This is a genomic window from Lysobacter sp. CFH 32150 (genome assembly GCF_022758295.1).
In the GTDB taxonomy this organism is placed as follows: domain Bacteria; phylum Pseudomonadota; class Gammaproteobacteria; order Xanthomonadales; family Xanthomonadaceae; genus CFH-32150.
Map to the genome: position 1 here is coordinate 1 of NZ_JALDWJ010000003.1, position 56,673 is coordinate 56,673.

Here is a 56,673-nt window from a genome sequence, read left to right on the forward strand (position 1 = left end):
CGTATTTCGCCGATGCGGCGAAGGGCGGCGCGCCATCGCGTCCGTTCGTGATCGTCGACGCCAACAGCGGTGCGGTGCTGAAGCAGTGGGACAACCTGCAGCACGCGCTGATCGGCACCGGCCCCGGTGGCAACGCGAAGACCGGCCAGTACGAGTACGGCACCGACTTCGGCTTCAACGACGTGGCGCAGAGTGGCTCCACGTGCACGATGAACAACGCCAACGTCAAGACGGTCAACCTCAACCACGGTACCAGCGGCAGCACGGCGTTCTCGTACACCTGCCCGCGCAACACCGTGAAGACCATCAACGGCGCGTACTCGCCGCTCAATGACGCGCATTACTTCGGCAACGTCATCTACAACATGTACCAGGCGTACATGGCCGCGCCGCCGCTGACCTTCCAGCTCTCGATGCGCGTGCACTACAGCAACAGCTACGAGAACGCATTCTGGGACGGTTCGGCCATGACCTTCGGTGATGGCGCGACCACGTTCTACCCGCTGGTCAGCCTCGACGTGGCCTCGCATGAGGTCTCGCATGGCTACACCGAGCAGCAGTCTGCTCTGACCTATTCCGGCCAGTCCGGCGGCATCAACGAAGCCTATTCGGATATCGCCGGTGAAGCCGCCGAGTACTTCATGCACGGCAGCAACGATTTCCTGGTCGGCGCCCAGATCTTCAAGGGCACGGGCGCGCTGCGCTACATGAACAACCCACCGCAGGATGGCCGTTCGATCGACAACGCCGCCAATTTCACTAGCGGCATGGACGTGCACCACTCCTCGGGCGTGTACAACAAGGCGTTCTACCTGCTGGCCACCAAGACCGGCTGGAACACGCAGAAGGCGTTCCAGGTCTTCGCCCGGGCCAACCGCGACTACTGGACCTCGAGCACCAACTTCAACCAGGGTGCCTGTGGTGTGGAAACGGCGGCGACCGACCTGGGCTTCACCAAGGCTGACGTCACCGCGGCGTTCACTTCGGTGGGCGTCAGCTGCGCCGGCACGCCGCCGCCGACCGGCGGTGCGCTGACCAACGGCGTACCGGTGACCGGCCTCTCCGGGGCGTCGGGGACCAGCCAGATCTGGACGCTGGCCGTGCCGGCCGGGGCCACGGGCCTGAAGTTCGTCACCGCCAGCGGGACTGGCGATGCCGACCTGTACGTCAAGTTCGGATCCGCTCCGACCACGACCAGCTATGACTGCAAGTCCGAAGGCAGCACCAATGCCGAAACCTGCAATATCGCCACGGCCCAGGCGGGCACCTACTACGTGCTGCTCAAGGCGTACTCGGCGTTCTCGGGCCTGAGCCTCACCGGCAGCTACACCACCGGCGGTGGTGGCGGTACGCAGACCTACAGCAACACCACCGACTACACGATCAGCGACAACGCCACGGTGGACAGCCCGATCACGGTGTCCGGCCGCAGCGGCAACGCTCCGAGCACCGCCTCGGTGACGGTCGCGATCGTGCATACCTACATCGGTGACCTGAAAGTTGACCTCGTGGCCCCGGACGGTTCGCTCTACAACATCCACAACCGCACCGGCAGCAGCACCGACAACATCAACAAGACGGTGACGCTGAACCTGTCGACGGAAGCGTTGAACGGTACCTGGAAGCTGCGTGTCAACGACAACGCTGCACAGGACACCGGCAAGATCGACAGCTGGAGCGTCACGTTCTGATCCGCTGCGATCGGTAACGGTTATTGCACTTGCAACAAGGCAACCCCGGTTCCGGCCGGGGTTGCCGCATGCAGATCCGCAACTGCGCAGCGCAAGGTGGCCAAGGAATGCTCCTTAGTCACGACCACCGCGACGAACGTATCCGCATTATCCTGCGCCTGCCGACTACTCGGCCGCCATGGGATACCAACGATGCAACAAGCGCTGCTACATGTCGCGTTGCTTGTCCGCGACTACGACGAAGCGATCGCGTTCTTCACACAGAAGCTGCGCTTCACGTTGATCGAAGACAGCTACGTCCCCGAGCAGGACAAGCGTTGGGTCGTCGTGCGGCCTCCTGGCTCCACTGGCGCGAGCATCCTGCTTGCACGGCCGTCGAATGCAGAACAGCAGGTCTTCGTCGGCAACCAGACCGGTGGTCGCGTGACTTTCTTCCTGGCGACGGACGATTTCCGGCGTGACTACGAGGCGATGCGGGCGCAAGGCGTGCATTTCGTGCGCGCGCCGAAGACGGAAAGCTACGGCACGGTAGCGGTTTTCGAAGATCTGTACGGTAACTGGTGGGACCTGGTGGAGCTCTCTCCGGGGAAGCGGGCGCAATACCTGCCCGCATGAGCGGACAAAGTCGGCGATTGCTTGCCCGGCGATCACCCGGCGGGCGACGATTCCGGTAGTGCCTCGGCGTAGCCGACAACGCGATTGCGGCCGCGATCCTTGGCCCGGTACAGCGCTTCGTCGGCGGCGCGGAACAGCGCGTTCGGGGAGTCGATCCCGCCATCATCGGTCGAGGCCACGCCGATGCTGATGGTGACGGGCGAGTGGTCGCCGACGCGTTCCTGCACGGCCTGGCGGATCTGTTCGGCACGCGCCGCTGCTGCCGAAGCGTCGAGGCCCGGGAACAGCACGGCGAACTCCTCGCCACCGTAGCGTCCGACCATGTCGCGCCCGTCGACGCACTCGCGCAGCACGTCGGCGATCCTGCGCAGGACCTTGTCGCCGTAGGCGTGGCCGTGGCGGTCGTTGACCTGCTTGAAGTGGTCGACATCGGCCACCAGGAGCGCAATGGCGACATGACTCTTGCGGCGGCGGTCGAACTCCCGCTCCACGGTTTCGTCGAACGCACGCCGGTTCACCAGTTGGGTGAGCGCATCGGTGCGGCTCTGGTGGCTCAGTTCGCGCACGCGATGCGCCAGCGCCAGCGAGAGCAGCATCATCTCGAGCAACGAGCCGATCTGGAACGCGTTCTGGGTGAGCGCGTTGTGCGGCAGCCAGCCGAAGGTCTTGCACATGTAGACCAGGACGCCGGCCAGCAGCACAGCCCACGCGATCATGAAATAGCGCGCGGACACCTGCCGTCGCAGCAGGCCGAGGATGCCCATCGCCAGAATGACCACGGTGGCGGCGAGCGTCAGGTAGGCCACCGGTGCGATGAGCACGCGGTAGGGCACCAGGAACGAGGCCAGCAGCGCCAGGATGGACAAGGCCTGCAGCGCACTCGCGGCGCGGTCCAGTCGCGGTGCCAGCCGCGGACCATCGAGGAAGCTGCGGGTAAACAGCAAGCCGAACGTCAGGGTCAGCGTCAGCATTACCAGCAGGCTGGTGTTGGCCCAGTCGGGATGATCGGGCCAGAGGAACTGGAAACTGAGCCCATCGTGGATGCCGAAGTACAAGCCGTAGCTGGTGGCATACAGCAGGTAGAAGAGGAACGGCCGGTCGCGTACCGCGAGGAAGATGAAGAGGTTGTAGAAGATCAGGACGAAGAAGCCGCCGAAGTACAACCCGAAGGCGAGTTGTTCCAGGCTCAGGCGCGACAGCAACGTGATCGGCCGATGCAGCGACAGCCCGATGTTCATGGCGCCATCGGTCTGCAGGCGCAGGTACAACGTCGTCTCGGACCGGGCCGGCAGCGTCAGTGGGAACAGGAAGTCGCGATGATCGATCGCGCGGGTGTCGAACGGCAGGCGGTCGCCGGTGGCGATGTGCGATGCGACGACGCCGTCGCGCACCACCCACAGGTCGATCTTGTCGATCAGCGGGTAATCCTGGCGCAACACCAGTTCCCGTGGCGTGTCGGCGGAATTGCGCAGCGGCACCCGCACCCACCACGCGGATTCGGTGAAGCCGAAGCTGGTGCGTCCTCCCGGGGCAGGCGCGTAGCCCTGCGCGATTCGAGCTTCGTCGATGTCCATGGCGCGACCCGCGTCTTCCAGCAGGCTGATGTGCCCGTTGAGATCGAGTTGCTCCAGATCGCCCGCTTCGATCGTCGCCGCCTGCGCGGTCGACATCAGCCCCAGCGCCAGCAGCGCCGAACCGAGCCAGTTCCCGATTGCCATCCGCCCCCCTGCTGCAGATGCCGCCGGTGTGTCCGACGCTTCGTGCCGTCGCGTGCAAGCACCGCGTCCGGACGCCGAATCTTCCCACAGCGGGTCTGGCATGCAAAATGCGTCAGGGAACCGTAGGGGGAAGGGGCATGCGGGCAATGGAATGGTGTCTGGCTGCGACGCTCGCCGTGGTCCTGGCGGGTTGCGGGCGCACGCCCGATCCGATCGCAGATGGCGAAACCGTGCCGGGTGCGCCGCAGGCGGTGAACCTGGCGCAAGGCTGGAGCCGCGAAGTGCAGGACCAGGTGTGGTTCGCTTCCTTCGGTTCGCGCCTGTTGCCGTATCGCTGGCTGCTGCACCTGGAGGTCGCCGGCGACACCAAGCGCTTCGCCGACGCCGCGCATCTGGCCACGCTGGGTTTCCTGACGCAGGCGCGCACGACGCATAACCCGGATGGATTGCCGGTAGGGTTCACGCGCGAGCCCGGCAAGGATGGCGAGACGTGGGCGGGCCTAGGCTGTGCCGCCTGCCACACAGGCGAGGTGCGTCATCGCGGTCAGCGCATCCGCATCGACGGCGGCCAGGGACTGCTCGACTTCACCGCTTTCGAGGGCGCGCTGATCGACAGCCTGAGCGCGACTGCAAGCGACGATGCGAAATTCGCACGCTTCGCCGATGGCCTCGGCACGCCGCAGGCGCAACGCACCGAGTTGCGCGACGCCCTCATCGCGCGCGCCGAAGCGCTCGACGTGCGACATCGCATGAACGCCACCGACGTCGCCTACGGCGCCGGCCGGCTCGATGCCTTCGGTCAGATCTTCAATGCGGTCGCAGTGGATTTCCTCGGCGTACCGGAGAACCGGCGTGCGCCTGACGCGCCGGTGAGTTTCCCGGTGCTGTGGACGGCGCCGCACCTGGACCTGGTGCAATGGAACGGCTCGGCGCCGAATGCCGGGCCAGGGCCGCTGTTCCAGAACCTCACGACGGCGCTGGCGGTGTACGGCCACGCCGATGTGGCTGGTCACGACGCGACTGGTTATCCGTCCAGCATCAACTTCGACCAGTTGGGCCGCATCCAGGCGTGGATGTACGCGTTGACTGCGCCGCAATGGCCCGAGTCGATGCTGGGCAAGCTCGACCAGGCACGCATCGCGCGCGGCGCGGCGTTGTACGACGCGCAATGCGGCGCCTGCCACACGCGCATCGATGCACGCGATCCCGCGCGCGCGCCGAAGGCGGTACTGACGCCGCTGGCCGAGATCGGCACCGACCCGCGGATGGTGCGCAATTTCCTCGATGCGCGAGCGAAGACGGGACCGTTGCAAGGGCGCCGGCAGGCGGTGCTGGCCGGCGAGCGATTCGGCGCGGAAGCCAACACCATCGATCTCGTGGTGCATGTCGCGATCGGTGCGGCGTTGCGCCATCCGCTGGCAACGGTGCGCGATGCCGCGGTCGGTTACCACCCGGTGCTCAAGGCGGCGATCGATCAACATCCCGACTACTACAAAGCGCGCCCGCTGGACGGGGTGTGGGCGTCGGCGCCGTACCTGCACAACGGCTCGGTGCCGACGCTCGCGGACTTGCTGCGACCGGCAGCGGCGCGTCCGGCGCGTTTCCGCGTCGGCAGCGGCGAATTCGATCCAGACACGGTGGGACTGGCCGCGACGGAGGACGGCAGCGTGTTCGACACCCGCCTGCCCGGCAACGGCAATGGCGGTCACGACTACGGCACGGCGTTGTCCGATGCGGACCGGCGCGATCTGCTGGAATTCCTCAAGTCGCTTTAGTGATGGATTTGCAGAATTCCCCAACTGCGTTTGGAATGACAATTCCGAGTTGGCCCCTTTTGGACAGATATCGATGATTCGACAGATTCTTATAGTCACACTCCTGCTTGGTCTCATTACTCCCATGCAAAGCACCGCCACCTCATCCGATAAACACTTGCGTAAGAAGGCGGTGCTTAGCCTTTTGGCTGCCAAGCAAATAGCGGCAGCTGCCGAGGCTGAGGCAGATCGCAACAACTGGAAAGTCTCCATCGCTATCGTTGATGATTCTGGGCGTTTGCTTTATTTCCTTCGCATGGACGAGACGACTAATTCCAGTGTCGACATTGCGATTGCCAAGGCACAACACGCCGCCAACTTTCAGCGGGACACGGGCTTCCACCAGGGGCTGTTGGAAAATGGGAACAACGTGGTGCTGGCATTACCTGCAGGCATGCCTATCGCGGGAGGTATTCGGCTCTTGGACGACGGCAAGGTGATCGGTGGCATTGGCGTTTCAGGTGTTCAAGCACCTGAAGACGCTCAAGTTGCAAAAGCAGGTGCAGACTGGCTTGCAGAGTGACGAAGATGGCCAACTCAAGCCGAAGCCGCTTCGCGGCTCGCCTCGGCTCGATTCCGAGCGTTAGCCTCCAATATTAGGAGTGACGCATGCGCAGTGAAGACCTACGGGCTCAGCAGGCTCCTCTGAAGGAAAAGTATCGTGTCGCGCCTGATGCAGCGCTGATTACGCTGCATGCGGAAGGTCGGCTTGGTGAAGGCGTTGCCTGCAGCGTGGACACTGGAAGGGCCTTGGTCGAAGCAGGCCTTCACCCGGCCACGGGCGGCACCGGCGTTCAAGCATGCTCGGGAGACCTGCTGCTGCAGGCCCTGGTTGCATGTGCCGGGGTCACTTTGTCCGCCGTGGCTACCGCATTGGATATCCCCATCCAAAGTGCCTGGCTCCGTGCGGAGGGCGACCTTGATTTTCGAGGAACGCTGGGCATGTCCAAGGAAGTTCCTGTTGGCTTCAGCGAAATTCGTTTGCAATTCAATCTCGAGAGCACTGCACCACAAGAGCAGATAACAAAACTCATCGAGCTCACTGAGCGCTACTGTGTCGTGCTTCAAACGTTGCGTTCACCCGTGAACGTCATCACCACGGTTGGCGGGTGACAGTTCATTCAAGCGGACGCCGCTTCGCGGCTCTGCAATTCCTCAGATCGCTTTAGGGTCCGACGCCTGCCGCAACTGCTCGAACCACTGCGCGATACCCGCCGGCGGGGTGCTGCCCAGCATCCGTCCGACGATCTCGCGGCCCAATACGCGATAGGCCTCGAATTCCGATTCGCAGAAGAACTGGTTCGCGGTCGACTGATTGGGAAAGTCCGGATTCGCGCGGGCGTAGGCGTACAGGTCGGCCGAAGCGCTTTCTATCAGCATCGGCTTGATGTACAGGATCTGCCCGTGCGAACCGTCGGCATAGCGCACGTCACCGAGCAGATAGGGGCGACGCGCATGCCCAGAAGCGCGTTCGGCGACCAGTGCATCCGCGCTGAGCGCGACCTCGGCGCCGAAATCCACGCGCACGCGCTCGATCGCACGGCCCAGGTCCGCCAGCAGCAACTCCGGATCCGCGCCGGCGTCGCAAACCACGATGTGGCGCACTTGTCGCCGGACCAGTTCGTACAGCCCGAGGTTTTCGAAGTGGCCGCCATCGGAGAGGTGGATACGGGCGTGGCGTTCATCCAGCCCGATCCCGAGCATCTCGCGCCCGATCAGGATCCACCACCACGGCAACGGCCAGTGCGCGCGTGAACGACGCGCAGGATTCTCGGCCCAATAGCCCAGGCGCACGTTGAGCAGTGCCAGCAGCGAGGACACCGCGCGCGAACTGGTGACGTAGGTGTTCGGGTCGATCGCGGCACCGGAGATGGTGAACGCGGTCGAAAGCGCCATCGTGCCGGCCGAATAATCCGTCGGGCTTCCGAATCCGGTCGCGGTGGAGCCGCAGTACAGCGGCGAGAAGAAGAAACTGGCGCCTTCGCGGCTGCGATTCTTCTCGTCCGGCGATGACGTGGTGTTGAGCGTGGTGTTGACCAGATGAAACGGCGCACCAGTGCGCGGATCGATCTGATCGAGTTTGAACTGCGCCGGAGGTACGGCTTCCGCACCAACGACGGGCGGCATGAAGCTTTCGCTGAGCCGGGCGCGGTAATAGGCGTTCATCGAGATGCTGTTGATGTTGCACATGAACGCCAGCAACAGCGAAAGCGCGACGGCGCCCGCAAACCATGGCGTGCGCACGATGCCCACGTGTTCGGACAAGTGGTACGCGTACACGAGCAGGCCGTAGACGATCAGTGCCAGCCCCAGCATCGCCAGTTGCCGGCGCCACGGGCTGAATCCACGACTGCCCGTCAACAACGCGGCCACACCGGACACCACTGGCGTCAGGTACACCAGGTGTCGACTGAGTGCGTGCATCAACGCGGATTCGAATCGCGTCGCAAGGAGTTCGCCAAAGGTATGCACCACCGGGATCAGGCCTACCGCGAGCAGGGCCACGCCGATGCCGAGCTGCCGTCCCATCAGCACGCGCAGGTTGTCGACCAGACGCATCGGGCTGAGTTCGCGTCTGCCGGCTACCAGCGCGAACGCGATGGCCGTCAGCGGAAACGCCACCAGCGACGCGACGCCGGCGCCCAGCAGCAACAGGTAACCGTGGTGGTCGCGGATCTGGCCCACGTCCGGCACCGTGAGCCAGTCCGGCCAGGTCAGGGGCAACCAACCCAGGGTCATGCCGTAGACCGCCAGCACGATCACCGGGCCGAGCACCAGCAGGTTGAGGAAGGTAGCGGCGAGGATCGACGCCAGCAACGTCGACGTCGAATAGCCACGCGCGGCGACGAGATAGCGTCCGTGCCGACGCAACCAGTCCACGACTTTGCCACCGTCACGCAGTGGGCTTTCGAACAGGCGCGGGGTCGATGCCGGCAGCAGCGCCCGCAACCACGAATAGCACGCGGCGATGTAGCCGCCGCCGGACACAGACGATAGATAGTCGACGTGACGCATCATCCCGGCCGCATCGAGCGCTTCGAGCACGCCGAGGTTGAACGTCGCCGAACGGATGCCGCCACCGGAGAACGCCAAGCCGACGGTGTCCGCGTCCGCGGGAATCTCCGCCGCCACACGACGCTGCGCAAGCCAGGCGGCTTCCGCCGTTTCGACAGTGGAGAACGCGTCGGTGCAACCAGCCGGATCGAAGTTCGCGCTCATGGTTGCGCCTGCCAGTTGCCGCAGCGCGGCGGAGAGAATTCGGACGGTGTCGCCGGCAGATCGCGATGGATTTTCAGGTATTCGATGATCGCCCAACGCTCCGCGTCGCCCAGCAACGGGCCGATCACGCCTGGTGGCAGCGGATGCGCTGACGGGTTTTCGCGATTGCGCTGCAATTGCTCGGTGCTGGCGACGAACGCATGGCCGGTGTTGTGGTTGCCGGCGATACTCGTATCGAGCCAGAAGCCTGCGTCGTCGCCCGGCAGCGGCTCGGCGACATAGCCGACGTGCTTGGCGTCGAAGTCGCGGCGTCCGACGTAGAAGCGCGCGCTGCGCTGCTCCGGCGGCAACAGCATCTGGTACAGGTTGGGCACCGAACCGTTGTGCAGGAATGGCGGCGTCGCCCACACGCCTTCCAGTGGGCGCGGCTTGTAGCCGGCGATTTGCTGCGGCAGGTCGAGCGTGCCGAATCCCTCGATGCACTGCCGGGTGGCGTAGTCGATGCGATGGTCGTCGAAGAACTTCTGCTTGACCATCAGCCCCAGCACGTTCAGGCCTTCGCCTTCGCTCAGGCGGCTGACGTCGATGCTGGCGAGGTGCCGTTCGATGCCCGCCTGCGCGCGCGTGACGTCCCACATCAACCATGCGGTGTGGCAATCCAAGGCGCAGTCGTAAGGCGAGCCTGGCGCCTTGTCGCCCGTGGGCACCGCCACGCCTTCGCGCTGCAGCACGTCGCGGATTGCCGTGAACGTCGCGATGGGCAGGGTTGGCTGCGGATCGGCATCCGGATGGGGATACGCATCCAACTGTGCGGCCAGCGTTGCCGTTGGCAGGTGCGCCGCGCTGCGCGCGTCGATCACGGCACTGAGCCGGTAGCGCGCGTCGCGTGCGAGGTCGCGGACCAGTAGTGGGCGCAGCAGCGACGCAACCTCGGTTTGGGTCAAGCCTGCACGGCCCAGATCGTAACGGTGCTCGACGAACGCGGCGGCAGCGGCGGGATCAGTGCCAACATGCGCAAGCGGCACCACCTCGATATGCCAGACGGTGCCCGGCGAAGATTTCAGCGGCGCTTCCGCCCGCTGCAACGCGGCGTTGGCCGGATGCGGTCCATGGCAGCCTTGGCAATGCGACTGGAATAAGTCTCGGCCGCGCTCGGCCAGCGGCCGGTCGATCGCACCCAGCAGCGCTTCGGGCCATTGCGGCGGTTGCAGTTTCTGCAGCGTGTGTTCGATCGTCACCAGGTTGGGAATCAGCACCGAACTGCGGAACCGCTCCGCTTCGGGGAGCGGATTGCCGTACGTGTCGGTGAGTCGCAAGGTCGCGCCCACGCCCATCGCTTCGCCGACGTTGCGGGCCAGCGGTTGCTTGACCGAGCCGTTGTACTGCACCCAATCGAACTTCCAGATGTTCCACAGGTAGGGATAGCTGACCGGTGCGTCGGCGTGCTGGTAGTTGCCGGGCACCAGGTGGTCGCCGAACACGGTGTTGGCGATGCGACCGAGCGCATCAGTACGTCCGAATCCTTCGCGCACCGGATACAGATGTCGCAGCGGGCTGTTCTGGCCCTGGGTCGCAAACGCCTCGATGGTCTGCCACATCGCCGCGCGCAGCTCGGACTTGCCGTCCGGGTAGCGCGGTCCGATGACTTTGCGCGCGAAGCGGTCGAACTTCATCGGGTTGAAGTACGTCGCCACTAGCGACGCCAGCAGGGTCGGCCCGAAACTGCCGCGCTGCATGTCGGTGAACGCATGCATCGCCTGGCCGCCGTCGATGCGCACGGCGACACGCCTGCCTTGCCGTTCGGCGATCAGTTGCCCGGTATGGCAGGCCGCGCAGGTGACATCGAGCACCTGCTCGCCAATGGCCGCGTCGAAATGCCGGGCGAAACCCACCGGCAACCGGTCGGGATTGGCGGCCGTCGGTGCCGGGTCGACCAGGAAGCGGTAGCGCTGCATGTGCTCGGGCGCGGCGAAGCGCGACTGGTCGAGCGGCATTTCCAGATTGACGAACCAAGCGTAACGCAACGGCGTGAGTTCGGCGCCCTGCGGCAGCGAAGCGCCTTGCGGCGTGTAGTAGTAGGTCTGGCGATCCGTGGCGTCCGCACCGTCGCCCCAGCCCTGGCCGAGATAGATGATCTCGTCGAATGTTTCGGCGGGTGGAATGCTGCGCACGGGATAGAGCACGAACACGTAAAACCCTGCGACGGCCGCCAATGCCGCCAGCAGCCCCACTCCTAGCGCGACCTTGAGCAGCTGACCGAGCCTGATTCCGCAGAACCACGCCCACGCGCGTGCCACGACTCCCCGCTTTCCATCCATGTGCTTGCCCCTGTGTCGCATCGCCCGCAAGGCGCTGCGCGCCACCCGGCGCGATGGCCAGAACCCTGCGGGGTGTCCCCTGTCCGCGCCGCGACGGGCGGACTGCGAAACACGACGTTACCGCGTGCCCCGGTGCTTGCCTAGTCGCAGGCCCACGGTGGGATGCATGTTGCATGACACGTGCCTGTACGCGAGCGCGGCGCCGCGGTCACGTCCTTCGTCATCAGAGCACCGAACACCTTTTGCAGACATGTCGATCCGCCACCATCTCGAACGTCGTCCTTGCAAGCCCACAAACCGGACGCCTGCCAAGGCACCGACACCTAGGAGACCCAGATGTCCAAGTTCGCAACGTTCCTATTGCTCGCCTGCACCCTAGGCGCGTTCCTTGCGCCTGCCACTGCACGCGAGCAGGCGAAACCCGCCCAAGCCGTGGCGACACCTGCTGCCTCGAAGAACGGGCACATGGTGATCAACGGCGTTGGCTACTACTACGAGGTTCGTGGCGAGGGCGAACCCTTGCTGTTGCTGCATGGCGGGCTGGGATCGATCGAGATGTTCGGGCCGGTGATGCCGAAACTCGCCGACGCGCGGCAGGTGATCGCCGTCGATCTGCAGGGACATGGCCGCACGCTGCTCGGCGACCGGCCGTTCCGCCTCGAATCGATGGGCGACGACATGGCCGTGCTCGTCGAGAAGCTCGGCTTCAAGCAGGTCGACGTACTCGGCTATTCCATCGGCGGCGGTGTCGCGTTCCGGATGGCAGTGCAGCACCCCGATCGCGTACGCCGCCTGGTCCTCGTGTCCACGCCGTTTTCGGATGATGGCTGGTATCCCGCCATCCACGCGCAACAGATCACGCTCACCGGCCAGGCTGCGCCGATGATGCGGGACACGCCGATGTACAAGTCGTACGCGGCGCTGGCGCCGAAGGTCGAGGACTTCCCGCGCCTGCTGGACGTGCTCGGCGATTTCATGCGCCAGCACTACGACTGGTCGGCAGATGTGGCGAAGCTGACGATGCCGGTGATGCTCGTGTACGGCGATGGCGACATGCTGCGGCCCGAGCACGAGATCAAGTTCTACCAACTGCTCGGCGGCGGCCTGCAGGATGCGGGCTGGCAGCGGGAAACACTGTCGAAGAATCGCCTGGCGATCCTGCCCGACCTGACCCATTACGACATCTTCGCCTCCCCGCGCGTGGCCACGACCGTGCTGCCGTTCCTCGACGGGAAAAGCGACGCCAAGAGCTGGGCGGAACAGGTGGACGGGCCGAACTGAGGCAGCGCGAATCCCTTCAATCGATGGGCTCCGAGGGAGCTCATCTTTCCTGCGAAGGCGCCGTAAGACCGCGATGGTCTCCCGAGGCTTGTCCGGTTGCGACTGCTATGGCGGCTCGGGGTTGGCGGTGGTGACCAAACACCAGGAGCGCTGCCAACCAATGGGAAATCGATCTTTTGGCCGCCATCGATAGTTGCAAGCTATCGAAATCGTCTTTCAACGGTCGAACAGTCAGCGATGCACTGTCCGCTAGTCGCTGAAATCGATTACGCCCGATAGTGACGGCCGTCACAAAATGACCTTCACGCCGTCTCTACGCTAGCTGCGGGCGCGCCAGTTTTCCGGTGCGGACGCGGCAACGATCTTCTCGCCATCGTTGCATGTGGGTGTGCAGTCTCGAAAACAGCAAGGAGCACGGGGCGGAGCGATGACCAGCATGCGGGCCGGCAAGGCCAGGACGGCGTTCGAAAGCATGGAGCAGGGCACGGACCTGCAGGTACGGCTGTTGCGTGCGGCGACGCCGGCCGATGTCGCTGCGATCCTGCTCGAAGGCGACCCGCGACTGCGGACGCCGGGTGCCCGTGTGCTGTGGTCGACGCGTTGGCCGCGCAACATCGTGTCCCATCCACCCGGGCGTAGCGACGCTGCTGCCGTCCTCGCTTCGATCGATGCGGTTGCCGAGCATCGCGCCGGCGACGGTGCGACCGGATCCATCCGCGTCCTCCATGACGACGGCGATATGACCGTCGCGGTACTGCATTGCCCGGCCAACTGCCCACCGACGCCGGAGCTGGTGGGCACGCGCCTGCGCGAGACGCTGGCCATGCAACGCATGCAGGAGAGCGTGGCCGGGCTGGAGCAGGCGGAAAAACTGCAGCGGTCGCTGTACGCGATCGCCGACATGGCCGGGTCGGACCTCGACATGCCGGACATGTTGCGCGGACTGCACCGCATCGTCGCCGACCTGATGTACGCGGAGAACTTCTACATCGCCTTGTATGACCGCGAACGCGACAGCCTGCGTTTCCTCTATTTTGCAGACGTGGTCGACGACCAGGATTTGAGTCCGGATGAGGAAGTCCCGCTGGCGCGGATCGAGCGCGGCCTGACCTGGTACCTGACCCGCGATCGCCGACCGTTGATGGGTTCCACCGACGAATTGCGCCAGCAGGTGTCCGGTCCGCTGCGCCTGCACGGCGCCGACAGCAGCGACTGGCTGGGCGTGCCGATGCTGCGCGAAGGCGAGGTCCACGGTGCGGTGGTGGTGCAGAGCTACCAGGGCCGACGGTGCTACACCACGGCGGACATGTCGCTGCTGGCGTTCGTGGCCGAACACATCCTCACCGCGCTGGAACGCAAGCGCAGCCAGGCTGAACTCGAGCAACGCGTGATCGAGCGCACGCAGCAACTCGAATCGGCCAACCTGGAGCTGCGCCGCGAGGTCACCGAGCGCGAGCGCGGCGAGCGACTGCAGGCGGCGCTGTACCGCGTCGCGGCGCTGACCAGCCTGGAAGAGAGCAGCGAGAGCTTCTACCGCCACGTCCACGCCATCGTGGGCGAGCTGATCAACGCCAAGAACTTCTACATCGCGCTGCTCTCCGAGGACGGCAGCACGGTGTCCTTCCCTTACGTAGCCGACGACCACGAGCGCGACTGGAGCGCGCGCTCGTATGGGCGCGGCCTGACCGAATACGTCCTGCGGACGGCGCGTCCGCAGCTGGTGGACCTCGAACGCGCCCAGGCCTTGCTCGTCGCCGGCGAAATCGATGCCGGCATGATGGGTGCGCCGACGCTGGTCTGGCTGGGCGCTCCGCTGCTCAGCACCGAAGGTCCCATCGGCGTGGTCGCGGTACAGAGCTACGAGGCGGGCGATGTCTATGACGAGCGCGATGCGGAGCTGCTGACCTTCGTCTCCTACCAGATCGCCAGCAGCCTGCAACGCCGTCGCGCCGCCGAACTGCTGCGGCAAGCCAACGCCGAACTCGAGCACCGCGTCGAGGAACGCACCCACGAACTGCGCGAGCAGATCGCAGTGCGCGAACAGATCGAGGCGCAACTGCAGCACCAGGTCATGCACGATGCGTTGACCGGGCTACCCAATCGCATCTACCTGCGCGATCGCATCGAGCGCGCGATCGCGCGCCTGCGCCGCGACCCGAAACATGGCTTCGGCCTGCTGTATATCGACGTCGACCGGTTCAAGGTCGTGAACGACAGTCTCGGTCACGTTGCCGGCGACGAGGTCCTCAGGGAAGTGGCGCGACGCCTGGCGGCGTGCGTGCGCGAGCCGGATGCGGTCGCGCGCCTCGCCGGCGACGAGTTCGTGATCCTGCTCGAATACGTGCAGCTGCCGGAATCGGCCTGCAAGGTGGCGCAGCGCGTGTTGCGGAGCCTGCAACCGCGGCTGCAGGCGGCCAATCGCGATTTGCAGATCTCGGCCAGCGTGGGTATCGCCATCGCCAACGCCAACAACAGCGATATCTCGGCCGACCGCCTCCTGCACGACGCCGATGTCGCGCTCTACCGGGCCAAGAGCGCGGGCCGCAATCGCTTCGTGGTGTTCGATGACGCCATGCACCAGACCGCGATGGGTGTGCTGGACATGGAGCAGTCGCTGCGCGATGCCATCGCGGGCGACGAATTCGTGCCCTATTTCCAGCCATTGGTACGGCTCGCCGACGAGACCGTGGTGGGCTACGAGGCGCTGCTGCGCTGGCAGCATCCGCAGCGCGGCGTGCTGTGTCCGGGCGACTTCCTGAAGGTCGCCGAAGACAGCGGTCTGATCGAAGCGATCGATTGGCGCATGTTCCGGCTGGCGCTGGAAGGTAGCCGCGACCTGACGCGCGACGGCAGCTTCGTCACGCTCAATGTCTCGCCACGATTGTTCCAGCATGACGATTTCGACCGTCGCCTGCTCGACCTGACGACAGAGGTGGGCTTCGATCCCGCGCGCCTGCGCCTGGAAGTCACCGAGGGCACGCTGCTCGGCGATCCGGAAGCGGTTGTGGCGATCCTGCGACGCCTGCGCGATGCCAACGTCGAAGCAGCGCTCGACGACTTCGGCACCGGCTATTCCTCGCTCGGCCACGTGCATCATTTTCCATTGAAGATGATCAAGATCGACCGCAGCTTCATCACTCCGTTCGCCGCTGGCGTGGCGCCCCGCAGCTCAGCGGTCATCGAGGCGATCCTGGCGTTGGGTCATGCACTCGGCATCGAGATCGTCGCCGAAGGCATCGAGACCGAGTACCAGCGCGCGGCGTTGACTGCGATGGGATGTGTCTACGGCCAGGGCTATCTGTTTGCGCGTCCGCAGCCGGCCGAGCACTGGCTGCGCGCGAAGGATTGAACCCGCCGAGAAAACCTGGATGTTCGCCAGTGTCGTAGTTGGCGCTGGCCGGCCTCATGGTGCGCCCGCGTTCTATGGAGGGGCCACGACTCAGCGTGGCATTCCCAGCGAGACTCCCCATGCAAGACAAGAAAATCATTGCAGTCGTCGGCGCCACCGGTGCGCAGGGCGGCGGCCTGGTGCGCGCGATCCTCGATGATCCGGATGGCGGCTTCGCTGCGCGTGCGATCACCCGCGATGTGAATTCCGACAAGGCCAAGGCGCTGGCGGCGCGTGGCGTCGAAGTCGTCGCGGCCGACAGCGACGATGCGGCCAGCCTGGAGCATGCGTTGCAGGGCGCGTACGGCGCCTACTTCGTGACCAACTTCTGGGAACACTTTTCCCCTGAAAAGGAAAAGACGCAGGCGCAGCATCTGGCGCAGGCCGCCAAGGCCGCAGGCATCCGCCATGTGATCTGGTCGACGCTGGAAGACACCCGCAAGCGGGTACCGCTCGACGACGACCGCATGCCGACGCTGATGGGCGAGTACAAGGTTCCGCACTTCGACGCCAAAGGCGAGGCCGACGCGTACTTCATCGAAGCCGGCGTGCCGACGACGTTCCTGCTGACTTCGTTCTACTGGGACAACCTGATCCATTTCGGCATGGGACCGAAGCCCGGCGCCGACGGCGTGCTCGACTTCGTGCTGCCGATGGGAGACGCGAAGCTGCCGGGCATCGCCGCCGAAGACATCGGGCGCAGCGCCTACGGGATCTTCAAGGCCGGCGATACCTACATCGGCAAGACCGTCGGCATTGCCGGCGAAAAATTGACCGGTACGCAGATGGCAGCAGCGCTTGCCGACGCGCTGGGTCGCGAAGTGCGCTACCAGGCCGTGACGCCGGCGCAGTACCGCGCGTTCGGGTTCCCCGGCGCGGAAGACCTCGGCAACATGTTCCAGTACAAGCACGACTTCGAGGCCGAGTTCTGCGGTGCCCGCGATGTTGCGCAGGCACGCGCGCTCAATCCCCGCATGCAGACCTTCGCGCAATGGCTTGCAGACAACAGCCGGCGCATTCCACTGGAAGGCTGAGCCGCACGCGGGGCGGGCAGGTCCGCCGCGCGTATCCTTATCGCTCCACTTCGCGAGGACATCCCATGCGCATGTTGATGTTGGTCGGTCTGGTCGTATTGCTCGCCGCCTGCAAGCCAGCGTCGGACGCGGGGTCCCCAACTCCCGTGACGATCCAGGTGCCGGCGAACATTCCGCCTTCCGCACCTGTCGCCACCGCGCCCGCGTTCGTCGACAAGGTCTGGCGCGTGGAGAAGTCGTCGACGGTGGAGGCAGGCACCATTTACGCCTTCCTTGCCGACGGCACGCTGGTGATCGATGCGCCCAACGGCACGCCGCTGTACGGCAGCTGGCACTACGCCGACGACAAGCTGACGATGACCGAGGAAGGCGCGACCTATCCCACCGACATCCTCAAGCTCGACGCCAGCACGCTCGAGATCCGCAGCAACAATCCGGGCGGTGCGGTCGAGATCGCGCTGGTACGCGTGCCGGATCAGCCCCTGCCCAGGGCGCCGGCGAAATAGCGCTGATTCATTCACAACAGGGCCGGGTCTACAATCCGGCCCCATGTCTCGGCACGCCGCATTCGTCATGGCGGGTCTGCTGGCCCTCGCGGTTCCGGCCGCGCTCGATGCACGCACCGTCTATCGTTGCGTGCGCAATGGCACGGTCAGCCTGTCGACCTCACCCGAGCCCGGTTCGCGTTGCGTGGCCAGGCACTTCGATGACAACGCCGCCAAGGTGCCGAACCTGTGGGGCCAATTGGGCACCGTGAAAGGCACGCTCTACGAACGCCAGCAGGATGGGCGCACCGTGTATGGCACGCGCAAGTTGCCGGGTTCTAAACCGGTGCTGGCTTTTACCGTCGAGACGCCAAAATCCTCGTCGGCGCATGTCGGCCTGGGCAGGATCGGCAAACCGCGGCTCGACATGTTCGCGTGGCAGTTCAAGGCGGCGGCGAAGAAAACCGGTGTCGACGACGCCTGGTTGCGCGCGATCGCGCATGCCGAAAGCGGTTTCGATGCCGCAGCGCTGTCCCCGAAAGGCGCGCAGGGCGTGATGCAGTTGATGCCGGACGTGGTGCGCGAATACGGCGTCGCCAATCCCTATTCGTCGTCGGACTCGATCGATGGCGGTGCCAGGTACCTCAAGGCGTTGATGCGGCACTACAAGGGTGATCTCGAGCTGGTGGCCGCGGCCTACAATGCAGGTATCGGCGCGGTCGCGCACTTCGGCGGTGTGCCGCCGTATGCGGAAACGCAGGTCTACGTGGAAAAAGTGCAGGCGTTGTATGCGCGTTATCGCGCGGCGATGGGACGACCGTTGCGCAGTGCCGAAACCGTGGCCAATGAGCGGCCCACCCAGTCCGTACCGTAGCCATCAGCGAGGAACGACTGATGTACGAACGAGGTTGCAGTCGCGGAGCCATGATTGGCCCGTTCACGGGACAGGCATTCCCTGAAACCGCGGCTAATCAGGAGCCGGCGCCGCGATTAGCCTAACCGCGCCCATCGGGGCCCACTCTCTTTCCGGAATCCGCCATGACCCTTTCCATGTACCAGGCCTCTGCCCCCGTCTTCCTCCGCGCGCTGCACAACCTGCGCGACGTGCTGCAGAAGGGTGAAGCACACGCGACCGACAAGGGCTACGACCCCGGCGTGCTGCTGCAGACACGATTGATACCCGACATGTTCCCGCTGGTGCGGCAGGTGCAGATCGCCACCGACATGGCCAAGAACGGTTGCGCGCGCCTTGCCGGCGTCGACCCGCTGAAATTCGAAGACGACGAAACCACGTTCGCGCAGCTCTACGCCCGCATCGACCGCGCCATCGACTACATCGGCACGTTCAAGCCCGGGCAACTCGACGGCAGCGAGACCCGCGCAGTCTCGTTCATGACCCGCAACAACGGCGAGATGAAGTTCGACGGCCAGTCCTACCTGCTGCACTTCGTCCTGCCCAACCTGTACTTCCATAGCACCGCGGCTTACGCCATCCTGCGCGAGGCGGGCGTGGCGCTGGGCAAGAACGATTTCCTCGGGGCACAGCGCCGGCCGACCTGACGATCATCCACGCACTTGGGGAAGCGCGGGCACATGAATCTCATCAAGCTCCTGCTGTTGGTCGCCATCGCTGGCGGGGGCTACCACTACTGGAAGAAGCACAGCGTCGAGCGCGACCTCGTCGCCGCGACCAGTGAAGGCGGTTTCGTTTCGGTTCCGATGCCGGATGGAATGAGTCCCCATGGTGTGGTCGTGTTCGCACCGGAAAACTGTCCGTCGGACGCCGCGCAACGTGCGTACGCACTGGTCAGCGATCTCGGCAGCCGTGGCGTGCCGGTCTCCCGTGCCGACGCAGCGAGTTTCGACAATCTGCCGGATGCCGCCACTGCGGAGCGGGTCAGGACGGTGATGAGTGGCCAGGTGCCGATCGTGTTCGTCAACGGCAAGGCCAAGTCCAATCCGAGCCTGGAAGAAGTCGTGTCCGAATACCGGCGCCGCAAATCAAGCTGAAGCATTTGCGGCATACGTTGCCGCCTCACCGGCTACAACCATCAGGAAACGCCATGTCACGCATCCTTATCCTTGCACTTGCCTGCCTGTTGCCGCGCCTGGTCCTGGCGGAAACCGTGGTGCCGCTGTCGATCGGTGGCACCGAGGTTCGCCTGGCGATCGATGACGGCTATGTGCGCGCGAGCGAGAAGGCACCGGCTGCGCATGCCACAGCGTCCGCAGCATTGCCGCCGCCGCTGCGCCTGGTCGAAGCCTTCATCAGTGAGGATGACCTCAAGCGCATGGTGACCGGGCAGCCGCTGCAGCAGACTTATCTGCAGGTGCAGAGCCTGCGCGACGCAGAGGGTGTGACCTTCAGTGAAAACGAGTGGCAGGAGTTGCTCCCAACCATCGCCGAGCAGTTGGGTGCGCTCGACATGAACGCGATCGCCACCTCGAGCGAGGCAGGCGCGAACAAGCGCATGAGCGAAAGCGCGGGGGCCAGAATCGACGTGAACTTCGGTGATATCGGCAAGCCGGTGCTGTATGGCGACCGGGCGCGTTCCTTGCGTTTTACCGTGCTAATGCCCATCACCGTCCAGGTGGCAGGCACATCCAAGCAGCTGTTGCTGGAAGCCGCAGGCGCGGTGACGCTTCTGCGCGGCAAGATGCTGTACGTCTACGCCTATCGTCCCCATCAACCTGGCGATGACACGACCCGCGTGCGTGCCGCGCTGGATCGTTTCGTCGATCGTGCCGAGACGTTGAACGCGGAGCCAGCGAAATAACCCACGGCCATGCTGCCCTCCATCGATATCACCTGTCCCTACTGCGGTGAAATCATCACCATCCTCGTCGACGATTCCGCCGGCGACCAGGACTACATCGAGGATTGCCAGGTCTGCTGCCGTCCGATCGTGATCGCGGTGCGGTTCGACGATGACGGTGTGCCGCAGGTGAGCGCTTCGGCTGAAGACGACGCCTGAAATCCCAATGCAGGCTGCAAACGCTAAGCCGTGTTGAAGGCGGCGTGAAGCGTTCGTTTGTTACGCGAAAACTCAGTGCAGATACAGCTGTCGAGGCGAATGCTCCCGGTGCTCCGCGTACTGCGGTGCAATTCGACAGTCAGGAGGAGACCCCCATGAACGCACGAGTACGTACGCTTCTGGCGATGGCATTGGGTGCTGTGATGTTTGCGCCGACGGCCATCGCGCAGGTCAAGACCGATGTCGCCGGCCAGGCGACTGTGCAAACCACTGCGCCAACCTTGCCGACGCAGGCCACTGATCGCGCCACGGATGCAGTGGACAGCGCGGTGCAGAAAAAAGACCAGGTGACCGATCCCAAGGATCAGGCCGACGCGCCGATGACGAAGACCGAAGCGACAAAACCGATGCCGCCGACATCGCAAGGTGCGCAACACGCCGCGCCGCATTCGGATGTCGTGCAGCGCGACCTGTGGGCGCGCCTGGATACTGACTCCGATGGTCAGATCAGCGCGACCGAAGCCGATGCCGACACCGCGTTCGATACCGATTTCGCAGCGATGGACAGCAACGGCGACACCTTCGTCAGCGACACCGAGTACCGCACGTTCGCGAAGGCGGACACGGCGCAGGGCGCCACCGACGCCGCTGGGCATTCGGCGGTCGTGACGCGTTCGACCTGGGCGCGGCTCGACGTCAACCATGATGGCCGCATCAGCGCGACCGAGGCGGACGTCGACACCAGCTTCGACACCGCGTTTACGGCCATGGACAGCGATGGCGATGGTTTCGTCACCGATGCCGAATACCGTGCACATGCCAAGGCGCAGCTGAAGCCGTAATCATTACTGTGCGATCCGTATAGGAGGGCGCTGATCAGGCGCCCTCCTTCTGTCGGTAGCGTTGCTAGACACGCGCCAGCTACTCATTGCGGACAGGTCTTCAACATCGCCAGCGCTGCCTTGACGTTGGTGTCTGCAACCGTATCGCGCAGCGTCGCGGTGAGCGGATAGAAGGCCTGCTGGATGCCGCCGCCCGGGCAAGCGCCGCGTTCCGGTGACGAGTACTCCTCGATCAGCGTCGAGAACGTGTCGCCGTCCTTGTACAGCCAGTCGTTGCTGTCGCCGTAGACCATGTAGTGCGGGACCGAGCAGCCATCGACCGTGCCGGTAGTGGCGTAGTCGTCCTGGACGTCGGTGTAGCTGGCGGCGGTCGCCATCGCCTTGGTCAGGTCGTCGGAAGGAGCGACGTCGGGCGCATCGAGGTCGGTGCTGGGCGGCACCGCGACATGCCCCATCGGATGTCCGACCACGCCCCCGTAGCTGTGCCACGACAGCGCGCAGCCCAGGCCGTCGACTTCTTCCTTCAGCCTGGTTGCGAACTGACTATGCGCGAGTCCACGCACGGCCTGCGTTTCGACTTCGGAGAACGGCTGCGGGCCAGGGTAGGTGTCCAGATCCGGCACCAGGTTGCCGGTGGCGGTATCGACGCCGCTCGAGCCCATGTCAGGCAGGGTCATGCGCTGCGCCTGGGTGAATGTGCTTGGGTGCGCAAAGCCGTAGTTGCGGTTGAGGTCGGTGCCGCAGCGCTTTTGCCCCTCGGTCAGGCGCGTGTTCTTGCGCCAGTCGACCTGGTTGGCCACCGCGCGGTCGTAACCGTTGGGGTTGACGACCGGGATCACCCAGACTTCGCGCGTGTCCACCAACTTTTTGATCTGGTTGTCGGTGCTGTAGCCATCGGTCAATGCGTGCAGCAAGCGCAGGGTCTGGTAACCGGTGATCAGTTCGCGCGCGTGGTGCACGCCGAAGAAGGCGACTTCCGGTTCTGGATCGTTCTGCTGCGGATTGGCCGAGACCTTGACCGCGTAGATCTTGCGTCCGGGGAGCCGCTTGCCGTCGCAGTTGTCGATGGTTTGTCCCGTCCAGTAGAACAGCCGCACCAGGAACGGGCCCGAACTGCCGTCGAACGCCGCGGCGAGCTTGAACAGCTCCTGCTCGATCTCGGCATAGGTCTGGTAGATGCCAGGCGAATTGTGCGGATTGGACAGCGCACGCTGCATCAGGGCGGCCGAAGGCTGGAGACCTTGCTTCGTCAGCGGTGCGGTCACGTCCGGGTACGGCAACTGTCCTGCGAGTTCGCTCGGGAATGCACCACCTTTGCGGATCTGCAGCAGCGCTTCGCCCATCGCCGGGCTGTAGGTGGTGCCCATCAGGTCGGCGAGCGGTCCTTTCAGGGGCGGGCCGACGGGCGACTGGTCGGAAGAATAGGCGAGGAAGTCACTGATGCCGTCATCGTTGCTGTCGACTTTGCGCGGTGACGAGCCGAGGCGTTTCTCGAGTTCGTCACCGAGGCCGTCGAAGTCTGCGTCCTCGGTCTTCACGCGCGGGTCGTAGCCGAAGTATTCGTTCAGTACTTCGTCGAAGTCGCTCCAGCCGTCACCATCGCTGTCGGCCATAGTGGGATCCGTGCCGAGCGCGGTTTCGTGCGTGTCAGTCAGGCCGTCGCGATCGCGATCTGTATCCGGTTTGATGATGTCGTAGCCGAAACCGGCGAATCGGTCCTCGTAGCCGTCGGCATAACCATCCTGGTCGCTGTCTGGTTGTTCGGGATTACTGCCGTAGACACGTTCACGGTCGTCGGTGACGCCATCCTTGTCGCGGTCAGAGCCTGGGGTCTCGGTGGTTCCGGCATCGGTGGCGATCGTGCCCCATGCCGTCGATGACAACGGCCTGGTGGGTAGCGGTGCACAACCGCTGCCGACCAGGACGCCGGCCACCAGGAGCAACGCCAGGTGGGGATGACCCGGTTTCGATCGCACCATGGCGAATCCATGTGTGCGCAGCGACGGTGATGGGGGATGCGATTTCATGGTGGTGTCCTTACGTTGGGTGAAGTCCGTGGATGGGCTGTTCGCCCAGAACATCGTGGCGCGGCCTGCGCGCTCTCCGCTTGCGCGCTCGCCTGCGGCAACTCGCACTTCATGCAACGGCAGTGCTTCGGCGCAACGGCCAGCGTGGAGGCGTGCCCTTTTGCTCTCAGGTGAGTGTTAGTGGCGCATGCAGCGATGCGGCCGCTGTTGTGCGGCCACTGCGTTAACTCGCAATGCGCGGAGCCGCAACTAAGGACGACACGCAAGACAACCAGGAGAGAGTGCGATGCCAAACCCGAACGCGATCCTTGCCAACATCACCAGGATCGATCCCCCACTCGACAAACCGGCTGCCGAACTGCTGCGCGGCAGCGAGCGCGGACTCGACATCGAATTCGCCAATGCCCGCCGCGCACACCTCGATCCAGCGGATCCGCGCTCGGCAGGCTTCGCCGACATCCTCGAAACGTTGCGCCGCGACAAACGCCTGGTATACGTCGAAGTCGATCCGGCCAACGACGCGATCACGCGCCTGCTGATCCCCAAAGTCACCCGCGTCGTTGCCATTGGTCCGCCAACAGCCGATGGCATCGCGGTGGAGCTGGCGTATTCGCATGCACGTCACCTGCTCAGGCGCGACCACCCTGACTTCGAGGCACTGGATGAAGCGTTGCGCGCCGCGCACGCCAAGCGCCTGCGCGCGATCGTGGTCGAAGACGAAGCACACCGGATCCTCGAGCTGCGGTTCATGCCGGGACCGGACGATGGTCCGATTCCGGACCTGCCGCCGTTTCCGGAACGCTTGAACTGGTTCGAACGGTTCTGGCGCTGGCGTTGGTGGCCGTGGTGGTGGTTCGGCTGCGTGTCGGCGGCGAAAGCACAGCAGATGTTCGACCTGGTCAGCGCGACCTCATGCAATCCCCTGACGGTGCCGCCGCCGTGCATCCCTTTTCTGTATCCGGATGACGGTTGCTGGGCGCGTGCGCACGAGATGTGTCGATTGATGATCGATGCGGGCGTCACGCCGCGGAAGTTGTGGATCGTCGGCAGCCTCCACGTCAGCACCAAGAACAATCCCTACTGCGAGGTCTGGTGGGGCTGGCATGTCGCGCCGACGTTGTGCGTGCGCAAATGGCGATGGTGGTGGTGGTGGGCGAGCGAAAAGATGGTGATCGACCCGGCGTTGTTCACTGGGCCTGTATCCGCGGCGACATGGAAGAGCGTGCAGGGCGATCCGAATGCGGCGTTGTATCCACACGACGCTTCGGTCTATTACCGCTGGTCCGCCAACAACCTCGAAACCGATCCGACCTACAGCAAGACGTGGGGGTACTTGGAGGACTATCGGCTGTACCTCAAGAACCGCTCGCTGCAATTGGGGCCGCCGCCCTACGCGAATTGCCCGTAGCGGGAACGTAAAAGAAGAGGGCGCCAATCTGGCGCCCTCCTACTTGCACGCTTACGTTACCTGGAGGCGTCATCGTCCTCGCGACGCGGGCTGGGCTGACTGACCTGCCGATCCTGCGAAAGTGGTGGCATGAGTCGCATTCATTCATGTGTGCGTGGTGTTCACGACACCCGTTCGACATCACATTCCGGCCCGCGCTTAGCGCAACTCATGCGTGCTGTGGTTAAGGCCATGTATGCAAGGCGATTGCGGGGTTGCCTCGATTCAGACAAACGCGGGCATGGTTGCGACGTGCGGCATTCACCGCGCGCTCCACATTCCCCCATGGAGGAAACACCGAATGAAGAACCAGAAGTCCCTCGTCGCTGCCCTCGCACTCGGCGCAACCCTTGCCATGCCGCTCGCTTTCGCCCAGAGCAGCAATGCCAACGCTTCGGCGCAGCCCGACGCCGCCGCGCAAGCCGCGACACCGGCCACGCCCGCAACGCCGGCCACGCCTGCAACGCCTGCCACCGAAGGCACCGCTGCCACTGCGGCTACGCCAGCGACCCCGGCCACGCCCGCCACTCCGGTCAAGAAGAGTTGGTCGGAACTCGATGTCGACCAGAACGGCAACCTCAGCGTTAGCGAAGCGCAGCCGGTCAACAGCTTGTCGAAAGTGTTCGTGCAGGCCGATGCCAACGCCGATGGCCAGTTGAGCCCCGACGAGTACAAGGCTTACCTCGCCTCCAGCGGCAAGGGCAAGTCCGGCTCCGGCGGCTGATGTCGCAGAGTTGATCGCAACCTCCGGATTCCGGCCGGCGTCATGCCGGCCGGCGTCCATCATGTGCGTGCGCGAGCACGCTTCACTTGCTAGAGAAAACGCCATGAAGACGCTCCCCAATGCTTCCCTCGCGTTGTTCGCGTTCGCGACGTTGTTGCTTGCATCCTGCGCCAGCACTGCCGACACCGATACTTCGGCAGCGGCCGAAGCCAGCGCGCCGGCTGCCGATGCCTCGGCTTCGACCTCCGCTTCGAGCACCACCGAGGCTTCGGCCACCCCGTCCGACACGTCGACGCCCGCGCCCGCAGATGGCGCCAGTACGGAAACGCCGCCGAGCACGCCGTAAGCGATCCGTTCGTATAACAACCAAGGTTGTGGCACGAAGGGCGGCGCAAGTCGCCCTTCGTTATTGCGGCAGTTACACTTCCGCCATGCATACGGACATCCGACTGGTCGGCTTCGACGGCGACGACACCCTGTGGCGCAGCGAGGATTACTACCACGCTGCGCAGGACGACTTCGAACGCATCCTGCAGGGCTACGTCGACCTGCACGACGCCCGTACCCATGAGCGCCTGTACGCCGTCGAGATGCGCAACCTGGCGCTGTTCGGCTACGGTGTGAAAAGCATGACGCTGTCGATGGTGGAGGCGGCGGTGGAGATCACCGAGGCGCGCATCAGCGCCGCCGACCTGCATCGCATCGTCGAACTGGGCAAGGCGCTGCTGCAGCATCCGGTGGAGCTGCTGCCGGGCATCCGCTCGGCCGTGGAGGCCATCGGTGCCGAGCACGAGATCGTGCTGATCACCAAGGGCGACCTGTTCCACCAGGAAGCGAAGGTGAAGCAATCGGGCCTGGCCGACCTGTTCCATCGCATCGAGATCGTCAGCGAAAAGGACGCGTCGACCTATGCGCGGGTGTTGCGCGAATTCGACCTGTCGGCATCGCAGTTCGCGATGATCGGCAACTCGCTGCGTTCCGACATCGCCCCGGTACTCGAGCTCGGTGGTTGGGGTATCCACATGCCCTACCACGTGACCTGGGCGCACGAGAACGAGGCCGACGTCGCCGCCGACGCGCCGCGCCTGCGCACGGTGGCCACGGCCACTGAATTGCCGGCGGCATTGCGGACGATTGCGGTCGCCGCGCTGGCAGCCAGCTAGCGACGGTCACGTATCGCGTTTAGGCTATTTGGCATGACCCGGGGAGACAGTCGATGCACAAGTGGATCGTCGCCGCGTTGTGCGCGGCCATGTGGGTGACGCCAGTCCTGGCGGAAGTGTCCAGGAAAGCCGACGCGCCGAATGTCCCTGCCAAGCAGGAAGCGCCGACCTGGCCGCTGCCGTGGAAACCTGGCGCCAAGCTCGTTTACGACGAGCGCAGCGAAAGCGTCGAGCGCAGCGACGGCAAGGTCGAACGCATGGCGTCGACATCGACCGCGACGATTTCGGTGCCCCGCGTCGATGGCGACGGCGTCGTCCAGCGCTGGCAGTGGAGCGATATCCACTACACCTTCGAAAACATCGACGCCGCCACCGAAGCCGCCGCGCGCGGCCTCGCCGATGCGCTCGCCAACATGCCGCTCGACGTGCGCCTTGACAAGGACGGCAATTTCGCCGCCGTCCTCAACACTGCCGACTTCCGGCCAGTGATTCGCGAGCACATGGGCAAGGCTTTCCGCGCAGGGATGGCCAAGGCGGCCGCCGACGCCAAGGAGAAGCCCGATCCGGAATTGATGGCCAAGCTCGATGCCCAGCTGGCGCCGATGCTCGACATGATGAGCAGCGAGGCGTTCGTCACGACGTTGTTGTCGAAGGAGCCGCAAGCATTCAACTTCATGGGCGCCGGCGGCGTCGCCTTGAACGAAGAATTCGAATACGACGACCAAGGCCAGAATCCTGCCGGCGGCGAACCGATCCCGATGATCGGCAGACTCAAGGTCTCGCGATCGCAGCAGAAGGGTTTCGTTGAAGTGCATTGGACGCTGGACATGGATCCCGAGCAGGCTGCCGCGGTCATCGGTGATGTCGCGCAGAAGATGCTGGGCGACAAAGCCGCAGCGGACGACAAGGCGGCCATCAGCAAGGTCGTGCCCAGGACGGTGGACATCGGCACCGACACCACCTTCCTGATCGACACCGCTACCGGCATCGTGCATCGCATGGTGCGCATCGAGCGCAAGAACATCGGTGACAAGCAGGAAACTGAAAGCACCACGCTGACCCTGCGCAAGCAGGCCGGCGGCTGAACGATAAATTTACCGACCGCAACGCCGGCCGGGCCATCCCGGTTTGGTTAAAAACCGGTTCACCGGCGCGGTCGCATCGTTCGCTCAAGCCCGCAATGGTGCGGGTGAGTAGGAGAGAACGATGACTATCCTGTCTCGCTGGCTTGCCCCTGCCGTGCTCGCGGCGGGTCTCGGCTTCGGTGCGATGGCCCCGGCGCCCGCGCAGGCGCAGGACGACACGTTGACTCGCGTGCTGGTTGATATCGCCGACGTGGTGCTGCGCGGCGGCGTGCCGTATTACCGCTATGGCGATTACGGCTACGACGATCGTCTGATCGTACAGCGCGACCGCTACGGCCGCCTCGTCTATTACCGCATGGTGCCGCGTTACCAGAGCGATTACCGTGCCGGTCCGCCGTATGGCAACGCCTACGGCTACTGGAACAATGGTCCGGGCAACCGCAAGGTGAAGTGCAACAAGCACGGCAAGTGCAAAGTGACCTATTACGATCCGCGTTACGATCGCCGCGACTATTACGATCGCTACTATGACGATCGTTATTCCCGTTACGACCGCAACGACCGCTACTGGGACGGTCGCCGCTGGCGCGATCGCGACGACGATGACGATGACGATTGATCGCTAGCGCATGCGTGGTCTGACGGCGCCGGTGTCCCCGGCGCCGTCGTCATGCCGGAGTACCGCGGACGGTGCTAGCCTCCGCGCATTCGTTTACAGGGCTTCTTCAAGGAGAGCGTGATGACCCGATTCGGTTCCCTTCTGGTCGCAGCCGTATTGTTGGCCGCCAGTGGCGCAGCGCAGGCGCGCGGCACGGTGGATTGCAAGCTGCGGTTCTCGATGTCCGGCTGGTCGGTGTTCTACAAGACTGCATCCGGTGAAGGCACTGTCAGCTGCAGCAACGGACAACGCATGGCAGTGCGGATCAGCGCCAAGGGCGGCGGCCTGAGCTTCGGCAAGTCACGAATCGAGAACGGTACCGGCGAGTTCTCCGGTGTCCACGATATCCACGACGTACTCGGTACCTATGCCACCGCCGAGGCGCATGCCGGCGCATCGAAGTCGGCCAAGGCGCAGGCGATGACCAAGGGCGAGGTGTCGTTGGCGCTGGCCGGCAAGGGAAAAGGCTGGGATATCGGCGTCGCGTTCGGCAAGTTCGTGATCGAGGCGCGTTGACAGGTTCCTAGTCGCTGCGATGCTGGTGGTCCTCGACTACCGGCGCCGTTTGCATGGTCTGGGCCATGTCGCGCTGCAGGCGTTGCGCCACCCAGCCGATACCGCCGACATATGCCACGGTGGCCACCACGATCGCCACGAGCACGATCAGCCAATGGCGGCGTATCCAGGTCCGATCAGGGGCAGGTAATGTGTCCATATCGATGCCGTGTCATGGATAGGGAACGTAGTGGGGCACCGGTCACGGCCGCGTGTATGCCCGTTCTCACTTGACCGTCACCAGCCCCGGCTCGCGCTGAACGTGCCGAACCGAGCTGTCGGGACTGTGACGCGGTTTCAGAACCCATTCATCGGGCGCACCGACACTATGAACGTCCAACACAGCAGGGGATCCATATGCACCGCAAGTTGAGAATCTTCGCGCTGGCCGCCGCGCTTGCAGCTGCAACCGGCGCCGTTGCCGCCCAGGACTTCACAGTGGGCTGGAGCCCACGCACCGGTGACGTCTGGATCGACACCTGGGCCGGCGACATGAACCGCTACGGTTCGCGCTACCGCGACCCCTTCATCGACGAAATGGTCCGCTACCACGGCGCGCCGCGCCCGCTGGTGGTCGAACTGCTGGAACAACGCCGCTGGGCGCCGGGCGACGTTTACCTCGCCTGCTCCATTGCTTCGATCATCGGCCGGCCCTGCCGTTACGTGGTTGACGAATTCGACCGTGATCGCGGCCAGGGCTGGGGCGTGATCGCCAAGCGCATGGGCATCAAGCCGGGTTCGGCCGAGTTCCATCGTCTCAAGCGCGGCTTCGTGCCGACCTACGACCGCTGGGGACGCCCGATCACCCTCGATGTCGAACTCGAGCGCGCCTACCCGGGCCGCGGCAAGGGCGGCAACAAGGGCAGCGGCCATGGCAAGAGCGCCGCACGGGTCGATCACAGCGACCATGGCGGTGGTAAAGCGCAGCACTCGGGCGGCAAACCCGACCACGCCGGCGGCTCGGGCAAGACTGGGAAAGGCAAGGCCAGCAGCGACAAGGGCGGCCAAGGCAAAGGCAAGAAGGGCGGCAAGGGCAACGGCAAGGGCTGATGCCTGCTTCCGAACGCGTAACGCATCGCGGCGGCTGTCATTGCCGCCGCGTGCGTTTTGAGGTCGAGGCCCCGGCGCAGATCGAGGCGCTCGACTGCAATTGCTCGATCTGCCGCATGACCGGCTTCCTGCACCTGATCGTGCCGGCCGCGCGCTTCCGCCTGCTGTCCGGCGCCGACGACCTGGTCGAATACACCTTCAACACCGGTGCCGCCAAACACCGTTTCTGCCGCCACTGCGGCATCAAGAGTTTCTACATCCCGCGCAGCCATCCCGATGGGGTGGACGTCAACGTGCGCTGTCTCGATGAAGGCACTGTCACGCGGTTGACGATCATCCCGTTCGACGACAACGACCGCGAAGCGTCGACCGCGGCGCTGGCGCATCTGTCGCACGACTAGTCGCGCACCGCGCCGTATCATGGGCGCATGTCGAATCCGAACATCCGCATCGTCGACTACGCGCCGCGATGGCGCAGCGACTTCGCCCGCCTCAACATCGAATGGCTCGAGCGCTGGTTCGTGGTCGAACCGATCGATCGTGTCGTCCTGTCCGATCCGGAGGCCCACATCCTCGCCGCCGGCGGCCGTGTGCTGTTCGCGATCGACGGCGACGACCATGCCGTCGGCACCGTCGCGCTCAAGCACGAAGGTGGCGGCGTCTACGAACTGACTAAGATGGCGGTCGAACCGGCACATCAGGGCGCGGGCATCGGTCGCCTGCTAATGCTGGGAGCGCTGGATGCCTATCGCACGCTTAATGGGCGCGAGTTGTTCCTCGAATCCAGCAGCAAGCTCGCTCCCGCGCTGAAACTGTACGAGAGCGTCGGCTTCCGCCATCACCCCGCGCCGCGACCGGGCTCGCACTACGCCCGCGCCGACGTCTACATGGTGTGGGAACCAGACTGATCGGCCGCAACGCTACACGCCCGTACAATGTGCGAGTGCCGAACGTACCTGCCATTCCCGCCGAAGCCCTGCGCCTGTCCGTCGCCCCGATGATGGATTGGACCGATACGCATTGCCGCGTTTTCCATCGTCTGCTGGCGCCGCACGCGCGGCTGTATACGGAAATGGTCCATGCGAATGCGGTGATCCATGGTGACCGCAATCATCTGCTGGCACTGGACCCGGTTGAACATCCTGTCGCGTTGCAGCTGGGTGGCAGCGAACCGGCATTGCTGGCGCAGGCGGCACGCATCGGCGAGGAACACGGCTTCGATGAGATCAACCTCAATTGCGGGTGTCCATCCGATCGCGTGCAGGCGGGCCGTTTTGGTGCATGCCTGATGCGCGAACCAGCGCTTGTTGCCGACAGCGTTGCGGCGATGATCGCTGCGTGCAACGTACCGGTGACGGTGAAGTGCCGGCTTGGTGTTGATGACGATCATGACTACGATCGTTTCCGGCACTTTGTCGACAGCATCGCCGAAGCGGGTTGCCGGATGTTCGTGGTCCATGCGCGCAACGCCTGGCTCAAGGGCCTGTCGCCGAAGGAGAACCGCGAAGTGCCGCCGCTGCGCTACGACTGGGCGTGGCGGCTCAAGCGCGAACGCCCGGAACTGCGCGTGATCGTCAACGGCGGCATCGCGACGCGCGACGAAGCCACTCAGCATCTGGAACACGCCGACGGCGCCATGCTCGGCCGCGCCGCGTACCACGATCCGTACCTGCTGCACCGGCTCGATGTCGACTGGTTCGGTGGCGAGTTGCAGACGCGTGCCGACCTGCTGCGCACCTTGCGGCCGCATGTCGAAACATGGCTGGCCCAGGGCATCGCGCTCAAGCACATCACCCGGCATGTGCTCGGCCTGTTCCATGGCGAGCGTGGCGGCCGTGCGTTCCGCCAGGTGCTGAGCGAAGGCGCGCACAAGCCTGGCGCCGACTGGGCGCTGGTCGAGCGCGCCTTGTCGATGACACAGTTCGAGCCGGAGGCGCGCGCCGACGCCGCATGATCACGCACGACACTGAATCCTTCCTCGCGCATGCACGCAGCCTTGCGCCCGACTTCGGCCCGGCCACCGCGCGCGCGGCGTTCCTGGTCGCGCCCGACGGCTTCGCCCTGGCCGAGCAATCCGCGGCCGACAATCGCTACATGGCCGATGCGCATGCCTTCGATGCGGACCGCGCCGCGCAGCAGCATCGTGAACTGCACAGCGCGTTGTCCGGGATCGTGCCGACGATCTGTTTCGCCGGCGATCCCGCCACCCCGGATGCGCTGTTCCCCAACAATGCCTTCGGCACCACCGCCGGCCGCTACGTCGTCGGCCGCATGCGCCACCCGGTGCGCCAGCGCGAAGCGACGCGTGCAGACATCCGCGGTTTTTTCGGCGGCGTGCTCGACTACGCCGAGATCGACTTGTCCACGCAGCCCCATCCTTGCGAGTTGACTGGGGCGCTGGTGATCGATCGCGCCCGTGGCATCGGCTTGTGCGGTCTGTCCGAACGTTGCGATGAGGCGGGCGCACGGCTGATGCACGAAGCCTTCGGCCTGCGCGCGACGCTGCTGTTCGATCTTGCCGCGGGCGAATACCACACCAACGTGGTGCTGGCCGTGCTGGCCGGGCGGGCCGTGTTGATCTGCCCGCAGGGGTTCGCCGATCCGGCTGTCGTCGACGCGATCGCCGCGTTGTACGCACCGCATGCGGTGCTGCTGTCGCCGGAGGAGCATGCCGCCTTCGCCGGCAATTCGATTGCGCTATCGGCAGACGCGGTGTGGATGAGCGCCACCGCCCAACGGATGCTGACCGATGCCAGTCGCGCGGCGCTCGCTGCGGCGGGCTTCGCCGTGCGCGGCGTCGAACTCGATGCGATCGAGGCCGGTGGTGGCTCGCTTCGCTGTTGCGTGGGTGAGATTTTTTGACGTCGCTAACGTCGCCACGGCTGAACCGCGGCCATCGTGTGAAGAAAAAGTTCAGACCGGATTCACCGCCACATTCCAAGAATGCGTCCCATCGCCGGTACCATTCGGCGCACTGCAGTCCTTAGGATTTTCTGCCCATGCCGCTGTCCCGTGCCCTGCGTTCGTTGTCGTTGCTCGCCATCCTGGCGGGAGCGAGCGCGTCCGCGTGGGCGTTGCCGCAGCCCCAGGGGCGTGGTCCGGAGCAGCAGCGTGGGCGCGGCGATCAGGGTCAGAGCCAGCCGCGCGGCCACGAACGTCGCGACGACCAGAGCGCATTGTCCGATGCGGTCCGTCGCGCCGAGCGCGCCACCCGTGGCCAGGTCCTGAGCGCCGAACGCGTCCAGTTCGACGGCCGTGACGTCAATCGCGTCAAGGTCGTCGACGATCGTGGCCGGGTACGGGTGTACTGGGACGATCCCCAGGCCAAGGACGACGACGGGCCCGCCAACAACCGCGGCGACCGCCGGCGTACACGCGACGAAGACGACGACAGCGACTAAGCTGAACAGCCTCCGGCCATGACTGGCCGCCCTGCAGACGGAGTCTCCATGCGCATTCTGCTCGTCGAAGACGAAGCCCCGCTTCGCGAAACCCTGTCCGCGCGCCTGAAGCGCGAGGGCTTCGCGGTCGATGCCGCCCAGGACGGGGAGGAAGGCCTGTACATGGGCCGCGAGGTGCCATTCGACCTCGGCATCATCGACCTTGGCCTGCCCAAGATGTCGGGCATGGAACTCATCAAGGCCTTGCGCGACGAAGGCAAGCAGTTCCCGGTCTTGATCCTGACCGCGCGTTCGAGCTGGCAGGACAAGGTGGAAGGGCTGAAACAGGGCGCCGACGACTATCTCGTGAAGCCCTTTCACGTCGAGGAACTGCTGGCGCGGATCAACGCCCTGGTACGCCGTGCCGCTGGTTGGAGCAAGCCGACCCTCGAATGCGGCCCGGTAGTGCTCGATCTCGCCGCGCAGACCGTGACCGTCAACGGCAGCAACGTCGATCTCACCAGCTACGAGTACAAGGTGCTCGAGTACCTGATGATGCACGCGGGCGAGCTGGTCTCGAAAGCCGACCTCACCGAGCACATCTACCAGCAGGATTTCGACCGCGATTCCAACGTGCTCGAAGTCTTCATCGGCCGCTTGCGCAAGAAGCTCGATCCCGACGGCGAACTCAAGCCGATTGAGACCGTGCGTGGCCGCGGCTATCGTTTCGCCATCGCCCGCACCGGCGAGGGCTGATGCCGCCGCGTGCGACGCGGTCCAACCGGGGATAGGGGACGTGCTGATCAGAGGCAGGCATGGGGCCTGAGCGCAGGTCGCTGCGGGGTTGGCGTTCGCGTTCGCTGCAATCGCGGCAATTGCTTGCGGCCAGCCTGGGCCTGATCGCGTTCCTCGCGCTCGCCGGCTACGCGCTCGATCGGGCCTTCATCGAAACCGCAGAGAACAGCCTGCGCCAGCGACTGGAGAGCTATGCGCTGGACTACGTCAAGCGCGTCGACTTCCTCCGCGATGGCTCGCTGTACGTGCCGGAGGTTTCGCCCGAACCGCGTTTCGATCGTCCCGGCAGCGGCTTGTACGCCGAAATCGTGTTGCCCAACGATCATTGGGACTCGCCTTCGGCGCAAGGGCCGCGGTTACCCGAAGGCGCGATGCTCGAGCCGAAAGAGGATCGCTTCGAAGGCCCGTTGCCGATCACCCAGATCGACAACAGCCCGAGCGAGATCTATCGCTACGGCATCGGCGTGGTGTGGGCCCCCGAAGAAGGCGGTCCGCAAGCGGAATTCCCATACACCGTGTATGTGTCCGAGGACACCGGCGGGTTGTCCGCGCAGGTCCGTGTGTTCCGGCGCGCGCTGTGGGGTTACCTCGGCGGCGCCGGGCTGGTGCTGTTGCTGCTGCAGGCGCTGATCCTGCGTTGGAGCCTGTGGCCACTACGGCAGGTGATCGTCGAGCTCAAGCGCGTGCAGCGCGGCGTGCTGGCGCGGATGAGCGCACGCCACCCGCGCGAGCTGGAACCGCTGACCGAAAGCATCAATGCCTTGATCGAGAGCGAACGCGAGAACCTGGATCGCCAGCGCAATACGCTCGCAGATCTCGCGCACAGCTTGAAAACGCCGCTGGCCGTGCTGCGCGCGCGCCTCGACGCGCACGCATCGGAAGACGAATTGCGTGCCGACGTCGCCGTGCAGCTGCGGCGCATGAGTGACATGGTGTCGTATCAACTCGCACGCGCGGCATCCAGTGGCCACAAGTTGTTCGCCGCGCCGATCGAAGTCGAGCCGCATGCCGAGCAGATCGTGCGGGGGCTGGAGACGATGTATGCGGGTAAGGGCGTGCTGTGTGAGTTCGAAGTCGACGTCTCGGCGCGTTTCCACGGTGAGCTTGGCGACCTGCAGGAACTGCTTGGCAATTTGCTCGAGAACGCCTTCAAGTGGGCACGCTCGCGCGTGCTGTTGACGGTGACCGCCGGCGAGACCGCGCCCAACCGCCGTCCCGGCCTGTTGATCGCCGTCGACGACGATGGTCCGGGCGTACCTGCCGACCGCGTCGCGCAACTGCTGCAACGCGGCGTACGTGGCGATGAACGCGTGCAAGGGCACGGCATTGGCCTGGCGATCGTGCAGGACATCGTGCGTGGCTATCGCGGTGACCTGGAAGTCACGCGTTCCGAGGAACTCGGCGGTGCACGCTTTGAAGTGCGGTTGCCGCCTGGGTTGTGAACCCGTCATCCCTGCGTTGGCGGGGATTCAGTAACTTTGCTCTTGCCGTCATCCCGGCGGCTTTCAACAGCCGAATGGCTGGTCAAGCCGGGATCGATTTTGACTTTGCCCCTTATCGCTTTAAGTCAAAGGCATTCCGCTGCTGCGCATCGGGTCACTTTTCTTTGCTGGCCCAAAGAAAAGTAACCAAAAGAAATGGCCTCCTCGCAAGAGCACAGCACGCGGCGTGGAGGCTGCGGAGATTTTTCGACTCGGCATCCTGCCTCGGTCGAAAAACGGCGCACGTCCTGTGCGCCGCCCTCCGGGTTGTGCAGATACGCGGCGTGTCATTTTCAATAAAAGATTATGCGTGCAGCTCACTGCAACGGCGAAACCCCATAGAACCGTTCCAGATGGCTAGCCACCATAGGCATCGCCTCCCGCAGCAACCGCGGGTCGCTGAAGTGGTACTCGCTGCACACCGCGAAGAACTCTTCCGGTGCTTCCGCGGCATAGCCATCGATCGCAGTCTCGCGCCCGGCATCGACTTCGCGTGCCAGCGTGTCGTAAGCGAGTTGGAAATCGCGCGCCCATTCGCGTTGCCAGGCGCGTGGCAACGGAGGTGTGCCATCGAGGGCGCCGTCGAGGGCGTCGAGTTTGTGCGCGATCTCGTGCACGGCGACGCAGAACCCTTCGCGCGGTGCGGCCAGGTCGGCTTCGATATCCGCCCACGACAGGATCACCGGACCGCTCTCCCAGGCTTCGCCGATCAGTTCGTCGTCCCATTCGTGCAGCACGCCAGCGGCATCGACGTGGCTGCGGTTCACGCGGAATGCGTCGGGATAGACGATCAGTTGCGACCAGCCGCGCAGGCCTTCGTTGCCGAACTCGAGCAAGGGCAGGCAGCACAGCGCGGCGAGTTGCACGCGTTGGGTGTCATCGAGCGATAGACCGGCGACCGGGGTGATCGTTTTCGCCGCGAGGAAGCGGCTCGCGAGCGCATGCAGGCGCGTGTCGCGCTCGTGATCGAGTGCGGCGACCCACGGCACACGCTCGCGCGCGGCGCGCCAGAGGTCGTGATCGATGGGCGGGGCGCTGCGCTGGAAGCGTTGCAACAGTCGACGCAAGCGCAGCTGTATTCCGTGTATCAGGCGCTCCGCGTATTAGCGGAACATCCCCGGCAGGAAACTGTGCCAACGCGGTGCCTGCATGCGTGGACTGCCTTCGCTGTCGCCACCGCCGCCGCGAGCGGCCGGCTTGCTGGCTTTCCGCGATGCCGCCGGGACCGGTGTCGCGGCGCGTGCCTTGGTGCTGCGGGTGTCTGCTGCAGCGACCGCTGCCGCGATTTCCGGGCAGCCGCTATTGTCGTCGTTGGAACCATGCATGGGCGCGCGTGCAGCAACAGAGGTGCTGGCGCAGAGCAGCAACAGGCAGAGGACGATACGGGGCATGGCGGCAATCCTGGTCGCGTGGGGCGCGGACCGTGGGGCACGGCTCGCGGACTATACCGTGGATGCGTGACAGGCGCAGAAGGTTGCATGCTGCATCGCAGCAGGTGTCGTGGCCCAGCCATAATCGCGTTATGGCCAGCCCGTCCACTGCCGTCGACAGCCCCCCTCCGCACCCGCTGGACGACCGCGACCTGCTGGCCCGCCTGGCCACGGGGCCGGCCACCGGCGATGCGCTGGCCCAGGCGGCCGGGCTCACCCGTGCCGCGGTCTGGAAGCGGATCGACGCCCTGCGTGCGGCCGGTGTGGAAATAGACGCCCGGCCCGGGCGCGGCTACATCCTGCGGTATCCATTGGAACTCCTTGATGCCGAGGCGATCCGTGCCCGACTGCCGGCGATCGCCGCCGCGCAGCTGGCGACCCTTGAAGTGGCGTGGAACCTCGATTCGACCAATAGCGAACTGCTGCGCCGCAGCACTTCATCGCGCGGGGTCGACGTGCTGCTGGCCGAGCGCCAGACCGGCGGTCGCGGTCGTCGCGGGCGCGCGTGGGCTTCGCCGCTGGCAGCGCACCTGTACCTGTCGCTGGCGCGGCAATTTTCCGGCGGCCTGGCGCGGCTGGGCGGACTCAGCCTGGTCGCGGGCATCGCCACGGCGGAAACGCTGCGCTCTCTGGGCTTCGATGGCGTGCAACTGAAATGGCCGAACGATCTGGTCGTCAACGACAGTGCCGGCTTGCGCAAGCTCGGCGGCTTGCTGATCGAAGGTGGCGGCGAACATGCCGGACCGGTGCGGGCGGTGATCGGACTGGGTTTGAACGTGCGGATGCCGGAGGCGTTTGCTGTGCAGGTCACCCAACCATGGGTCGACCTCGCCGCGCTCTCGCGGCCACCGCCTTCGCGCAACGTGCTCACCGCGGCTTTGCTGACACAACTGTTGCCGGCACTCGAACAGTTCGATCGCGATGGCTTGGCGCCGTTCCTGCCGCGTTACGCCGCACTCGATGTGCTTGCTGCGCGCGCAGTGACGATGCATTCACCTGCAGGCGAACGACACGGTGTCGCGCTCGGCATCGCGGCTGACGGCGCATTGCGCGTGCGCCTGGACATGCCTGATGGAAGCGCCGGCGAAGAAAGCACGTTCCATTCCGGCGAAGTCAGCGTGCGCGCACGCAATATGCTTGTGGGCGACGACATGCTTGTAGCGGGCATCCTTGTAAAGGACAGGCTTGAGGACACGGGGGGCTGATGAGCAACTGGCTGTTCGACCTCGGCAACACCCGGCTCAAGTGCGCACCCCTGCATGCCGATGGCAGTGTCGGCGAAGTGGTAGCGCTCGCGCACGAGGCCCCTGACCTGGCGGCCGAGCTCGCCCGCGCACTGCCGGCGCGAGGCGTGGTCGCTTACGTTGCCAGCGTCGCGGCGACGGAACGGAAGCTCAAGCTGCTCGATGCGCTGACGCAGCGGTTCGAGCGCATCGCCATTGCCCGCACCACGCGGACCTTCGCCGGGCTGCGCATTGCCTACGCCAATCCGGACAAGCTCGGCGTCGACCGTTTCCTCGCCATGCTCGGCGCACTCGCGCGAAAGGATGGACCGTGGCTGCTGGCTGGCGTCGGCACGGCGCTGACCATCGACCTGCTCGATCGCGACGGGACCCATCGTGGTGGCCGCATCGCCCCGTCGCCGGCATTGATGCGCGAAGCACTGCACGAGCGTGCCGCGCAATTACCGGCGACAGGCGGGGACTACGTCGAATTCGCTGGCGATACCGAGACCGCGCTCGCCTCCGGTTGCGAAGGGGCGGCGCTGGCATTGATCGAACGCAGCCTGCGCGAAGCGACCACGCAGCTCGCAGGTCCACCCAAATTGCTGCTGCACGGCGGCGGTGCCGCGCCGTTGCTCGCGCACCTGCCCGCGGCCGACTTTGAACCGCGGCTGGTGCTGGAAGGCCTCGCGCGCTGGGCGCGGGTCGAAGCGGCGTAACGCGCAACGACGCACGGATACCGATTGGATACGCCGCTTAGAATCCGCCGCATGATCCAGCGCGCCCTGCTTGTCCTCCTGATCGTGATCAATCTCGGCGTCGCCGCGTGGTGGGCGACGCGCGCGCCGCCGGCGCCAACGCCTGCGGGCGAACAACCCGCGGGCGTGCCACGCCTGCAGCTGCTCAGCGAAGCACCGCGGCGGCCGGCACCGCGTCCTGCCGCGACCGCCATCGCGACGGCCGGGCCCCTGGTCGCGGCACCCGCAACCGTCGCGCCCCCGGCCGCGGCATCCGCCGCGACGCAATGCTTCAGTTTTGGTCCGTATCCGAACCCGGCGGCATTGCGCCGCGCCCACGCGCGCGTGCAGGCGCAGGCGGTGCGTACGCAGGTGCGCGAAGTCGCGGGGACGGCGACGGGCTGGCGCGTGTTCCTGCCGCCGTTGTCCACGCGCGCGGAAGCGCAGGCGACGGTCGAGCGCATGCGTGCGGCGGGACTCGATGACCTCATGGTCATCGCCGACGGCAGCGAAGCCAACGCCATCGCACTCGGCCGTTACCGCGGCGAGGACGCGGCCAAGCGCCGCCAGGCCGCGTTGCAGAAAGCGGGCTTCACCGTGCAGATCGCGCCGTTGGGTGCGGTCGCCACGCAGGGCTGGATCGATGTCGCCGCCGGCACGGATTTCGACAGCGCGCGGGTCGCACAGGACATCGCCGCGGCGCAGGCCCGAAAAATCGACTGCGCGACAGTGAAATAGCCGCGCAGGCTAGAATGTAGCCCTTCGCCGGCATAGCTCAGTTGGTAGAGCAACCGCCTTGTAAGCGGTAGGTCCCCAGTTCGAATCCGGGTGCCGGCACCAAAAGACGGTTTCAGGCCATCCCGTCAAAACCCTAAGTTCTCAAAAGACCCGCCTAAACAGCGGGTTTTTTGTTGCGTGGCGCGCCAAGGCGTCCCATTGCATCCGGCCCAAGCTGGGGCCATCATCGGGGGCATAAAGGGGAAATGGCCCCGCCGCAAAGCGAGATGGCCCCATGGCGTTGACCGATACCGCAATCCGCAAGGCGAAGGCGCGCGCAAAGTCTTACAAGCTGACCGACGGCGCCGGGTTGTATCTGGAGGTCATGCCGAACGGCGCGCGTTATTGGCGGATGCGCTATCGCTACGCGGGCAAAGACACGCGCCTGGCGTTTGGCGTTTACCCCGAGGTGACGCTGGCGGAGGCTCGCCACCGCCGGGATAAGGCGCGCGCTGCGATCCGTGACGGCCGCGACCCGTCCGCAGACCGCAAGGCCGAACGGCGCAGGGCGAAGCTGTCTGCTGCCATCACGTTTGAGGGCATCGCGCGCGAATGGCTGGCGTCCCAAAGGAAAAAGCTGACCACGGCGACCTATGACAAGGCGACGCGAATGCTAGAGGCCAACGTCTTCCCCTGGTTGGGCACGCGGCCGATTGCCGATATAGACGCACCGGAATTGCTAGCCGTGCTGAAACGCATCGAAGCCCGAGGCGCGCACGAAACCGCGCACCGCGTAAAGGCTCGCATAGGGCAAGTGTTCCGCTATGCCATCGCGCACGGCACCGCGACCCGTGATCCGTCGGCAGACTTGCGCGGCGCGCTGGCGCCCGTCGTGTCGCGGTCACATGCGGCCGTAACCGATCCGGCGCAAGTTGGGGACCTGTTGCGCGCGCTGGATTCCTATAGCGGGCAGTTTGCGACCCGTTGCGCGCTGCGGCTTGCGCCGCTGGTGTTCGCGCGTCCGGGTGAATTGCGCCATGCGGAATGGAGCGAATTTGACCTGGACGCCGCCGAGTGGCGCATCCCGGCCCACAAAATGAAAATGCGCGAGGCGCACGTTGTCCCATTGTCACAGCAGGCCGTGACGATCCTGCGCGAGCTTGAACCCCTGACCGGACGCGGGCGCTACCTGTTCCCGAGCCTCCGCAGCCCGCAAGAACCGATGAGCGAGAACACGGTAAACGCCGCGCTGCGCCGTTTGGGTTTCGACAAAGACACCATGACCGGCCACGGCTTCCGCGCAATGGCGTCCACGCGCCTGAATGAAATGGGATGGGCGCCGGACGTGATCGAACGCCAACTGGCACACGCCGAACGCAACAAGGTGCGGGCCGCATACAACCGCGCGCAGTACATGGCCGAACGCGTCAAGATGATGGCCGCGTGGGCGGACTATCTGGACAACTTGCGAGTGGGGGCAAAAGTCATCCCGATCAAGCGCAAATCGACCTAACGGAATCGGTATAAGAATCAAACGGTTAGCTTTTGAGTTGACTAGCCGTGCCTAGCCCGACGGGGCGAAAACGCCGTAACCCTGCGGCGCTGGCGCGGCCCCTTTCAGGGGCGCGAGGGTGCGCGCATGGCAATCAAAATTCATCGTCCGGAAGATGACCCTATCGGATACCTTTGCATCCGCAAGTATCCATACGCTTTCAAGGAAGACTCTCTTTCCATAAGCCCAGAGATAGGCAAACTTTGTCGCGAACATGATGAGAAAGCGGAAGCATATCGGAAGGAGCTTGAAGCACTTTCGAAAGACGAACTGAGTGTGCTTTTCGAGGATGCTCGCCAGCAGGATCGACAAGCTGTAGCTCTCAGAGCGCAACGTGAGGAAGATGCTCGATCGTTCAATCGACGCGCAAACAATTTGGACTTCGATCATTACGCGAAGTTGCGCTATTGGTCGATAGATGAAGGCGTCGCACTTTGCTATGGCAGGTCGCCTGAACATGCGAAATGGGAGCGGATCAAGCCGCACATAGAAATTTCGCCATTCGCAAAACAGTTTGCACAAGCGCAAGACATTGCCAAGCGTGCAGTAACGTTCAAGGAAATTGGCGAGTTGAACCTGCCCGGGTTCTTTCTGGCATGGGCAAAACGATTGGATTTCCCCGTGCCGCCGGCACTTGAGGAAAGGGTCGAAAAGTACGGAGTTATTGCAGACTGGAAGGCTTTGTACGACAAGTCTGCCGCCCAAGTCGAAACTCTAATGCAGCACGTCGAGGAGCTTACGGCGGCTGCGGCTAATCCCCCTGCAAATAAGTGGCCATGGGGTAGTTATGAAACTGCATTGTTACGTCAATTAGCAGACGCAGCCGAACGATTTTGGAATCTGTACGACGCGACCGACCCAACGACCGCCCCCACTAACGTGCAGGTTGTCGAATGGTTGGAGGCGCGTGGTGTTTCCAAGCGCAATGCGGAAGTCATGGCGTCAATCATGCGAGCAGATGGTTTGCCAACGGGCCCGCGTCGGTAGTTCTCCGCGCCCACTGGGGGCCGCTCTGCGCTTATCTCTCCGACTATTTTCCGAGTTGTCCGCACCCAACAGGTGCGACCGTTCGCGCCTATTCAAGGGGAGAGCTATTCCCAAAATCGAGCATCGCTGCAACCCGCAGTGCCCTGTGCCAGCCGGCACGGGCCCGCAACGTAGGGAACGCAACGATGACTTGCGACGCAATGATGCCACCCGCAATTGGTGGCTTGATCCTTGAACGCCTACCGAAGGTGAAGGCCCGCACGGGGCTATCTCGATCCGAGATATACAGACGTATCTCCGCCAAGCCTCCGACGTTCCCCGCCCCAGTCAAGCTGGGCGAGCGTGCATCAGCATGGAACGCCGCCGAGGTTGACCGCTGGATTGCCGACCGCATCGCCGCGCGCGACGGAAAGGCGGCGTCATGAACCCAATAAAAGAAAAACCCCACGCTGGCGGGCGTGGGGCTTCAGGTATTACGGGATTGTCGGCTCACCGTGATTTTTCCTCTCTGCGCGCGCTATATGGCAAGGATCGCATTCCAGCGAACTGGCGTGATCGCCTGCCTGATCCGGCGAGCTACTACTCACAGCATGCCGCCAAGCTCACACGCCCGAATGGCATGGGCTGGGCGCAAGGCGTGTGCCCTTTCCACGACGACCACAACGCAAGCTTGAGCGCGCAATTGATCGACCCGCGCGGTGGCTGGCGCTGCTTCGCCGGCTGCGGTAGCGGCGACCTAGTGGGCTTCCACATGCGGCTAACAGGCAAGACGTTCAAGGATGCCGTTGTCGATCTGATGGAATCGCGAGCATGAGCGCTGTGGAGGTCGAGACACCGCAGGGAGCCGCACGCCGACTGGCCGCATCTGCCATCCGTGACGGGTTCCAGCCCGCCGCGCTGCACTGCTACTGCGACGTCCAGGGCCGGCCGCTTTTTTGGCGCATCCGAGCCAAGCATCCCGACGGCCGGAAATGGATGCGGCCCATGCGGTTCGATGGTGCTGGCTATTCCATCGGTGAACCTGCGGCCCCAGCCGAGGGAAAGCCGCTTTATCGATTGCCGGAGTTGCTGGCGGACCCTACGGCGCTGGTCTGGATTGTCGAGGGTGAAGCATGCGTCGACGCGCTGGCAAAGCTAGGGCTAGTCGCCACGACAAGCGGAGGCGAGAGCAGTACAAACGTGGCGGATTGGTCGCCATTGCGTGGCCGCAGCGCGCGGCTATGGCCGGACAATGATGCAGCAGGGGCGAGGTATGCCGACGCTGTGGCCGCTGTCCTGAAGCCGCTAGGTTGCGACCTGCGCCGCTTGAACGTGACCGCGTTAAACCTGCACGAAAAAGGCGACGCCGTGGACTGGATTGCAACGCATCCGGACGCGACCGCCGCCGAGGTCGAGGCTCTGCCGCTTGAAAAGCAATCAAAGATTCAAACGCCAGAAAACGGCCCCCGCGTGATCCTGCGGCGTGGCAGCGACGTGCAACCCGTTGCAGTGGATTGGTTGTGGCCGGGCTGGTTGGCAGCCGGAAAGCTGCACCTGATCGGCGGCGCCCCGGGCACCGGCAAAACGACCATCGCATCCGCGCTAGCGGCTACTGTCACGATGGGCGGACGCTGGCCGGACGGTTCACGCGCGGAAGCCGGAAGCGTGGTGATCTGGTCTGGCGAGGATGATCATGCCGACACGTTGAACCCGAGGTTGCGCGCTGCGGGCGCGAACATGCAGCGGGTCCATGTTGTCGAGGGCATTGACGAAGCCGGGCGACGCTATCCGTTCGATCCGGCACAGGATATGGACGCGCTGAGGGAGGCGCTGCACGCGCTGCCGGACGTGCGGCTAATCGTGGTTGATCCCGTTGTGTCTGCCGTGGCGGGCGACTCTCACAAAAACGCCGAGGTCCGGCGCGGGTTGCAACCGCTGGTAGACCTGGCCGGGGAGCTTCGCTGCGCCCTATTGGGCGTGACGCATTTCAGCAAGGGCACGGCGGGCCGGGACCCGGTGGAGCGCATCACGGGATCGCTCGCGTTCGCTGCACTGGCGCGGCTGGTGATGGTGACGGCCAAGCAAGAGGCGGAAGGCGACCGACCAGAGCGGCGGGTGATGCTGCGGGCGAAGTCGAACATCGGCCCCGATGGCGGCGGCTTCGTCTATGACCTGCAACAAAGCGAGCTCGACGACTTCCCTGGAGTGACCGCATCGCGGGTGCTGTGGGGTGAATCCGTCACCGGCAGCGCGCGCGAGTTGTTGGCCGAAGCCGAGGCCGTAGACGGTGAGCGAAGCGCGACGGACGAGGCCGCTGATTGGCTGCGCTACACGTTGGAAGCCGAGCCGATGGCTGCGGGTGAAGTGCTGAAGCTCGCCAAACTGTCGGGCATTTCCGACAAGGCACTCCGCACTGCCCGCGAGCGAATCGGGATCAAGCCCAAGCGTTCCGGTTTCGGTCGCGGTAGCAGCGTGATATGGGCGTTGCCACCCATAGATGCCCAACCCGCCCATACATGCCCACTAAAAGAGAGGGCATCTATGGAGGAAAAGGGCATCTATGGGAACGATGAAGGCGTGGAGGTCATCGAGCTATGACCACTGCTGCTTTGCTAGCCGAGCTTCACGACACAGGAATCCGCCTGTCCGTTCATGGCGTCGGACTGCGAATCGAAGCCAAGCCCGGCACCTTGTCCGCCGACCTGCGCGAGAGACTGGCCGCCGCGAAGCCGGAGCTAGTCGCGCTGCTGCAATCTAATCTGCGGACACGCTTGCTGCTCCTGGCCGACGCAGAAGGGCTCCCGGCCGTCATTGCGGCCGATCTGCACGCTGACGACGTGAGCGCCTGCCGCGGGCTGCAGGATGCCACGCTACGGACTTACCTACGCGCCTTGCAACGGTCCGCGCACATGGACAAGGGGAACGTCCCCGAAGGCTATACGCAAGCCGCGCACTGCGACGGCTGCGGTCCGGTCTGGTTGTGGCCCGAGTCGCCGCCACGGATTACAGCTTGCCCGTGGTGTTTTCGCCGCAAGGCCGGACGGTCAATTCCGCGGCCTGGAGAACGGCCATGCGCTATCTAAGCAAGGACCGAGAGCACCTGGCCCACCTGCAACGGCAACGGCGCGCACGGATGACCCGCATCGACTACATGCCGAGCGCGACAGCGTTGGCGGTCATCGCGGCCAAGCGGGCGCAGCAGCGGCCGGGATCGGTGGCGGCGACTAAGAGCGCAGTGATCGATGCCATCGTCACCGAATGGGTGGAGCTAGCTGGAATTAAAAAACTGAGGAAAAAAGGGTCCAGCCCACCGGAATTAATGCAGCCATCGCGCCCGCGCGCGCGGGCGAATGAGTCCGGGGTGGCGGTGCCGGAATTATCTGACCCAATACGCGCGCCCGCGTATGACTTCGGTGCCGACCTGCCGACTTGGACCGAAACATGGCTCGCTGCTAACAGGGCGAAACAGACGAGTCGGCGCGTGATCTGCGGCGCGCGTCGTCACCGTGACGGGCAACCCTGCCGGGCAAAGAGCGAGCCGGGCAAGCGCCGTTGTAAGTGGCACGGAGGATGCAGTACTGGGCCGCGCACGGTGGATGGTAAGACTAGGGCATTGGCGAACTTGAAACAGAATCGACAGTCTGCCGACTAAGGAGTTTTGCAGGGCCATGCGCCGGCAGTGACCGCCATCAGGAATGGCATCCGGTCCATGTGCTCAAACTCGGGCATCTTCTTCATGCGGTCCTCGATGAGGCGGGCGATCTGCGGCGTCGATACCCCAGTCGGAATACATGCGTTTAGCGACTTGGGCGCCTGCCTGCCTGCTGAAATCCCTTGGATGAACCCTTCGATATAGCCGTAGCAAATTCCCGCGGTGATCAATCGCTCGCTTTGCCTATTGCTTCCGAACTTGGTATCCGCAGTACCGTCGAGGATTGCGTTAGCAACAGCGCAACCATCGGCGAGACTCTTTGCGGTGCGTGCGTCATCGGGCGCACTTACAACACCCACATATCGTTCTGGTTGTGCCGTAGGCGGAACGATTGCTTCAGAAGTTTGCGAACGGGCCGCTTGGGCCTGAGCTTCAAGCAAAGCCATCCTGGCTTGGTGCTCTTCTCGCTCGATCCGCTGTCGCTGTCCCTCGGCCATGCCTCGTTGGAAGCTGCCTGCAATGTCCGGGTGTTGTATCTGTGGGGTGACAGGTTGCGCCCTGATTTGCGCCGGTGCCGGTGCTTGGTTATTCGGTCCGCACATGCCGCCCAACGATCGGGCCGCGGTCTGGCAGCTTTGCACGTCGAAATAGAAGCATTGCGGCGGCCCACTGCTGTAGACGCAAAATGGCGCCGCCATCTGCGCTACTGCGGGCCCACTCAGTAGCGCAAGAATCAATCCTCCCAGCGTCCTGTTCATGACGGCCCCCTATGAGTTACAAACTCAGAGCAGCTTAGGCGCAAATCTGCCCCCGCCGTGTCTCATCTGTAAGCGAGACTGGGGCTCGGCCCGCCCATGGCCGCAACTAAAGCCGCAGAGCGAAAAACCCGGTGGCCATTTTGGGGCTATGGCTTTGGTGACTGGAATTGGCCTTTCGCCCTTCCGGGATGCGTTATACATAGCGCCAGGGGAAGGAGTCCGCCGGGGGACGATTGAAGCGCCAGCAGATCGCGTGGGCCTACGCGTGGCTTGGATACCTAAGGGCGGCGACACTGACCCTGAGCGGCGTCGTCGCCGCGATGACAAAGGCGCAGCCCAAAGAGATTGAGACCCACGTCGGCCCACTCGTGGCCGAGATCGTCGTGTCCGTTCAATCATGGGCGTGGTTCTACGTTCCCTTGCTTCTGGTTCTAGCATGGCTCCTTGGCCAACTGCGACAACGCATTGGCGATCCGGTTGTGTGGAAAGAACTTCACGAGCTAATCACGTTCTATAGGAACAAGGTTTTCTCCGACGTTGGATCAGGCGTGCAATTTCATCGACGAGTCACACTCTTTAAACACGTCGGCTTCGCTTTCGTTAGGTGGTCTTGGCCCTGGAACAACTGGCTAATTCCGATCGTGCGCTCCGGACACACCACGCAGGACTGCACGACGAGATTTCGGATCGGAAAGAAGGGCAGCACACCCGAAGGGGTCGCCGGCCTGGCTTGGGTAAGTGACGACACAGTTCATATTGAACAACTGCCAGACATGCTGTCCTCGACTTGTTCCGACGCTGACCGTGAGGCCTATGCGGAAGCTACAGGTATGACCGTCCAGCAGATCCAGGCAAAGCCTCCGCAAGGCCGATCGTTCTTCGCGATCCGGGTGGAGATCAAAGGGCAGCCATGGGGCGTGCTCGTGGTCGACAGCCGGCAACCCACCATCCACGCTAATCGTGCTAGAAACCAATACAAGCCGCCGTTCATGACGTTGCTTAACAATCTCCTTCAGAGGATATGACGATGACTTCCCTGGTCCCCGAGTGGATCGAAGTAGACGAGAGCCGCTACGACAAGGAAGTTGAGCAGAAGAAACCGCGCGGCATTGTTGTTAGCCTCAGCGTTTCCCCTCATGAGGTCCCGCAGCTTGTGCGCGGGCAGTACGACTCCGAACGAAAGCGATTCATAATCGAGTTTCGTTACCTCGACGACGAGTCAACGCACTCTGTTCGGATCGATGAACACACTCACGCTCACGTCGGGAAGCGGAGTAATCGGATCTATTCAATTGAGATCGATGTCGAATCCCTAAACGTCGGTGCTGTTGCATGGAGAGTCGAGGTCGACAAGGCCATTAGAGACTTGGCCGCTCCGTACCGTACAAGACACGCGAAGCCTAGCCATTACGAGATGGCCAAGAAGGTAGTCAGCGATTACTGGGGCAGGCTGTCGAGCCTCACAGACAATGTCGGCGCGCAGTTAGCAGCCCCTCGCTGAACATCGAAAGGGCCCGCCTAGCGGGCTTTTTGTTTGGGACAATTCGGTCAATAAGAGCGCACCCATCCTTCGGAGTGAGCCGACACCGTGACGGACAACCGTGCCAGGCAAAGGGCGAGTCGGAAGCGGCGTCGCTCACGGATGAGCTGGGCAGTCCGTTCGAGGAGCTCTTGGAGCCCTGAACTTTGCAGCAGTGTCAAGACTTAGGCCGGCGAACATGCTGTTCGGCTGACGAAACAAGCGAAAATCTGAAATTCCCCTTTGCCTAGCCAATACAATGCCACTTGGTATTGGGGGCCCAACCGTGGCCCCTACCGGCACGGGGAGTTGGGAATGTCGTTTTGGAAATCAGGGCCACTGCTGGCCCTGTCTTTGGTCGCGGCCGCGTCGATCGACGTACAAGCTGCTGAGGTTTCACCTGACACTGAGTATGCGCGACGGATCAAGGTCTACGAGACCGTGCAACCGCATGGTGAAACGCCCTTCGGCGAACAGGTCAACCTCTATACGGGTGATTTGACCTTCAAGCAGACGGACATCGTTCTCGAAGGCACCGGCCCCACGATTTCCCTCGTTCGAGAGGTCGCATCGTCTCAAACCCGTGAAGCCATCCAACGTCCCATGGTCATGGGCAATTGGATGCTGTCGATCCCGCGTATTGAAACGATGACTAGCGCGCCGCTGGAGGCCTATAGCATTGGCCAACCCGGCGAGAATTGGGTAGTTAGCTCCTCAGGTGACCCAAATCGATATGCGCGATGCAGTCATTTCGATGTGCCCTACAGCGATCGAGGGGTCGAAGCCGTGTGGTGGAACGGCATCGAGTTGGTGACCGAAAGCGGCGGGCGCCAGCCGATTTTGCAGCGTTCAGTGCAGAACACGCTGATGCCGACGATGACCAACGCAGGCGGCAATCCGATTGCCTTCCCGGCGGTCACTCAGCAGAACTGGCAGATCGGCTGCTTGAGCAGCACCAGCAACGGCAACAACATCAACAATACCAGCGAGGTGGGCGAAGCCTTTTTCGTCGTCTCACCGGACGGCACGAAGTATTGGTTCGACTACCTTGTTGGCGAGCGTGCTGACACGATTTATGAGATCGATCACTATTCCGGTACGCGCCTAAAGCAACCGCGCATGCTCGCAACGATGTACGTCTCGCGCATCGAAGACCGCTTTGGCAATTCGCTGATCTATCAGTATTCCGGCGACAAGCTCACTGCGATCACAGCGAGCGATGGCCGAAGTGTTGAGATTGCTTGGCGGACCGATGCCCGCTTGATCGATCGGATCACGGTGCAACCTGCGCTCAGCAATCCGCGCGTCTGGCGCTATGAGTACAGCACCATTGCACCGACCTACGCGGTGCTGTCTGCCGTGGTGCTTCCGGACGACTCCCGTTGGAGCTTCCTGTCGGGGCTGACGGGGCAGGGGCAAGCCCTCACTGATAAAGATCTCAATAAGTGCGAGACCCGCACGCGACCGAATACGGCTGGGGGGACGGTCATGACCATCACCCATCCCAGCGGCTTGATAGGCAAATTTACCGTCGGCACAACTTGGCATGCCCGCAGTTATGTCGACAGCTATTGCCATACGTCCCAGGTTGGGCAAGACATTTTCGATCCCTACGAAGACATTCCACCGCTGTTCGGCACCGTCTCGCTGACCCGAAAGGAGTTCTCCGGTCCAGGTTTGCCCGTTCAAGCGTGGACCTACACCTATCCCACCGCAGAAGGCAGCACATCACTTGATCCCTGCGCCTCAGCAGGAACCTGTCCTGACACCAAATGGGTCGATGTCGTCGATCCCGACGGTAACCTCACGCGCTACGCCCACAGTAATCGTTGGGGCGTGACGGAAGGCAAGCTGCTCAAGACCGAGTTCTATCAGGGCACCTCGACGCTGCTGCGCAGTGAGAGCCTTGAGTACGCGCTATTCAACCAGGGCCCGTATCCGAGTTCACTCGGCAACGCCATGACGGACTACCACTCCAATAGCGGTAAGGATTCGGTTTGGACGCCGACCAAGAAGCGCCTCATCACACAGCAAGGCACGACTTTCACCTGGCAAGCCAATAGTTTCGACGAGTTCGCTGCCCCGCTCAGCGTGACGCGGTCGAGTTCATTGGGTTACAGCAACACCGACGTCACCGACTATGAAAACAACGTCGGCAAATGGGTGATCGGACAGGTCAAGAAGCTCACCACGAATGGTATCGAGGTGTCGCGTACCGATTACCACGCCGTCACTGCATTGCCGACGGCCAACTACGGCTTTAACAAACTGCAGAACACCCTGGCCTATTACACCAATGGCACACTGCGACAGGTAACGGACGGTCGAAACAACACGATCACACTGTCGGGCTGGAAGCGCGGCATTCCGCAGCTCATCCAGTATCCCGCTACGCCGGATCAGCCCACCGCCGTCAGCAAATCGGCGCAAGTCAACGACAACGGCTGGATCGACTGGGTCCAGGACGAGAACAAGTACAGAACCTGCTATGGCTTTGATGACATGGGCGGGCTGACCAGCATCACCCATCCGTCCGAAACCCAGCTCGAGGTGTGCGACACCAGTAAATGGGTCGCGACTACCCGCACCTTTGAGCCAGTCGGAGCAACCGAGTACGGCATCCCCACGGGTCACTGGAAGCAAACAGTCAGTACAGGCAATGGCCAGCAGGTTACTTACTACGACGCGATGTGGCGTCCATTGGTCAGTGAGCGTTATGACGCAGGCAATGTCGCGGCGACCCGAAGTGTGAGCGTCACTCGCTATGACGCCAACGGCCGCTCAGCTTTCCAGTCCTATCCGCTCGCATCACTGAGCGACTACGCCACGGTCACCCAAGGCAACCGTACCTTCTACGACGCCCTCGACCGCGTCATGCGGGTCGAACAGGATTCCGAACTTGGCGTCCTGGCTTCCACGACCGAGTACCTGACCGGCTTCCAGACCAAGACGACTAACCCGCGCAATCAGGCTGTCACCACGTCGTACTACGCCTACGACCAGCCGACACAGGACTTGCCTAAGGTCATGCTCTTGCCGGAAGGCGCGCGCACGCAGGTTTACCGTGATGCGTTCGGTAAACCGACCACGCTGGTGCGGAGCAATGCCGACAGCTCTGTATGGAACGGCCGCTACTACGTCTATGACGCCAACCAGCAACTTTGCAAGCGCGTCGAGCTGGAGACGGGCACGACGGCCATGGGCTATGACGCGGCCGGCAACCTCGCCTGGTCTGCCGCCGGGCTGCCATGGTCCAGCACCACCGATTGCACCATTGATACCACTGGGCGCCGTGTCGACCGGACCTACGACGCCCGCAATCGGATCAAGACTCTCACTTTCCCCGACGGCGTAGGTAACCAGGTCTGGACCTATACCTCGGACAGCAAGCCCGAGCAGATCACGACGTACAACGCCGCCAACAATGGCGTTCCGGTGATCAACGCCTATCACTACAACCGACGCCGGCTGCTGGATGGGCAAGGCGAATCGATCAGCCAGCCCGAGTGGTACACCTGGGGCCTCGGCTACGGTTATGACGGCAACGGCAACCTGTCGACGCACGTCTACCCCAACAACGTCACGGTGGACTATGCCCCCAATGCCTTGGGCCAACCGACCAAGGCAGGGACCTACGCCACCGGTGTCAGCTACCACCCGAACGGCGCCATTGCCCAGTTCACCTATGGCAACGGCATCATCCATACGCTGGATCAAAACACGCGTCAGTTGCCCGACCGCAGCAAGGACGCCTACGGCGGCGTTTCCGCGCTGGATAACGGTTATGACTTCGACCAGAACGGCAATGTCGCAGCGATCAGCGATGCGGTGTCGGTCAACGGCAATCGCACAATGACCTACGACGGCTTGGACCGCCTCAAGACTGTGGTCTCGCCGATGTACGGCAGCGCGGGCGCCAACTACGAATACGATGTGCTCGACAACCTGACGCGCGTCAATGTTGGTGGGGCAGCCGCACGCGATCATTACTACTGCTACGGCACCAATCACCGGCTGGAATTCGTCCGCGCCAATGCGGATTGCAATTCAGGCGCGGCCATAACGGCGCTTACCTACGACGTGCAAGGCAATCTGGACTACAAGAACAGTCAGAACTACGACTTCGACTTCGGCAATCGCCTGCGGGTCGTCACCGGCAAGGAACACTATCGCTACGACGGTCATGGGCGCCGGGCGCTGGCCTGGGCCCCGGGGTATGCCAATGGCAACATCCTGTCGCAATACGACCTGAGTGGTGTGCTGCGCTATCAGCAGGACACGCGTCAGAACAAGTACTTTGCCTACTTCTATCTGGGTGGCAGTTTGGTAGCCGCGCGCGAGACGCCGATCGGGACGAGCAACCACGTGGTGAAATACCAGCACACCGATGCGTTGGGCAGTCCGGTGGCGGTGACCGATGCCAGTCGCAACCTGATCGAGCGCAGTGAGTACGAGCCTTTCGGCAAGGTGCTGAACCGGGCGGTCCATGACGGTCCGGGATACACCGGGCATGTGGAGGATACGGCGACGGGACTGACGTATATGCAGCAGCGCTATTACGACCCCGGGATCGGCAGGTTCCTGTCGGTCGATCCCGTCACTGCAAACAGCAACACCGGTGCTAACTTCAACCGGTATTGGTACGCGAACAACAATCCGTATCGATTTACAGATCCGGACGGGCGGGTGCCGGATGGGTGGCGTCCGTCTGAATCCTTTCAGACATGGGACCAATACATGGAGTGGGCACAAGCGGCCCGAAAGGAGGCTGGTCCGACGCCAAAGATCACCGTTATTTCATGGACTGTGGTTGGGACGGTTTCAGGAAAAACAGAAATAGAGGCCGCAAAAAATGCGGCTGGATTCATTGTGACCCAGGCGGGAGTCATGCAGATGGAGTTGTGCGGCAGGATATGCCCAACAAAAGAAGGACCCTTTAGCGTAGTTATCACTACGAATAATGGTCGCCTGTCATGCCTTCCGACAGGGTGTGAGTACGGTATTGGGAAGTCAATTCACAATCATCTAAGTGGCGGAGTTGAAGCGACGGCCGTTGATGAAGTCCTGTCAGGATATAGATATCCAGAGGGCGCAACAATCGACATAGAAAGTGGATTCTCGGACCACGACTACGCAGACGGCCCAGGCTTTGTGATCATTGACGGAGCCCTCTACTATCAAGAAGGCAAGGGAACCAAGGAGCTAGTGCAGTGAAACTAAGAGCTATTCTCTTTTTCTTGAACCTTACCCTTCTAAGTGCGTGCGCATTCGCTTCTTCAAATGGTTCACTGGAGTGGAAGCGACTGTCCTTTTGTGATGCTGGGAACGTTTGTGTGGACATATCCGTCGGCGATCAGGGCGACTCAGTCGCCAAGATCAATGCGAAGTTGAAGCAGGGTGATCACAGCGTAGATTTATCCGACAGCCTGAATCGCGTACAGGGAAAGCCATGGATCAACGGAACTCAGCTAATTACGGTCTACGCTAGTGGCACAGAATTGATAAACAAGATTTCTATTCCGTTCTTGTCGATCGAGAACGGAAAAGTAGTAGCTAAGAAGACAGTTGTCATTACGGTCAGCGACGGGAAAATTGTGAATATCGAGGAAATCGATACCCATTCGCGATCAAGGGGGGCGGGGGCAACTAAGCCGATACCGTAAAGCACAAAGGGGAAAACGGTGTCAGAGAGACACTTTTTGACGCGAGGAAAAACAGGGGTCAGAGAACAGTTTCCTGACCGATAAAGCACAAGGCCCGCATCGCTGCGGGCCTTGTGCTTTTGAAGCGTTGACGAACCTATCGGCCGGCTTGCGCGAGCAAAGAATCCAACACCGCGCTGACCATGCGTTGCTGTGGATGGAGAAATGCCGGGCCGCGCTTGCCGGTGGCGCGTGTGTGATAATTCTCTGATTCGGGCGACGGTACACTTGGCCGCAAGGAGACCCGCGGGCTGCAGCGGCCGCAACGTGGGGGCATATTTGGGGGCATATTCCCAAATATCTTTGAATAACTTTCAATTAAATCAAACGCATACCCCGACTTTTAGGAGCCGGGTGCCGCACCACGAAGGACACGCGATGAGTCGCCCGCTGTGAGCAGGACCCGCTGTGACTAGAACGTATCCCCCGGTCTCGATCATCGGCGCACCGACCGATGTTGGCGCTGGCCATCGCGGCGCGCGCCTCGGGCCGGAGGCGTTGCGTATCGCCGGCCTTGGCGAAGCACTGCTCGCGCGTGGCATCGACGTCATCGATCGCGGCAACCTCGATGGTCCGCGCAATCCCTGGCAGAAACCGGTCGACGGCTATCGCCATCTGGCGGAAGTGGTTGCCTGGAACCGGCTGGTGATGGATGCGGTCGCGGTCGAGTTGCGCCTGGAACGCATGCCGATCCTGCTGGGAGGCGACCATTGCCTCGGCATCGGCTCGATCACCGCGGTGGCGCGCCATTGCCGTGCAGTCGGCAAGCAGCTGCGCGTGCTGTGGCTGGACGCGCACGCCGACTTCAACACCAGCCAGGTCACGCCCTCGGGCAACGTGCATGGCATGCCGGTCGCGTGCCTGTGCGGGATCGGACCGAATGCCTTGACCCAGCTCGGCGGCGACGCGCCGGCGGTGCAGGCGGGCGAGATCCGCCAGATCGGCATCCGCTCGGTCGATGAAGGCGAGAAGCGGCTGGTCAAGGAACACGGTCTGGACGTCTACGACATGCGCTACATCGACGAAGTCGGGATGAAGCGCGCGATCGAGGAAGCGCTCGAGGGCGTGGATGAGGACACCCACCTGCACGTCAGCTTCGACGTCGATTTCCTCGATCCGACCATCGCGCCCGGCGTCGGCACCACCGTGCCGGGCGGGCCGAACTACCGTGAAGCGTCGCTGGTGATGGAAATGATCGCCGACAGCGGCCGCATGGGTTCGCTCGACATCATGGAACTCAATCCGGTCCTGGACAAACGCAATCGCACCGCGCGCATGGCGGTGGACCTGGTCGAGAGCCTGTTCGGCAAATCGACATTGATGCGCGATTAGCGCGTCGCCCCGTGATCCGGGGCCCAGAGGAAGAATTCGCGCGATTGATGGCGTGCGCCGCGAACGGCGCGCTGAAACTGAACCGTTGACGACCGGGGCGTGGCCCCTCGCCACATTCGACATCGGCTTCACGCTGGTTTGCGTCTCATGGCGGCGCAAACCAAGGAGACGACGATGAAGCGCGCGATTCTCATCATGATGCTGATCCTGAGCTCTGCAGGCGCGCTCAGCGCCTGCAACACCATGGCCGGCGTCGGCAAGGATGTCGAAAAGGTCGGCGACAAGATCGAAGACAAGGCCGAAGACTGCAAAGACGATTGCTGAAGCCGCGACGAGTGGCGAGGGAAGCGCGACGCATGCTTGCGGCGCGCGCAGGGAAGCAGGAACGGGCCGGCATTGCCGGCCCGTTTTTTGCAGGGGCGTGTGGCGCAGTCTGGTTTGTGACGACGGCTGCATCGCTGCGCGTATTCAGCGGTTCTGAACCGGATGCTGATGTTTTCTTGACCTGATGCGAAGGTCCCGATTGCGATGCTGGCGTGGCGGTAATCCCCCGCCGCGCACACATGAGGTAACGAGATGAACAAGGACATCATCGCTGGCAAGTGGACCCAGTTGAAGGGCAAGGCACAAGCGAAATGGGGCAAGCTCACCGACGACGACTTCGACGTGTCGCAGGGTGACAGCAAGTATCTCGCCGGCAAGCTGCAGGAACGCTATGGCTGGGATCGCGAGCGTGCTGAAACCGAGGTCAAGGACTTCGAGCGTACCCTGCACTAGCGCGTAACTAACCGATGAACACAACGGGCCGGCATTTTGCCGGCCCGTTTCCATTGTGGGTCCCGCATCAGTAGCCAGGGTCCGGCACGAAGCCGTTCGGGAATGCACGCGGCTCTTCGTAGTAGGGCCTGTCGTAGCGATACGGCCGCGGCAACACGCCCATCGCGATCAGGTTGTCGGCATCGTCGTAGCGCAATTCGCTGACCTGCGACGGCCGCGAACTGGCGCGGACGAATTCGGTGCGGCCGACCGGCGCCCATTCGCGCTGGCCGTGGCCCGTGCCGATGCGTTGTGGCTGCTGCATGCCGTATGCCGAATCCGCCGACGATTCGGCAGCCGCGGGTGCTGCGGCCTTCGCCGCGTTGCGTTCGCGGGCGGCACCACGCGCTTCATCGCGGGCAGCACCTTCGCGCGCAATGGGTGGGCCGGGCTCGTAGTACGGCATCACCGGGCGTGCTTCGCGGAACACCGCGATACCGATCACGCCGACATGGTCCGGACGCCCGGTACGCGCGGCGTACGAATCGGGCAGGTCGGTGAACACGAACTGGGCGACATCGTCG

Annotated in this window: 56 protein-coding genes and 1 tRNA gene (1 of these 57 only partly in view); 48 read left to right on the top strand and 9 right to left on the bottom strand. The window is 63.7% G+C overall.

Going from position 1 to position 56,673, the window contains the following annotated elements:
• On the top strand, positions 1 to 1,691 hold a 1,691-nt coding region (locus MO486_RS06205; RefSeq protein WP_242905367.1), incomplete at its 5' end, for a M4 family metallopeptidase.
• 192 nt (positions 1,692 to 1,883) lie between these two features.
• On the top strand, positions 1,884 to 2,306 hold the full coding sequence (locus MO486_RS06210; protein ID WP_242905368.1) for a VOC family protein: 423 nt from the start codon (positions 1,884 to 1,886) through the stop codon (positions 2,304 to 2,306).
• A 32-nt stretch (positions 2,307 to 2,338) separates the two neighbouring features.
• On the opposite strand, the gene MO486_RS06215 is transcribed toward MO486_RS06210, so the two are convergent.
• On the bottom strand, positions 2,339 to 4,024 hold the full coding sequence (locus MO486_RS06215; protein ID WP_242905369.1) for a diguanylate cyclase: 1,686 nt from the start codon (positions 4,022 to 4,024) through the stop codon (positions 2,339 to 2,341).
• A 146-nt stretch (positions 4,025 to 4,170) separates the two neighbouring features.
• Here MO486_RS06215 and MO486_RS06220 point away from each other — a divergent pair, with 146 nt between their 5' ends.
• The 3 genes from MO486_RS06220 (at position 4,171) to MO486_RS06230 (ending at position 6,951) form a co-directional block, all read left to right on the top strand.
• Positions 4,171 to 5,799: a di-heme-cytochrome C peroxidase gene (locus MO486_RS06220; protein ID WP_242905370.1), complete on the top strand. Its 1,629-nt coding sequence runs from the start codon at positions 4,171 to 4,173 to the stop codon at positions 5,797 to 5,799.
• Positions 5,800 to 5,923: 124 nt separating this feature from the next.
• On the top strand, positions 5,924 to 6,361 hold the full coding sequence (locus MO486_RS06225; protein ID WP_242905371.1) for a heme-binding protein: 438 nt from the start codon (positions 5,924 to 5,926) through the stop codon (positions 6,359 to 6,361).
• Positions 6,362 to 6,447: 86 nt separating this feature from the next.
• Positions 6,448 to 6,951: an OsmC family protein gene (locus MO486_RS06230; protein ID WP_242905372.1), complete on the top strand. Its 504-nt coding sequence runs from the start codon at positions 6,448 to 6,450 to the stop codon at positions 6,949 to 6,951.
• A gap of 42 nt (positions 6,952 to 6,993) precedes the next feature.
• Here MO486_RS06230 and MO486_RS06235 read toward each other — a convergent pair whose 3' ends face one another.
• On the bottom strand, positions 6,994 to 9,057 hold the full coding sequence (locus MO486_RS06235; protein ID WP_242905374.1) for a patatin-like phospholipase family protein: 2,064 nt from the start codon (positions 9,055 to 9,057) through the stop codon (positions 6,994 to 6,996).
• Positions 9,054 to 11,375 (bottom strand): cytochrome c, encoded by a 2,322-nt coding sequence (locus MO486_RS06240; protein WP_242905376.1) that lies wholly within the window; start codon positions 11,373 to 11,375, stop codon positions 9,054 to 9,056. The genes MO486_RS06235 and MO486_RS06240 overlap by 4 nt, the downstream gene beginning before the upstream one ends.
• A gap of 336 nt (positions 11,376 to 11,711) precedes the next feature.
• Between MO486_RS06240 and MO486_RS06245 the strand changes: the two genes are divergently transcribed.
• The 10 genes from MO486_RS06245 to MO486_RS06290 all read left to right on the top strand — a co-directional run bounded on the left by MO486_RS06245 (position 11,712) and on the right by MO486_RS06290 (position 21,380).
• Entirely contained in the window at positions 11,712 to 12,656 is a 945-nt protein-coding gene (locus MO486_RS06245; RefSeq protein ID WP_242905377.1) for an alpha/beta hydrolase, read from the top strand.
• Between the two features lie 427 nt (positions 12,657 to 13,083).
• A complete protein-coding gene (locus MO486_RS06250; protein ID WP_242905378.1) occupies positions 13,084 to 16,005 on the top strand; it encodes a GGDEF domain-containing protein in 2,922 nt (973 codons plus the stop codon).
• 119 nt (positions 16,006 to 16,124) lie between these two features.
• Positions 16,125 to 17,078: an NmrA/HSCARG family protein gene (locus tag MO486_RS06255; protein WP_242905379.1), complete on the top strand. Its 954-nt coding sequence runs from the start codon at positions 16,125 to 16,127 to the stop codon at positions 17,076 to 17,078.
• Between the two features lie 65 nt (positions 17,079 to 17,143).
• Positions 17,144 to 17,584: a hypothetical protein gene (locus tag MO486_RS06260; protein WP_242905380.1), complete on the top strand. Its 441-nt coding sequence runs from the start codon at positions 17,144 to 17,146 to the stop codon at positions 17,582 to 17,584.
• A 67-nt stretch (positions 17,585 to 17,651) separates the two neighbouring features.
• A complete protein-coding gene (locus tag MO486_RS06265) occupies positions 17,652 to 18,437 on the top strand; it encodes a lytic transglycosylase domain-containing protein (RefSeq protein ID WP_242905952.1) in 786 nt (261 codons plus the stop codon).
• Positions 18,438 to 18,601: 164 nt separating this feature from the next.
• A complete protein-coding gene (locus MO486_RS06270) occupies positions 18,602 to 19,123 on the top strand; it encodes a DUF1993 domain-containing protein (RefSeq protein ID WP_242905381.1) in 522 nt (173 codons plus the stop codon).
• Positions 19,124 to 19,156: 33 nt separating this feature from the next.
• Positions 19,157 to 19,573, top strand: a complete 417-nt coding sequence (locus MO486_RS06275) for a hypothetical protein (protein ID WP_242905382.1) — start codon at positions 19,157 to 19,159, stop codon at positions 19,571 to 19,573.
• A 53-nt stretch (positions 19,574 to 19,626) separates the two neighbouring features.
• Entirely contained in the window at positions 19,627 to 20,340 is a 714-nt protein-coding gene (locus MO486_RS06280; RefSeq protein ID WP_242905384.1) for a hypothetical protein, read from the top strand.
• Between the two features lie 9 nt (positions 20,341 to 20,349).
• On the top strand, positions 20,350 to 20,538 hold the full coding sequence (locus MO486_RS06285; RefSeq protein ID WP_242905385.1) for a CPXCG motif-containing cysteine-rich protein: 189 nt from the start codon (positions 20,350 to 20,352) through the stop codon (positions 20,536 to 20,538).
• A gap of 155 nt (positions 20,539 to 20,693) precedes the next feature.
• The gene (locus MO486_RS06290; protein ID WP_242905386.1) at positions 20,694 to 21,380 is read left to right on the top strand and encodes a hypothetical protein; all 687 of its coding nucleotides are present in this window, start codon (positions 20,694 to 20,696) and stop codon (positions 21,378 to 21,380) included.
• A gap of 83 nt (positions 21,381 to 21,463) precedes the next feature.
• Here the strand turns inward: MO486_RS06290 and MO486_RS06295 are convergent, their stop codons facing one another.
• Entirely contained in the window at positions 21,464 to 23,407 is a 1,944-nt protein-coding gene (locus MO486_RS06295; RefSeq protein ID WP_242905387.1) for a M14 family zinc carboxypeptidase, read from the bottom strand.
• A gap of 286 nt (positions 23,408 to 23,693) precedes the next feature.
• Between MO486_RS06295 and MO486_RS06300 the strand changes: the two genes are divergently transcribed.
• The 7 genes from MO486_RS06300 (at position 23,694) to MO486_RS06330 (ending at position 29,000) form a co-directional block, all read left to right on the top strand.
• Positions 23,694 to 24,815 (top strand): protein-glutamine glutaminase family protein, encoded by a 1,122-nt coding sequence (locus MO486_RS06300; protein WP_242905388.1) that lies wholly within the window; start codon positions 23,694 to 23,696, stop codon positions 24,813 to 24,815.
• 340 nt (positions 24,816 to 25,155) lie between these two features.
• Positions 25,156 to 25,578 carry an EF-hand domain-containing protein gene (locus MO486_RS06305; RefSeq protein ID WP_242905389.1) on the top strand — a complete coding sequence of 141 codons (423 nt, stop codon included), beginning with the start codon at positions 25,156 to 25,158 and terminating at the stop codon, positions 25,576 to 25,578.
• A gap of 103 nt (positions 25,579 to 25,681) precedes the next feature.
• Complete coding sequence (locus MO486_RS06310) at positions 25,682 to 25,924, top strand: hypothetical protein (RefSeq protein ID WP_242905390.1); 243 nt, start codon at positions 25,682 to 25,684, stop codon at positions 25,922 to 25,924.
• Between the two features lie 85 nt (positions 25,925 to 26,009).
• Complete coding sequence (locus tag MO486_RS06315; RefSeq protein WP_242905391.1) at positions 26,010 to 26,741, top strand: HAD family hydrolase; 732 nt, start codon at positions 26,010 to 26,012, stop codon at positions 26,739 to 26,741.
• A 53-nt stretch (positions 26,742 to 26,794) separates the two neighbouring features.
• Positions 26,795 to 27,826 carry a hypothetical protein gene (locus MO486_RS06320; protein ID WP_242905392.1) on the top strand — a complete coding sequence of 344 codons (1,032 nt, stop codon included), beginning with the start codon at positions 26,795 to 26,797 and terminating at the stop codon, positions 27,824 to 27,826.
• 121 nt (positions 27,827 to 27,947) lie between these two features.
• Entirely contained in the window at positions 27,948 to 28,445 is a 498-nt protein-coding gene (locus tag MO486_RS06325) for a hypothetical protein (RefSeq protein ID WP_242905393.1), read from the top strand.
• Between the two features lie 120 nt (positions 28,446 to 28,565).
• Complete coding sequence (locus MO486_RS06330) at positions 28,566 to 29,000, top strand: hypothetical protein (RefSeq protein ID WP_242905394.1); 435 nt, start codon at positions 28,566 to 28,568, stop codon at positions 28,998 to 29,000.
• Between the two features lie 7 nt (positions 29,001 to 29,007).
• Here MO486_RS06330 and MO486_RS06335 read toward each other — a convergent pair whose 3' ends face one another.
• The gene (locus MO486_RS06335; RefSeq protein ID WP_242905395.1) at positions 29,008 to 29,199 is read right to left on the bottom strand and encodes a hypothetical protein; all 192 of its coding nucleotides are present in this window, start codon (positions 29,197 to 29,199) and stop codon (positions 29,008 to 29,010) included.
• A 197-nt stretch (positions 29,200 to 29,396) separates the two neighbouring features.
• Here MO486_RS06335 and MO486_RS06340 point away from each other — a divergent pair, with 197 nt between their 5' ends.
• The 8 genes from MO486_RS06340 to MO486_RS06375 all read left to right on the top strand — a co-directional run bounded on the left by MO486_RS06340 (position 29,397) and on the right by MO486_RS06375 (position 35,706).
• Positions 29,397 to 30,089 carry a hypothetical protein gene (locus MO486_RS06340; RefSeq protein ID WP_242905396.1) on the top strand — a complete coding sequence of 231 codons (693 nt, stop codon included), beginning with the start codon at positions 29,397 to 29,399 and terminating at the stop codon, positions 30,087 to 30,089.
• Positions 30,089 to 30,490 carry a GFA family protein gene (locus tag MO486_RS06345; protein WP_242905398.1) on the top strand — a complete coding sequence of 134 codons (402 nt, stop codon included), beginning with the start codon at positions 30,089 to 30,091 and terminating at the stop codon, positions 30,488 to 30,490. Before MO486_RS06340 ends, MO486_RS06345 begins: the two co-directional genes overlap by 1 nt.
• Before the next feature lie 27 nt (positions 30,491 to 30,517).
• On the top strand, positions 30,518 to 30,997 hold the full coding sequence (locus tag MO486_RS06350) for a GNAT family N-acetyltransferase (RefSeq protein WP_242905400.1): 480 nt from the start codon (positions 30,518 to 30,520) through the stop codon (positions 30,995 to 30,997).
• A gap of 35 nt (positions 30,998 to 31,032) precedes the next feature.
• Positions 31,033 to 32,043, top strand: a complete 1,011-nt coding sequence (gene dusA / locus MO486_RS06355; protein ID WP_345779199.1) for a tRNA dihydrouridine(20/20a) synthase DusA — start codon at positions 31,033 to 31,035, stop codon at positions 32,041 to 32,043.
• A complete protein-coding gene (locus MO486_RS06360; RefSeq protein WP_242905402.1) occupies positions 32,040 to 32,951 on the top strand; it encodes an arginine deiminase-related protein in 912 nt (303 codons plus the stop codon). The genes dusA and MO486_RS06360 overlap by 4 nt, the downstream gene beginning before the upstream one ends.
• A 137-nt stretch (positions 32,952 to 33,088) precedes the next feature.
• Positions 33,089 to 33,490 carry a hypothetical protein gene (locus MO486_RS06365; protein ID WP_242905404.1) on the top strand — a complete coding sequence of 134 codons (402 nt, stop codon included), beginning with the start codon at positions 33,089 to 33,091 and terminating at the stop codon, positions 33,488 to 33,490.
• A gap of 48 nt (positions 33,491 to 33,538) precedes the next feature.
• Positions 33,539 to 34,225: a response regulator transcription factor gene (locus MO486_RS06370; RefSeq protein ID WP_242905407.1), complete on the top strand. Its 687-nt coding sequence runs from the start codon at positions 33,539 to 33,541 to the stop codon at positions 34,223 to 34,225.
• Between the two features lie 104 nt (positions 34,226 to 34,329).
• Positions 34,330 to 35,706 (top strand): sensor histidine kinase, encoded by a 1,377-nt coding sequence (locus MO486_RS06375; protein WP_242905956.1) that lies wholly within the window; start codon positions 34,330 to 34,332, stop codon positions 35,704 to 35,706.
• Positions 35,707 to 36,062: 356 nt separating this feature from the next.
• On the opposite strand, the gene MO486_RS06380 is transcribed toward MO486_RS06375, so the two are convergent.
• Together MO486_RS06380 and MO486_RS06385 are read right to left on the bottom strand one after the other, a co-directional pair.
• A complete protein-coding gene (locus MO486_RS06380) occupies positions 36,063 to 36,803 on the bottom strand; it encodes a M90 family metallopeptidase (RefSeq protein ID WP_242905957.1) in 741 nt (246 codons plus the stop codon).
• 45 nt (positions 36,804 to 36,848) lie between these two features.
• A complete protein-coding gene (locus MO486_RS06385) occupies positions 36,849 to 37,136 on the bottom strand; it encodes a hypothetical protein (protein ID WP_242905408.1) in 288 nt (95 codons plus the stop codon).
• Positions 37,137 to 37,312: 176 nt separating this feature from the next.
• Here MO486_RS06385 and birA point away from each other — a divergent pair, with 176 nt between their 5' ends.
• From birA to MO486_RS06440, 11 genes are all read left to right on the top strand, one after another.
• On the top strand, positions 37,313 to 38,380 hold the full coding sequence (gene birA / locus MO486_RS06390; RefSeq protein WP_242905959.1) for a bifunctional biotin--[acetyl-CoA-carboxylase] ligase/biotin operon repressor BirA: 1,068 nt from the start codon (positions 37,313 to 37,315) through the stop codon (positions 38,378 to 38,380).
• A complete protein-coding gene (locus tag MO486_RS06395; protein ID WP_242905409.1) occupies positions 38,380 to 39,117 on the top strand; it encodes a type III pantothenate kinase in 738 nt (245 codons plus the stop codon). The genes birA and MO486_RS06395 overlap by 1 nt, the downstream gene beginning before the upstream one ends.
• A gap of 51 nt (positions 39,118 to 39,168) precedes the next feature.
• Positions 39,169 to 39,873, top strand: coding sequence for an SPOR domain-containing protein (locus tag MO486_RS06400; RefSeq protein WP_242905410.1), 705 nt, complete (start codon positions 39,169 to 39,171; stop codon positions 39,871 to 39,873).
• Between the two features lie 26 nt (positions 39,874 to 39,899).
• A tRNA-Thr gene (locus MO486_RS06405) sits at positions 39,900 to 39,975 on the top strand.
• 172 nt (positions 39,976 to 40,147) lie between these two features.
• Entirely contained in the window at positions 40,148 to 41,365 is a 1,218-nt protein-coding gene (locus MO486_RS06410) for an integrase arm-type DNA-binding domain-containing protein (RefSeq protein ID WP_242905411.1), read from the top strand.
• Between the two features lie 126 nt (positions 41,366 to 41,491).
• Positions 41,492 to 42,391 carry a hypothetical protein gene (locus tag MO486_RS06415; protein ID WP_242905412.1) on the top strand — a complete coding sequence of 300 codons (900 nt, stop codon included), beginning with the start codon at positions 41,492 to 41,494 and terminating at the stop codon, positions 42,389 to 42,391.
• A gap of 203 nt (positions 42,392 to 42,594) precedes the next feature.
• Positions 42,595 to 42,816: an AlpA family phage regulatory protein gene (locus tag MO486_RS06420; RefSeq protein WP_242905961.1), complete on the top strand. Its 222-nt coding sequence runs from the start codon at positions 42,595 to 42,597 to the stop codon at positions 42,814 to 42,816.
• A 56-nt stretch (positions 42,817 to 42,872) separates the two neighbouring features.
• A complete protein-coding gene (locus MO486_RS06425; RefSeq protein ID WP_242905413.1) occupies positions 42,873 to 43,205 on the top strand; it encodes a CHC2 zinc finger domain-containing protein in 333 nt (110 codons plus the stop codon).
• On the top strand, positions 43,202 to 44,968 hold the full coding sequence (locus tag MO486_RS06430; protein ID WP_242905415.1) for an AAA family ATPase: 1,767 nt from the start codon (positions 43,202 to 43,204) through the stop codon (positions 44,966 to 44,968). The genes MO486_RS06425 and MO486_RS06430 overlap by 4 nt, the downstream gene beginning before the upstream one ends.
• Positions 44,965 to 45,453, top strand: coding sequence for a hypothetical protein (locus MO486_RS06435; protein ID WP_242905417.1), 489 nt, complete (start codon positions 44,965 to 44,967; stop codon positions 45,451 to 45,453). The genes MO486_RS06430 and MO486_RS06435 overlap by 4 nt, the downstream gene beginning before the upstream one ends.
• 50 nt (positions 45,454 to 45,503) lie before the next feature.
• Entirely contained in the window at positions 45,504 to 46,022 is a 519-nt protein-coding gene (locus MO486_RS06440) for an HGGxSTG domain-containing protein (RefSeq protein WP_242905419.1), read from the top strand.
• On the opposite strand, the gene MO486_RS06445 is transcribed toward MO486_RS06440, so the two are convergent.
• Positions 46,019 to 46,780 carry a Rap1a/Tai family immunity protein gene (locus tag MO486_RS06445; protein ID WP_242905421.1) on the bottom strand — a complete coding sequence of 254 codons (762 nt, stop codon included), beginning with the start codon at positions 46,778 to 46,780 and terminating at the stop codon, positions 46,019 to 46,021. The two genes, MO486_RS06440 and MO486_RS06445, sit on opposite strands and share 4 nt — an antisense overlap.
• A 233-nt stretch (positions 46,781 to 47,013) precedes the next feature.
• On the opposite strand from MO486_RS06445, the gene MO486_RS06450 reads away from it, so the two are divergent.
• From MO486_RS06450 to MO486_RS06480, 7 genes are all read left to right on the top strand, one after another.
• Entirely contained in the window at positions 47,014 to 47,805 is a 792-nt protein-coding gene (locus tag MO486_RS06450) for a hypothetical protein (RefSeq protein WP_242905422.1), read from the top strand.
• 2 nt (positions 47,806 to 47,807) lie between these two features.
• The gene (locus MO486_RS06455) at positions 47,808 to 48,281 is read left to right on the top strand and encodes a hypothetical protein (protein ID WP_242905423.1); all 474 of its coding nucleotides are present in this window, start codon (positions 47,808 to 47,810) and stop codon (positions 48,279 to 48,281) included.
• Positions 48,282 to 48,614: 333 nt separating this feature from the next.
• Positions 48,615 to 53,513, top strand: coding sequence for an RHS repeat-associated core domain-containing protein (locus MO486_RS06460; RefSeq protein WP_242905424.1), 4,899 nt, complete (start codon positions 48,615 to 48,617; stop codon positions 53,511 to 53,513).
• 119 nt (positions 53,514 to 53,632) lie between these two features.
• Positions 53,633 to 53,962 (top strand): hypothetical protein, encoded by a 330-nt coding sequence (locus MO486_RS06465; protein WP_242905425.1) that lies wholly within the window; start codon positions 53,633 to 53,635, stop codon positions 53,960 to 53,962.
• 447 nt (positions 53,963 to 54,409) lie between these two features.
• On the top strand, positions 54,410 to 55,333 hold the full coding sequence (rocF, locus tag MO486_RS06470; protein WP_242905426.1) for an arginase: 924 nt from the start codon (positions 54,410 to 54,412) through the stop codon (positions 55,331 to 55,333).
• A 174-nt stretch (positions 55,334 to 55,507) separates the two neighbouring features.
• Positions 55,508 to 55,657 carry an entericidin A/B family lipoprotein gene (locus tag MO486_RS06475; RefSeq protein ID WP_242905427.1) on the top strand — a complete coding sequence of 50 codons (150 nt, stop codon included), beginning with the start codon at positions 55,508 to 55,510 and terminating at the stop codon, positions 55,655 to 55,657.
• Between the two features lie 252 nt (positions 55,658 to 55,909).
• The gene (locus MO486_RS06480) at positions 55,910 to 56,110 is read left to right on the top strand and encodes a CsbD family protein (RefSeq protein ID WP_242905428.1); all 201 of its coding nucleotides are present in this window, start codon (positions 55,910 to 55,912) and stop codon (positions 56,108 to 56,110) included.
• Positions 56,111 to 56,177: 67 nt separating this feature from the next.
• Here the strand turns inward: MO486_RS06480 and MO486_RS06485 are convergent, their stop codons facing one another.
• Positions 56,178 to 56,673, bottom strand: the 3' portion of a protein-coding gene (locus tag MO486_RS06485; RefSeq protein WP_242905429.1) for a hypothetical protein. Its footprint extends 335 nt past the window's final position; the window shows 496 of its 831 coding nt (coding positions 336-831); its start codon lies beyond the right edge, outside the window; the stop codon is at positions 56,178 to 56,180.

Excerpts from the sequence above, each read along its gene's own strand:
- MO486_RS06210 (WP_242905368.1), top strand. The coding sequence starts at position 1,884 with ATGCAACAAGCGCTGCTACATGTCGCGTTGCTTGTCCGCGACTACGAC.
- MO486_RS06215 (WP_242905369.1), bottom strand. The coding sequence starts at position 4,024 with ATGGCAATCGGGAACTGGCTCGGTTCGGCGCTGCTGGCGCTGGGGCTG.
- MO486_RS06220 (WP_242905370.1), top strand. The coding sequence starts at position 4,171 with ATGGAATGGTGTCTGGCTGCGACGCTCGCCGTGGTCCTGGCGGGTTGC.
- MO486_RS06225 (WP_242905371.1), top strand. The coding sequence starts at position 5,924 with ATGCAAAGCACCGCCACCTCATCCGATAAACACTTGCGTAAGAAGGCG.
- MO486_RS06230 (WP_242905372.1), top strand. The coding sequence starts at position 6,448 with ATGCGCAGTGAAGACCTACGGGCTCAGCAGGCTCCTCTGAAGGAAAAG.
- MO486_RS06235 (WP_242905374.1), bottom strand. The coding sequence starts at position 9,057 with ATGAGCGCGAACTTCGATCCGGCTGGTTGCACCGACGCGTTCTCCACT.
- MO486_RS06240 (WP_242905376.1), bottom strand. The coding sequence starts at position 11,375 with ATGGATGGAAAGCGGGGAGTCGTGGCACGCGCGTGGGCGTGGTTCTGC.
- MO486_RS06245 (WP_242905377.1), top strand. The coding sequence starts at position 11,712 with ATGTCCAAGTTCGCAACGTTCCTATTGCTCGCCTGCACCCTAGGCGCG.
- MO486_RS06250 (WP_242905378.1), top strand. The coding sequence starts at position 13,084 with ATGACCAGCATGCGGGCCGGCAAGGCCAGGACGGCGTTCGAAAGCATG.
- MO486_RS06255 (WP_242905379.1), top strand. The coding sequence starts at position 16,125 with ATGCAAGACAAGAAAATCATTGCAGTCGTCGGCGCCACCGGTGCGCAG.
- MO486_RS06260 (WP_242905380.1), top strand. The coding sequence starts at position 17,144 with ATGCGCATGTTGATGTTGGTCGGTCTGGTCGTATTGCTCGCCGCCTGC.
- MO486_RS06265 (WP_242905952.1), top strand. The coding sequence starts at position 17,652 with ATGGCGGGTCTGCTGGCCCTCGCGGTTCCGGCCGCGCTCGATGCACGC.
- MO486_RS06270 (WP_242905381.1), top strand. The coding sequence starts at position 18,602 with ATGACCCTTTCCATGTACCAGGCCTCTGCCCCCGTCTTCCTCCGCGCG.
- MO486_RS06275 (WP_242905382.1), top strand. The coding sequence starts at position 19,157 with ATGAATCTCATCAAGCTCCTGCTGTTGGTCGCCATCGCTGGCGGGGGC.
- MO486_RS06280 (WP_242905384.1), top strand. The coding sequence starts at position 19,627 with ATGTCACGCATCCTTATCCTTGCACTTGCCTGCCTGTTGCCGCGCCTG.
- MO486_RS06285 (WP_242905385.1), top strand. The coding sequence starts at position 20,350 with ATGCTGCCCTCCATCGATATCACCTGTCCCTACTGCGGTGAAATCATC.
- MO486_RS06290 (WP_242905386.1), top strand. The coding sequence starts at position 20,694 with ATGAACGCACGAGTACGTACGCTTCTGGCGATGGCATTGGGTGCTGTG.
- MO486_RS06295 (WP_242905387.1), bottom strand. The coding sequence starts at position 23,407 with ATGAAATCGCATCCCCCATCACCGTCGCTGCGCACACATGGATTCGCC.
- MO486_RS06300 (WP_242905388.1), top strand. The coding sequence starts at position 23,694 with ATGCCAAACCCGAACGCGATCCTTGCCAACATCACCAGGATCGATCCC.
- MO486_RS06305 (WP_242905389.1), top strand. The coding sequence starts at position 25,156 with ATGAAGAACCAGAAGTCCCTCGTCGCTGCCCTCGCACTCGGCGCAACC.
- MO486_RS06310 (WP_242905390.1), top strand. The coding sequence starts at position 25,682 with ATGAAGACGCTCCCCAATGCTTCCCTCGCGTTGTTCGCGTTCGCGACG.
- MO486_RS06315 (WP_242905391.1), top strand. The coding sequence starts at position 26,010 with ATGCATACGGACATCCGACTGGTCGGCTTCGACGGCGACGACACCCTG.
- MO486_RS06320 (WP_242905392.1), top strand. The coding sequence starts at position 26,795 with ATGCACAAGTGGATCGTCGCCGCGTTGTGCGCGGCCATGTGGGTGACG.
- MO486_RS06325 (WP_242905393.1), top strand. The coding sequence starts at position 27,948 with ATGACTATCCTGTCTCGCTGGCTTGCCCCTGCCGTGCTCGCGGCGGGT.
- MO486_RS06330 (WP_242905394.1), top strand. The coding sequence starts at position 28,566 with ATGACCCGATTCGGTTCCCTTCTGGTCGCAGCCGTATTGTTGGCCGCC.
- MO486_RS06335 (WP_242905395.1), bottom strand. The coding sequence starts at position 29,199 with ATGGACACATTACCTGCCCCTGATCGGACCTGGATACGCCGCCATTGG.
- MO486_RS06340 (WP_242905396.1), top strand. The coding sequence starts at position 29,397 with ATGCACCGCAAGTTGAGAATCTTCGCGCTGGCCGCCGCGCTTGCAGCT.
- MO486_RS06345 (WP_242905398.1), top strand. The coding sequence starts at position 30,089 with ATGCCTGCTTCCGAACGCGTAACGCATCGCGGCGGCTGTCATTGCCGC.
- MO486_RS06350 (WP_242905400.1), top strand. The coding sequence starts at position 30,518 with ATGTCGAATCCGAACATCCGCATCGTCGACTACGCGCCGCGATGGCGC.
- MO486_RS06360 (WP_242905402.1), top strand. The coding sequence starts at position 32,040 with ATGATCACGCACGACACTGAATCCTTCCTCGCGCATGCACGCAGCCTT.
- MO486_RS06365 (WP_242905404.1), top strand. The coding sequence starts at position 33,089 with ATGCCGCTGTCCCGTGCCCTGCGTTCGTTGTCGTTGCTCGCCATCCTG.
- MO486_RS06370 (WP_242905407.1), top strand. The coding sequence starts at position 33,539 with ATGCGCATTCTGCTCGTCGAAGACGAAGCCCCGCTTCGCGAAACCCTG.
- MO486_RS06385 (WP_242905408.1), bottom strand. The coding sequence starts at position 37,136 with ATGCCCCGTATCGTCCTCTGCCTGTTGCTGCTCTGCGCCAGCACCTCT.
- MO486_RS06395 (WP_242905409.1), top strand. The coding sequence starts at position 38,380 with ATGAGCAACTGGCTGTTCGACCTCGGCAACACCCGGCTCAAGTGCGCA.
- MO486_RS06400 (WP_242905410.1), top strand. The coding sequence starts at position 39,169 with ATGATCCAGCGCGCCCTGCTTGTCCTCCTGATCGTGATCAATCTCGGC.
- MO486_RS06410 (WP_242905411.1), top strand. The coding sequence starts at position 40,148 with ATGGCGTTGACCGATACCGCAATCCGCAAGGCGAAGGCGCGCGCAAAG.
- MO486_RS06415 (WP_242905412.1), top strand. The coding sequence starts at position 41,492 with ATGGCAATCAAAATTCATCGTCCGGAAGATGACCCTATCGGATACCTT.
- MO486_RS06420 (WP_242905961.1), top strand. The coding sequence starts at position 42,595 with ATGCCACCCGCAATTGGTGGCTTGATCCTTGAACGCCTACCGAAGGTG.
- MO486_RS06430 (WP_242905415.1), top strand. The coding sequence starts at position 43,202 with ATGAGCGCTGTGGAGGTCGAGACACCGCAGGGAGCCGCACGCCGACTG.
- MO486_RS06435 (WP_242905417.1), top strand. The coding sequence starts at position 44,965 with ATGACCACTGCTGCTTTGCTAGCCGAGCTTCACGACACAGGAATCCGC.
- MO486_RS06440 (WP_242905419.1), top strand. The coding sequence starts at position 45,504 with ATGACCCGCATCGACTACATGCCGAGCGCGACAGCGTTGGCGGTCATC.
- MO486_RS06445 (WP_242905421.1), bottom strand. The coding sequence starts at position 46,780 with ATGAACAGGACGCTGGGAGGATTGATTCTTGCGCTACTGAGTGGGCCC.
- MO486_RS06455 (WP_242905423.1), top strand. The coding sequence starts at position 47,808 with ATGACTTCCCTGGTCCCCGAGTGGATCGAAGTAGACGAGAGCCGCTAC.
- MO486_RS06460 (WP_242905424.1), top strand. The coding sequence starts at position 48,615 with ATGTCGTTTTGGAAATCAGGGCCACTGCTGGCCCTGTCTTTGGTCGCG.
- MO486_RS06475 (WP_242905427.1), top strand. The coding sequence starts at position 55,508 with ATGAAGCGCGCGATTCTCATCATGATGCTGATCCTGAGCTCTGCAGGC.
- MO486_RS06480 (WP_242905428.1), top strand. The coding sequence starts at position 55,910 with ATGAACAAGGACATCATCGCTGGCAAGTGGACCCAGTTGAAGGGCAAG.